The sequence below is a fragment of the Streptomyces sp. NRRL F-5122 genome, from assembly GCF_001507435.1.
Lineage (GTDB): Bacteria > Actinomycetota > Actinomycetes > Streptomycetales > Streptomycetaceae > Streptomyces > Streptomyces lannensis.
Genome location: NZ_LMWH01000266.1, coordinates 56,773 through 114,443 on the forward strand (window position 1 = coordinate 56,773; position 57,671 = coordinate 114,443).

Below are 57,671 nucleotides of genomic sequence, written 5' to 3' on the forward strand. Positions count from 1 at the left end.
GTCGTCACCGGACGTGATCTCACCTCGTTCTTCGAGGGCTGGCTGCACGGCGAGAAGACCCCGCCGATGCCGGGGCACCCGGACTGGAAGCGCGACCCCGTGCGGGCCCCCAAGGCCACGCGATAAGTCGGGTGACGCGGCGAGCCGCGCCGTGCGACCATCGTCGGGTCGGCGGCGCGGCCCTCGGGGCGGCGGGCGGCCGGGAATGTCCCGGACCGCTCGAGCGTTGTCCCTGATGCCGTGAGGTGTGGCCGAGAGTGGCGCACGCATCACCGCGAACGTTATCCCCAACGACGTAAGGACCCAATGACCTCCTCTTCTTCCTCTTCTCAGGACACCAAGCGCATTGCGCACACCTATCCCGAGGGTCTTCGGGCCGATGCCCTGATGGAAGAGGACGTCGCCTGGAGCCACGAGATCGACGGAGAGCGGGACGGCGACCAGTTCGACCGCTCCGAGCGCGCGGCGCTACGCCGTGTCGCCGGACTCTCCACCGAGCTCGAGGACGTCACCGAGGTCGAGTACCGGCAGCTGCGCCTGGAGCGCGTCGTACTCGTCGGGGTGTGGACCTCGGGGACCGTGCAGGACGCGGAGAACTCGCTCGCCGAGCTGGCCGCCCTCGCCGAGACGGCGGGAGCGATTGTGCTCGACGGCGTGATCCAGCGCCGCGACAAGCCCGACGCCGCCACCTACATCGGTTCCGGCAAGGCCCTGGAGCTGCGGGACATCGTCATCGAGACGGGCGCGGACACCGTCATCTGCGACGGTGAGCTCAGCCCCGGCCAGCTGATCCATCTCGAGGACGTCGTCAAGGTCAAGGTCATCGACCGCACGGCCCTGATCCTGGACATCTTCGCCCAGCACGCCAAGTCCCGAGAGGGCAAGGCGCAGGTCGCACTCGCGCAGATGCAGTACATGCTGCCGAGGCTCCGAGGCTGGGGTCAGTCGCTGTCCCGGCAGATGGGCGGCGGCAGCGGCGGCCTGGCGACCCGTGGTCCCGGTGAGACCAAGATCGAGACCGACCGGCGGCGGATCCGCGAGAAGATGGCGAAGATGCGCCGGGAGATCGCGGAGATGAAGACCGGCCGCGAGATCAAGCGCCAGGAGCGCAGGCGCCACAAGGTGCCGTCGGTCGCCATCGCGGGCTACACCAACGCGGGCAAGTCCTCCCTGCTCAACCGGCTCACCGGCGCGGGCGTCCTGGTCGAGAATGCGCTGTTCGCGACCCTCGACCCGACCGTGCGCCGGGCCGAGACCCCGAGCGGGCGGCTGTACACCCTGGCCGACACCGTCGGTTTCGTGCGGCATCTGCCCCACCACCTGGTCGAGGCGTTCCGCTCCACCATGGAGGAGGTCGGCGACTCCGACCTGATCCTGCACGTGGTGGACGGCTCGCACCCGGTGCCCGAGGAGCAGCTGGCCGCTGTACGCGAGGTGATCAGGGACGTCGGTGCCACCGATGTGCCCGAGATCGTGGTGATCAACAAGGCGGACGCCGCCGACCCGCTGGTCCTCCAGCGGCTGCTGCGGACGGAGAAGCGCGCGCTCGCCGTCTCGGCCCGCACCGGCAAGGGCATCCAGGAGCTGCTCGCCCTGCTCGACAACGAGTTGCCGAGGCCGTCGGTCGAGATCGAGGCGCTGGTGCCCTACACGCACGGTCGTCTGGTGGCACGCGCCCACTCCGAGGGCGACGTGATCTCCGAGGAGCACACCCCGGAGGGCACGCTGCTCAAGGCACGGGTGCACGAGGAGCTGGCGGCCGAGCTCGCGCCGTACGCTCCGGCTCCCGCGTTCTGACCCACAGCCGGCCGAGGGACCGTCCCTCACATGGGGAAGGCCCGCTCCCTGCGCAAGGGAGCGGGCCTTCCCGTGTCCGCGGACCGCCTGCCGTCCGGAGCCGTCAGGGGCCGACCTTCACTGGCTCGCGAACTTCTTGCTGACCGACTCGTAGACCCCCTTGGCCACGTCGCCGAGCCGGGGTCCGGCCAGCCAGCCGGAGGTCACGGGGCCGATCGAGGTGTTCGACACCAGCACCGGGTTGCCGTCCGGGTGGTTCTCCACCCAGCCGCCGCCGGACGCACCGCCGGTCATGGTGCAGCCGATGCGGTACATCGTGGGGTCCGTCTTCTCGATCGAGAGCCGCCCGGGCTTGTCCTGGCACCGGTAGAGCTTCTGGCCGTCGTACGGTGCCGCCGCCGGGTAGCCGGTCGCGGTGATGCTGTCCACCTTCGGAACGGCCGGTGCGTTGAAGTCGACGGGAAGAGCCGAACCGACCGTCTCCTCCAGCGACTTGCCTCCGCTGCCCTGCTCGGGGGTCACATGGATCACGGCGTAGTCGTACGACGCTCCCTGGCCGCCGGTCTCGCCGCCCTGCTCGATCCACTGCTCCGAGGTCTGAGCCCAGTCACCCCACCAGACTCCGTAGGGGGCGATCTCCTCACGCTTCGCGTTGCCGAGCTCGGCCTCCGTCTTCCCGGAGTTGTTGTACGCGGGCACGAACGCGATGTTGCGGTACCAGCCGCCCTTCCTGCCGGCGTGCACGCAGTGGCCCGCGGTCCACACGAGGTTCGACTTGCCCGGGTGGGCCGGATCCTGGACGACGGTCGCAGAGCAGACCATCGTGCCTTCGGGCGAGTCGAAGAACACCTTGCCCGCCGTGGGGGCGCTGTCGTGATAAGCGGGCGGCACCGCCTGCGCCCTCACCGGGGCCGGGACCGGGTCCGTGACCCCCTGGTCGCCCGAGAGGTCGTTGTCGTCGACGCCCCTGTCGGGGTCGTCGGCCTCACGCATCCGGTCCGGGTTCCACAGTCCCTTGATGATCGGGTTGATGTAGTCGTCGGCCTCGCGCAGCCAGTCGTCCTTGTCCCAGTTCTTCCAGGCGCCGTTCTTCCACTTGTCGATGTCGATCCCGTGTTCCCGCAGCCTCTGCTTGATGTCGTCCGGGATCTTGATCTTGCCGTCGCTCGCGGAGGACGCGGTCGCGGACGCGCTCGCCTTGGCGTCCGCCGTGCTGTCCCCGCCCGAGTCGCACGCCGTCGCGGTCAGCGCCAGTGCCGTGGCGAGGCCGACCGCCGCCAGCGAGGGGACGACCGTGCGGCGCGCGCTCCCTCCTCGGCGTCCTGCGAAGAGCGGGCGTATGGATCGCATGGTCTGAACTCCCCCTGGAATGAACCTGTGTGAAGAGGACGGTGCCTCGCCGTGTGGGGCGGGACGTCTTCGACGGGCGTGTGCTTCCACTGAACAGCACCACACACTATGCGTGTGCTGTGGGGGGCTTCCCACGGATCGGCAACGGTTCGGCTACAAGCCGCCCGCCCGTGGATCATCCGGATTCCCTTGCGAGAAAACGTCGTTCAGTCCGGCGGAGTGACCATCCGCACCGGCGCGGCGGGATGCGACGAAGCCCGGCGGTGGGCGCCTGCGCCGACGCCGGAAATGCGCGGGTGAGTTGGGGCCGCATGGTGGGCGGCGGCCGTTCGCGTGTGGACACACGCGGGCCACCGCATCAGCCGGTACCTGGGCGGCACCGGCTGATCGGATCCAATTTCCCCAACGGGGGTGCCCATCGCGGCAATCCGGCACCCGTGCACTACCCAGGATGGGCAACACCGGCCGACCACCACGTCCCCCGGAGAGGATGGGCGGCCCACCGGTTGGATGTTCCCATCCAATCTCTTCTGACTGAGCGTCAGCAAGCAGTTCCAGGGCGCATCACTCGAACAGGTGAGCAGATTCGTTTCGCTTGTTTTTGACGCGGTTTGAACCGCCCTCATTGGGTCACGTCGCCCACGTCCATGAACTGATTACCGCCCTGGTGAATCGGAGGAATCGGCGGGGTGATTCAGAAGCGATCGGGGGATTTCCGGCAAAGTCCTGCTGCCCGATGCGGGGACGTTCCATGCGATGCGCGTGCCGTCGTCGAACGTGTGAGGTGCACGATCCGTCCTCGGTGCCGGCGACGGGACGGACCGGCGTTCGCGTGTCGAAGTCCGCGGATATGGCGCTGCCCATGCCGGCGGGTGGGGCCGAGATGCTCCTCGTTGTCGTGGCGAGCGGATCGGTCGGCCTCAATTCACTTACGTGCAAAGGGACTTGATTTCCATTCCATAAGGGGGGCAAGACGGGGTCGAATTGCTCCATTCGGGTGATGGAGTCGATGAGCTCTTGTCACTCGATCGGATGCGTGCGTCACTGGAAATGTGAAACCGGCGGGCTGCCCATCCCCGTGTCGGGGGAACGTTCAGACAGGCAGCGCTTGCCGGTTTTCTCCATGCCCACAGGCAGGGAACGGGCTGTTGCGCACAAAGCCGTAGGTGCCGGGGTGACTGTCCCCTTGTTCGCCCTGCGCCCGGCAGCCCCCGCGCCGTGTTGCGCTCCGCCCCGGAGAGCCCGGCAGAGGCAGACGACTCCCGCCATCGGCGCCGGTCCAGGACCGCTCCGCCGGTTGCCCACACCATCCCAGCGCAGCAGGAAGAAGGAGTGTCCCCATGCCTATCTCTCCGAACCAGGGTTCCACCGGCGGCGGCACGCTGGTGACCATCACGGGTACCAACCTCTCCAACACCAGCGCGGTGACGTTCGGTTCGAAGCCGGCCACGGCCGTCACCAACGTCTCGCCGACCCAGGTCACCGCGGTCTCCCCGTCCGGCACCGGATCGGTCGGCGTGACCGTCACGACCCAGGGCGGGACCAGCAACCCGGTGCCGTTCTTCTATGTCGGCGCCCCGTTCAAGTCCTCCCTGAGCGAGAGCGCGGGGCCCCTGGCCGGCGGCAACACGATCACCGTCAACGGCACGGGTCTCTCGACCGCGACAAGCGTGTCCTTCGGCGCGAACACCGCCACCCCGACGGTGGTCTCCGACACGGCCATCACCGTGGCGGTGCCGGCCGGTGCGGCGGCGGGGCCGGTGTCGGTGAGCGTGACGACCGCGGGCGGTACCAACAACGGTCTGTCCTACACCTACATCGACGACCCGACGATCACCACGATCACCCCGACCACGGGGCCGACCTCGGGTGGCACGGCGCTGACCATCGTGGGCACCAACTTCACCAGCACGGAGTCGGTCACCTTCGACGGTGTCGCCGGGCCGTTCTCCGTCGTCAACTCCACCACGCTCTCGGCGGTCACCCCGCCCGGCACGGCCGGTGCCGCTGACGTCGTGGTCACCAACCCTGCCGGATCCGCCACCGCGGCCGGCGGCTTCACGTACGTCGCCGGTCCCGGCATCTAGTCCGCCGGCTCCGCACCGGCAGGCATTCGACACCCGTCCGAGCGGCGGTCCCACGCCGCTCGGACGGGCTCTCACGTCCATCGTCCGTGCCCGAGCAGATCTGTTCACGGATCCGACCCTCACAGTGACGCGTGAAGGAGTGCACTCATGGCTGCCCCCGTCGTCTCCTCGATCAGCCCCAACCAGGGGCCGATGCCCGGTGGGAACACCGTCACCCTGACCGGTACAGGCTTCAGCGGTGCGACTGCCGTCAGGTTCGGCGTCAACGCCGCCATCTCGTTCACAGTCTTCGGCAGCACGAGGATCGTCGCGGTGGTCCCGGCCGGTGCCGGGGTGGTCAACGTCACCGTCACCACCAGCGAGGGCACCAGTGCCCAGACCGTCACCTACACCTATGTCGCCGCCCCCTCGCTGTCGAGCCTGTCGCCCGATCAGGGTCCGGTCTCGGGAGGCATCGTGGTGACGCTCACGGGAGCGAACCTGTCGAGCGCGACGGCCGTGCGCTTCGATGCGATCGCGGCGCTGTCGTTCACCGTCATCTCCGCCACCCAGATCTCCGCGGTCGCCCCCGCGCATGCGGCCGGATCCGCGGCGGTCACGGTGACCACCGTGGGCGGCACCAGCAACTCCCTGACCTTCTCCTACGTCCTGGCGCCCTCGGTCACCGGCCTGACGCCCACTCGGGGCCCGGCCTCGGGGGGAACCGTGGTGACCCTGACGGGAGCGAACCTGTCGGGTGCGACGGCCGTGCGTTTCGACGGGATCGCGGCGCCGACGTTCACCGTCGTCTCCGCCACCGAGATCTCCGCGGTGACCCCGGCCCATACGGCCGGATCCGCGGCCGTCACGGTGACCACCCCTGGCGGCACCAGCAACCCCGAGAACCCCAGCATGTACTTCTACTATGCCGCGGTGCCGTCGCTGATCTCCGTGACGCCGACGTCCGGAAACACGGCGGGAGGGACCGTGGTGACGATCACGGGCACCGGCCTGTCGGGTGCCACGGCCGTGGATTTCGACGGGACCGCGGCGACGTCGTTCACGGTCGATTCCTCCACTGTGCTGACCGCGGTGACTCCCGCCCATGCGGCCGGTGCCGCGGCGGTCACGGTGACCACGCCTGGCGGCACCGGCAACCCGCTCAACTACGAGTATTTCGACGCCCCCATGCTGAGTGCCGTGACCCCGACCCTGGGGCCCACCTACGCGGGAAACACCGTCACACTGACCGGAACGAGCCTGACGACCACCACCGACGTCCGGTTCGACGGCACTGCGGCGTCGTTCACCGTGTTGTCCCCCACCGAGGTCACGGCCGTCGCACCGGCGGGCCCCGCGGGGCCCGCGACGGTCACGGTCGTCACGACCGCCGGAGTCAGCAACGGACTGACCTACACCCGGGTTGCAGGCCCCGGTATCTGACGCCCCGTCGGACAACGATGCGGTGGGTGGCGGTACGGACTGCCACTCGTGTGACCTCGGTGCTCCTGCCGCTGCACGACGGACCTGCCATGAGAGGGATGATCAGGTTTTAGTCGTGTCATAACAACAATCTCCCTGGCATATGCGCTTTTCTCTTCACGTCCCCCTTGATCGCAGACGCCCAGCGGAAGGCGTGGTGGTTCGAAATGCGTAGGTCAGTCGGTACATCGCTTGTTCTGGGGGCGGTGAGTCTCGGCCTGACGTGTGAGTTGGCAGGCGCCGCAACGGCAGTCCAGGGGGTGACGGGTGCGGTGTGGACCGGGGCCGTCGCCCTCCACGCGGGAGGGAACGGGTCTTCGGAGCCGGTTCGCGGGACCGTCGAGGCCAGGTCCGGCTTGAGCGTCCGCGCCCTGCCGACGACCAACTCCGCCGAGTTGGGCAGGTACCCGAAGGACGCCCGGATCGGTATCCAGTGCCGGGCGCCCGGGGAGAGCGTCGGCGGCGACTCGACGTGGTACCGGCTTGCGAACCGCACGGGTTGGGTGGCTGCCCGCTACGTCAAGGTCTCGAGCCCCGTGCCGCCGTGCGGCGAGCCCGGTCCTCAGGGTGCGCAGGGGGCGCAGGGCGCGCAAGGTACCCAGGGGGCTACGGGGGCGACTGGAGCTCAGGGTACGCAGGGCATGACGGGGGCGGCCGGGGCTCAGGGTACGCAGGGGACGCAGGGCATGACGGGGGCGACCGGAGCTCAGGGAACGCAGGGAACGCAGGGGACGCAAGGGACGCAGGGGACGCAGGGCATGACGGGGGCGACCGGAGCTCAGGGGACGCAGGGAACGCAGGGGACGCAAGGGACGCAGGGGACGCAGGGCATGACGGGGGCGGCCGGTACTCAAGGGGCCACCGGGGCCACCGGCCCTCAGGGGCAGATGGGTGTCGCCGGTCCGCAGGGCGGCACGGGGGCGACGGGTGCGCAAGGCGCTGCGGGCCCGCAGGGTGGGACCGGGGCGACGGGGGCCCAGGGTGACGCCGGCGCTCAAGGTGCGGCAGGCCCGCAGGGTGGGACCGGGGCAACCGGTGCGCAGGGTGCTGCTGGTGCACAGGGCGAGACCGGTGCTCCGGGTACTCAGGGGGCCGCAGGTGCTCAAGGGGCAGCCGGTGCACAGGGCGGAACAGGAGCGCAGGGTGCTCCGGGCACTCAGGGTGCGACAGGCAGTCAAGGCGCGACAGGCAGTCAAGGCGCGACGGGCAGTCAAGGCGCGACGGGCGCTCAGGGTGCGACGGGTGCTCAAGGTGACACCGGGGCGGCGGGTGCTCAGGGTGCTGCTGGTCCGCAGGGCGGTACCGGCGCTCAGGGTGCGACTGGTGCTCAAGGCGATAACGGTGCTCAGGGTGCTGCTGGTCCGCAGGGCGGGATCGGTGTCCAGGGCACGCCTGGCACTCAGGGCGAGCCCGGCGTGCAGGGTGCTCAAGGCGCCACCGGTGCTCAGGGTGCTGTAGGCCCGCAGGGCGGGCTCGGTGCCCAGGGTGCGACCGGTGCTCAAGGCGACACCGGGGCGGCCGGTGCGCAGGGTGCTGTGGGTCCACAGGGCGAGACCGGAGCGGCAGGCACTCAGGGCACGCCTGGCGCTCAGGGCGAGCCCGGTGTGCCGGGTGCTCAAGGCGCCAACGGCGCTCAGGGTGTTGCCGGTCCGCAGGGTGAGATCGGTACCGCGGGCGTTCAGGGTCCAACCGGCGCTCAGGGTGCGACAGGCAGTCAAGGCGCGACGGGCGCTCAGGGTGCGACGGGTACTCAAGGTGAGACCGGGGCGACCGGTGCGCAGGGTGCAACCGGGTCCCAAGGGCCCTCTGGCGTCGAGCAGATCACTACCTTCGAGACGGAGGGGGAGCTGGGTCCGGGCCAGACGGGGAATCTGGTCGCTGTCTGTGGTCCGGGGCAGAAGCCGATTTCCGGTGCTTTCATCGCGGGCGTCGGGGCCGTGAGCCCCGACATCTTTGCCACAAAGAGCTATGCCAGCATGAGCCAGTCAGGCGTCGACAACAGCTGGACCGTCGAATTCCATAACGTTTCCACCACTGAGACGTACGACAACTTTGTACGGGTCTACTGCGTGCCGTCCTAGCGCAGCGCCGTCCTGCCCGTGACCATGAGCCGTCCGTCCGGCGGTTCGGGAATGGGCGGACAGGCGAGCGGGGCTCTGTTCCGGCAGCGGGTCGACCAGGACCCGCTGCCGGAACAGAGCCCCGTCGTCGTGCTCCCGGCCGGGAGCCGGACGGTGCAAGACGAGCTCGGCAGCCGGGGCGCGGCCCGGACCATGAAGTGACTTCGGTGACAGGGGCGTTGAAGGGGGCCGACGGGGCGACGGCGTTGGCCGGCAACCCCTGAGGGGCCGTTGCCGCGGGACGGATGCAACGCCCGCCCCCGGGGCCGGGTGACCGGGTGTGCCGACACCCGCCGCGCCCGTCGTGGCGGGACGACCGGCAATGATCTTGCTCTCACCCGCTTCCACAGGGCGTTCACGTCGTTGGTATGTACGGGGTGATCTGCTGTCCGTGGTCAACTCTCGCCCCATCCCCTTTGGACAGCGGGAGGAACTGACGTCGTGACCGTGACGGAGACTGCGGTGGTGCCGGTGGAGGGCGAGCCGGAGGTGTACGCGGCAACGGACGGGGAGCGCGCGGCACAGGAGATGGGGGGAGTGCGCACGGCGCACGAGAGCATTCTGCGCCGTCAGTCGGCGCGTGAGTCCGCGGCACGCACCTATGCGCGCGCCCTCCCGATCGTGCCCGTGCGGGCACGCGGGCTCACCATCGAGGGCGCGGACGGCCGCCGTTATCTCGACTGCCTCTCCGGGGCGGGCACGCTGGCCCTAGGCCACAACCACCCGGTGGTCCTCGAGGCGATCCGCAAGGTTCTCGACTCGGGTGCCCCGTTGCACGTCTTGGACCTTGCCACCCCCGTCAAGGACGCTTTCACCACCGAGCTGTTCCGGACCCTGCCGCCCGGGTTGGCCGACCGTGCGCGTGTGCAGTTCTGCGGTCCGGCGGGGACGGACGCCGTGGAGGCCGCCTTGAAGCTGGTGCGTGCCGCGACCGGCCGCAGCGGGATCCTGGCCTTCACCGGCGCCTACCACGGGATGACCGCCGGGGCTCTGGAGGTGTCCGGAGGCGCGGCCGACGTCCGGGTGGCCCGGCTGCCGTACCCGCAGGACTACCGTTGCCCGTTCGGGATCGGCGGCGAGACCGGCGCCGAACTGAGCGCCCGCTGGACCGAGTCACTCCTCGACGATGTCAAGTCGGGCGTGTCGCTGCCCGCCGGGATGATCCTGGAACCGGTCCAGGGCGAGGGCGGGGTCATCCCCGCGCCGGACCCCTGGATGCGCCGCATGCGCCGGATCACCGAGGCCCGGTCCATCCCGCTGATCGCGGACGAGGTGCAGACAGGCGTGGGCCGCACGGGGCGCTTCTGGGCCGTCGAGCACAGTGGTGTGGTGCCCGATGTCATGGTGCTCTCCAAGGCGATCGGCGGCAGCCTTCCGCTCGCCGTCGTGGTCTACCGCGACGACCTCGACGTCTGGCAACCCGGCACCCACGCAGGCACGTTCCGCGGCAATCAACTCGCCATGGCCGCCGGCACGGCGACCCTCGCCTACGTCCGCGAGAACGGCCTCGCCGAGCGTGCCGAAGCACTCGGCAGGCGCATGCTGGCCGGGCTCGCCCCCCTGGTGGACGAGTTCCCCTTCATCGGGGACGTCCGCGGCCGAGGGCTGATGATCGGTATGGAGATCGTCGACGCCGAGGCCACGGCCGGCCCGATGTCCCAGGACGCGCCCACGGCCGACGTCCGACGGGCAGGGCCGCTCCCCGCCGCACCCGCACTCGCAGCCGCCGTCCAGCAGGAGTGCCTGCGGCGCGGTCTGATCGTGGAACTGGGCGGGCGGCACGGCAGTGTGGTGCGGCTGCTGCCGCCGCTGACGATCACCGACGAACAGACGAGCGCGGTCCTGGACCGGCTGGCGGACGCGGTGGCCGTGGTGGCGCGGGGGACCGTCGAGTCCTGAGACCCGTGCCGCGCTTCCCGGACCGGGCTGCGTAGCCCGGTCCGCCTCGCGTCCGATGCCGCAGAAGGAGGACCAGGCCCTGGACGCATGACCGCCCCCCACATCCGTATTGCACGGCCCGTCGCCGCACGAGCCGGAGACCTCACGAGGAACGACCTTGAACGCCACCCCCACCCCCGAAGGCGGCTCCCGGACCCCCGAGCAGGATACCGGCGGAACACAGGCCACCGCGCTCGCGCCGAGGCCTCCCACGGTCCCCCGGCAGGAGGCGGCCCCGCCGGAGTCAGAGGCGGTGCGCGACGCCGATCTGCTGGATCATCCCGATCCGCACCTGGCGGCCCAGGCCGCGACCGTGGAGAACCTGCTGCGCTGCTGGGTCCGCGAGCACGATCTCGCCGCTCCGGCAGACGGTGTGCTGCGGATCCCGCTCCCGGCCGGCGCGACGGCACTCCTCGTCCCCGTTCGGTACTGGTCCATGACGGGCTGGCACCGGTTCGGCCTGCCGCGGCTCGCCGGGACACCCGAGTGGGCCCCGCCCGCCGATGCCGTGACGGTGGCGACCCTGCTGGCCCGGGAGGCCGGCGCCGCCTGGCAGGCAGTCACCCCGGCCTCCGCATCGCCCCAGGCGTCCGGCTTCCCTCATGACCACGTCGCCGACCTGGTGGGCAGGGTGGCCGACTCCGTCCGCCGCACCACGACCTTCATCGCTGATCGGCGCGAGCGGCCCGTGGACGAGGCGGACCTCTTCCTCTCCGCCGAGCAGGCGCTGCTGCTGGGGCACCCTATGCACCCGACGGCCAAGAGCCGCGAGGGACTCTCCGACGCCGAGGCCCGGCTCTACTCGCCCGAACTCAGGGGCCGCTTCCCACTGCACTGGCTGGCGGTCGCACCCTCCGTACTCGCGGCCGACTCGGCGTGGACGGAGGGCGGCCGGACCGTGCCGGCCGGCCTGCTCGCCCTGCGGCTCGCGGCTTCGGACCTCCCGCTCCCCGAGAACTTCACCGCTCTGCCCCTGCATCCATGGCAGGCGCGCGAGATCCGGCACCGCCCACAGGCCGCCGCCCTGCTGGAGGCAGGACTGATCCGCGATCTCGGCGCACACGGAGAGCCCTGGCGCCCCACCTCCTCCGTCCGCACCGTCCACCGCTCCGGCGTCCCGGCGATGCTGAAACTGTCGCTGGGCCTGCGCATCACCAACTCCCGTCGTGAGAACCTCCGCAAGGAACTCCACCGGGGCGCCGAGGTGCACCGACTGCTGCGCGGCGGCCTCGGCAGGGAATGGCGCTCCGTGCACCCCGGCTTCGACCTCGTCCGCGACCCGGCCTGGCTGGCCGTCGACGACGCGGACGGTATGCCCGTGGCCGGATTGGACGTGGTCATCCGGCACAACCCGTTCGGTCCGACGGACGACGCCTGCTGCCTCGCCGGCCTTGTCTCGCCCCGAGCCCGCGCCCTGCCCGAGCAGCAGCGACCCGGACCGGCCTCCCGGCTCGCCGAGACGGTGATCCGTCTCGCCGCACGCACCGGCCGTTCGCGCTCGGCCGTCGCCACCGAATGGTTCCTGCGTTACCTGGAACAGGTGGTGCGCCCGGTGCTCTGGCTGGACGGGCAGGCCGGCATCGCCGTGGAGGCGCACCAGCAGAACACCATCGTCCTCCTGGACCCCGAAGGCTGGCCCGTGGGCGGCCGCTACCGCGACAACCAGGGCTACTACTTCCGCGAGTCCCGCCGCGCCGAACTCGAGGCACGGCTGCCCGGCATCGGTGGGCACAGCGACACCTTCGTCGCCGACGAGGTGGCCGACGAACGCTTCGCCTACTACCTGGGCATCAACAACGTCCTCGGTCTGATCGGCGCGTTCGGCTCCCAGGGCCTCGCCGACGAACGGCTGTTGCTCGCGGCCTTCCGTCGCTTCCTCGCCTCCGCAGCCGACGGCTCCGGACGGCTGCGCAGCTCCCTGCCGGCCCGTCTGCTCGAGTCACCCGTCCTGCGCTGCAAGGCCAATCTGCTGACCCGGCTGCACGGTCTGGACGAACTCGTCGGCCCGGTGGACACCCAGTCCGTCTATGTCACCGTCACCAACCCCCTTCATCCCTGAACGCCATCCGTCCCTTCTCCTGAGAGGAGCGTCGCCGTGTCCCCGATCGACGCGAACAGCGGCGCCGGCGCCGCCTCCGCCCCCGGCGCGGGGCCCGCCACCCGCCCGGGCTCCGGATCCGGCGCCGACCGGCGTCTGCGCCCGAACCCCGGCTCGGACTGCGAGGACACCCTCGACCTCCGGCTGCCCGACCAGTTCATGGCCCTCGGCGTGGATCGCGGGCCGAGCCGGAGCAGAGCGGCGGCTCCGACCGTGTTCGACGCGCGTGAGGCCCTGACCGACGCTTCCCACGGCCAGGCCGGCGCTCCTGACGGTCCGGCCGACCCTCCTGAGAGCCCGGCCGACGCGATCGCCGGATCTGTCGTACGACCGGGCATCGCACGTGGCGACGACCTCCTGGACGACGTGGCCGACTGGGGCGCGACGCCCACCCCTGTCGGTCTCTTCCACCTCGTCCCGGTGGATCCGAGCAGGGATCTTCCGCTGGTCGCACGCTGGATGAACGACCCCGCGGTGGCGGTGTTCTGGGACCTGGCGGGAGAGGTCTCGGTCACCGAGCGGCACCTGTGGGCCCAACTCGCCGGTGACGGCCGCAGCGTCCCGTGCCTCGGCGTGCTGGACGGCACCCCCATGAGCTACTGGGAGATCTATCGCGCGGACCTCGACCCCCTGGCCCGCCACTACCCGGCCCGTCCCCACGACACCGGGATCCACCTCCTCATCGGGGGTGTCGCCGACCGCGGGCGCGGTATCGGTTCCGCCCTCCTGCGCGCGGTCGCCGACCTCGTCCTCGACCGGCGTCCGTCGTGTTCACGTGTCGTCGCCGAACCCGACCTTCGCAACATCCCCTCCGTCGCCTCCTTCCTCAACGCCGGCTTCCGGTTCTCCGCCGAGGTCGACCTCCCCGAGAAGAGGGCCGCCCTGATGGTCCGGGACCGGGTCCTTCGCCGTGTGCTGCAGCATCATCACTCTCCGTAACGAAAGCCGTCCTGCCCCGGTTCCCGGTCTCCGGCACCGATTTCCGGCCCTCCGCTCCGGCTCCCGGCCCGAGGCCCCGGTTCCGGCCCCTCGCCCCGGTTCCCGTCCGTCCGCCCCGTTCCCGGTCGCGCGCGGCCCTGTCCCACAAAGGAGTCCTGTGCCGCATCGTCCGCCGACCCGAGGGCCGTCCCGTTGCGCGACGCCAGGCGTGAGCCTCCGGTGGGCTGCGGGGACTCGTGCTCGTTTGTCAGTGCAGCGCCGTAGGGTGGTCGCGCTATGACGAAGCCCTCACTCCCCGAACTCCTGCACGCAGCCGTCTCAGCCGTCGGCGGTACGGAGCGCCCCGGCCAGGCGACCATGGCCCAGGCCGTCGCGGAGGCGATCGACGACGGCTCCCATCTGCTGGCTCAGGCCGGCACCGGCACCGGAAAGTCGCTGGGCTATCTGGTGCCCGCGCTCGCCCACGGGGAGCCCGTCGTCGTGGCGACAGCCACCCTGGCGCTGCAGCGCCAGCTCGTCGAGCGCGACCTGCCGCGCACGGTCGAGGCGCTGCACCCGCTGCTGCGCCGTCGCCCGGAGTTCGCGATGCTCAAGGGCCGGTCGAACTACCTGTGCCTGCACCGCCTGCACGAGGGGGTGCCGCAGGACGAGGAGGACGGCCTGTTCGACCAGTTCGAGGCAGCCGCGCCCACCAGCAAGCTGGGACAGGATCTGTTGCGGCTGCGGGAATGGTCCGAGGGCACGGAGAGCGGCGACCGGGACGACCTCACTCCGGGCGTCTCGGACCGGGCCTGGGCGCAGGTGTCGGTGTCGTCCCGAGAGTGCCTGGGCGCATCGAAGTGCGCTTATGGCGCCGAATGCTTCGCCGAGATGGCCCGTGAACGTGCCAAGCTCGCCGAAGTCGTCGTGACCAACCACGCGCTTCTCGCGATCGACGCCATCGAGGGCGCGCCCGTCCTGCCCCAGCACGAGGTGCTCATCGTCGACGAGGCCCATGAACTGGTCTCCCGGGTGACAGGCGTGGCCACCGGCGAGCTCACCCCCGGCCAGGTCAACCGCGCCGTGCGCCGCGCCGCCAAACTGGTCAACGAGAAGGCGGCCGACCAGCTCCAGACCGCCGCTGAGGGCTTCGAACGGCTGATGGAGCTCGCCCTGCCAGGGCGTCTCGAGGAGATCCCGGAGGACCTCGGGTACGCCCTCATGGCGCTGCGCGACGCCGCCCGTACCGTGATCTCCGCGCTCGGGACGACCCGCGACAAGTCCGTGCAGGACGAGGACGCCGTCCGCAAGCAGGCGCTCGCCGCTGTGGAGGGCGTGCACGACGTGGCGGAGCGGATCACTCACGGCTCGGAGTGGGACGTCGTCTGGTACGAACGGCACGACCGCTTCGGCGCGTCCCTGCGGGTCGCCCCACTGTCCGTCTCCGGCCTCCTGCGCGAGAAGCTCTTCGCGGACCGCTCGGTGGTCCTCACGTCCGCCACGCTCAAGCTGGGCGGCGACTTCAACGGCGTCGGGGCATCCCTGGGGCTTGCCCCCGAGGGCACGGAGGGAGACGACCTGCCGAAGTGGAAGGGCGTCGACGTCGGCTCCCCCTTCGACTATCCGAAGCAGGGCATCCTGTACGTCGCGAAGCATCTGTCGCGGCCGGCCCGCGACGGCGACCGAGCGGACATGCATGACGAGCTGACGGAGCTGATCCAGGCGGCCGGCGGCCGCACGCTCGGTCTTTTCGCGTCGATGCGGGCCGCCCAACTCGCCGCCGAGGAACTGCGCACCCGTATCCCCGAGTTCCCGATCTTCCTCCAGGGCGAGGAAACGCTCGGCGAGCTGATCAAGAACTTCGCGGCCGACCCGCAAGCGTGCCTCTTCGGCACGCTGTCGCTCTGGCAGGGTGTCGACGTCCCCGGTCCGAGCTGCCAGCTGGTCGTCATGGACAAGATCCCGTTCCCGCGCCCCGACGACCCGCTGATGAGCGCCCGTCAGAAGGCGGTCGAGGACGCGGGGGGCAACGGCTTCATGGCCGTGGCCGCCACGCACGCGGCGCTGCTGATGGCACAGGGCGCCGGTCGTCTGGTGCGGGCGACGGGGGACCGCGGAGTGGTCGCCGTGCTGGACCAGCGGCTGGCCACGGCACGCTACGGGAGTTATCTCAAGGCCTCACTGCCCGGCTTCTGGTACACGACGGACCGTAACCAGGTGCGCAAGTCGCTCGCTGCGATCGACGCAGCGGCCAAGGCACAGGAGTCGTGACCCGGTAGGGCGCGGTTCGGCCAGGTCAGTACGCTGTTCGGCGGCCCCGGGGCCGCCGAACAGCGTACTGACGGCGGTGCGGCAGAGCGTCCGAGGGGCCCGGACAGCACGGGACCCCGGAACCGGCGCAGGGGTCCCGGGGCCCGGATCAGGGGGAGCGTCGTCAGGCCGCCCTCCGTGCGGGTCACACCCGCCGCAGCACCGCCACCACCTTGCCGAGGATCGTCGCCTCGTCGCCGGGAATGGGCTGGTAGGCCGCGTTGTGCGGCAGCAGCCAGACATGGCCGTCCTCGCGCTTGAAGCGCTTGACAGTGGCCTCGCCGTCGAGCATGGCGGCCACGATGTCGCCGTTCTCGGCGACGGGCTGACGGCGGACCGTGACCCAGTCGCCGTCGCAGATCGCGGCCTCGATCATGGAGTCGCCGACGACCTTCAGGACGAACAGCTCACCGTCGCCGACCAGCTGCCTCGGCAGCGGGAAGACGTCCTCCACCGACTCCTCGGCGAGGATGGGGCCACCGGCGGCGATACGGCCGACGAGCGGGACGTACGACGCGGCCGGCTTGCCCGTGGTGTCCGTGGGCTGCACGGAGGCCGACTGGTCCGATCCGCGGACCTCGTACGCGCGCGGCCGGTGCGGGTCGCGGCGCAGGAAGCCCTTGCGCTCCAGAGCCATCAGCTGGTGTGCCACCGAGGACGTGCTGGAGAGACCCACGGCCTGGCCGATCTCCCGCATCGACGGCGGGTAGCCACGGCGTTGCACGGAGTCCCGGATGACCTCGATCACCCGGCGCTGCCGGTCGGTCAGACCGGAGCTGTCCGCCCGGATGCCTGGAGGTCGGCCGGGCAGGGACCGCTTGGGCCCCTCGTGATTCGTGGCTTCGTTCATGGCATGCACCGGCTCGAGTCGGCCCTGGGAGCGGTCCTGGGCAGTGATGGTGGCGCTGTCTGCGGTGGTGGTCACGTCGGCCCCTCTCGATGGTCTCCCGTGCAGCACAACGGTAGTTGCTTTCGAAAGGTTGCGCCAAACACACGTTCGAGTGAAAAACCGCGAATTATCTGACGCGGTCCTGCGTGCCGGTGTATGGCCGACCCTGATCGGCGGAGGTCCCCCCGCTCGGCCGTGACCAGGAGCGGAGGAGGGCGAAAGCGCTCATTGCTGTACCCTTCACCGCCGGGGCGATGGCCTGTCGGCCGCCGTGATCGGCGCCCAGTCTGCCACCCGAGGCCCCGCGGGCCGGGTACCGACCCCCCTTCTCCATGCGGCGTCCACCGTATCCACCCATGGTCCGATCGGGTATGGCGCTGCGGCATGTGCCAATCTGCCCGCTGTCCGCGTGTCGCGGCCGAAAGTGTGAGCCGATCGCTAGATGTAGTGGTTGGATTGCAGCAGTGGCCCATAGGTTGTGGTCCCCCCGGTCTTCCTGGCTCGGGAGATCGCCTATGCTTGGGGCTGCTTCGAGGGGCCTGTGAGGCCCACGAGGTCTAATCAGTCGTGCTGAAAAGGAGGGTGGGACCCATGTACTGCCCCTTCTGCAGGCACCCGGACAGCCGTGTCGTCGACAGCCGTACGACCGACGACGGGACGTCCATCCGCAGGCGCCGCCAGTGTCCCGACTGCTCCCGCCGTTTCACGACGGTGGAGACGTGCTCGCTCATGGTGGTCAAGCGGTCCGGGGTCACCGAGCCCTTCAGTCGCACCAAGGTCATCAACGGCGTGCGCAAGGCATGCCAGGGGCGGCCTGTCACAGAGGACGCACTCGCCCAGCTCGGCCAGCGGGTCGAAGAGGCGGTGCGGGCCACCGGGAGTGCCGAGCTGACCACCCATGACGTGGGTCTGGCCATACTCGGCCCCTTGCAGGAGCTGGACCTCGTCGCCTTTCTGCGGTTCGCGTCCGTGTACCGGGCGTTCGACTCGCTGGAGGACTTCGAGGCCGCCATCGCGGAACTCAGGGAGCAGCAGCGTGGGCGCCCCGCCGTGGACGACGACGACCACGGCACCGCCGTCGCGGAGCGCCAGGGAACCGACCGCGGGTCCGGAGCGGCTGCAGACGCCCCCGTGCCCGTCAGCGCCGCCGACTGACGGGAGGGCCGACGGGCAGGGCTCCGTCGGCGGCGCACACAGACCCGTCACGCGCGCCGTCTCGCGACGCGCGTGACAAGCAGACACAACACCGTGCCTTGGGAAGAAAAGGGCACGTCAGGGCGTTTTTGCCTGATACAGGGAGGCGGCATGACAGAGACGGCGAGCGGTCCGGCACGAGGTTCCCGAGCGAAGGGCGCCAAGGCCACCAAGGGACTGCGTATCGAGCGCATTCACACGACTCCCGGCGTGCACCCGTACGACGAGGTCGAGTGGGCGCGCCGTGACGTCGTCATGACCAACTGGCGCGACGGCTCGGTCAACTTCGAGCAGCGTGGCGTCGAGTTCCCCGACTTCTGGTCGGTGAACGCGGTCAACATCGTCACCAGCAAGTACTTCCGCGGTGCCGTCGGCACCCCGCAGCGCGAGACCAGCCTCAAGCAGCTGATCGACCGCATCGTGAAGACGTACCGGAAGGCCGGTGAGGACTACAAATACTTCTCCTCGCCCGCCGACGCGGAGATTTTCGAGCACGAGCTGGCCTATGCCCTCCTGCACCAGATCTTCAGCTTCAACAGCCCCGTCTGGTTCAACGTGGGCACCCCGCAGCCCCAGCAGGTCTCCGCCTGCTTCATCCTGTCCGTCGACGACTCCATGGAGTCGATCCTCGACTGGTACAAGGAAGAGGGCATGATCTTCAAGGGCGGCTCCGGTGCCGGCCTGAACCTCTCCCGCATCCGCTCCTCCAAGGAGCTGCTCTCCTCCGGCGGCAACGCCTCCGGTCCCGTCTCCTTCATGCGCGGCGCCGACGCCTCCGCGGGAACGATCAAGTCGGGCGGTGCCACCCGCCGCGCGGCCAAGATGGTCATCCTGGACGTCGACCACCCTGACGTCGAGGACTTCATCGAGACCAAGGTCAAGGAGGAGGAGAAGATCCGCGCCCTCCGTGACGCGGGCTTCGACATGGACCTCGGCGGTGACGACATCACCTCCGTCCAGTACCAGAACGCCAACAACTCGGTCCGCGTCAACGACACCTTCATGAAGGCCGTCGAGAACGGCGGCAAGTTCGGCCTGCGCGCCCGTATGACCGGTGAGGTCATCGAGGAGGTCGAGGCGAAGGCGCTCTTCCGCAAGATGGCCGAGGCCGCCTGGGCCTGCGCCGACCCGGGCATCCAGTACGACGACACGATCAACCATTGGCACACGTGCCCGGAGTCCGGCCGTATCAACGGCTCGAACCCGTGCAGCGAGTACATGCACCTGGACAACACGTCCTGCAACCTCGCCTCGCTGAACCTGATGAAGTTCCTGAAGGACGACGGCAAGGGCCACCAGTCCTTCGAGGTCGAGCGCTTCGCCAAGGTCGTCGAGCTGGTCATCACCGCGATGGACATCTCGATCTGCTTCGCGGACTTCCCGACCCAGAAGATCGGCGAGAACACCCGCGCCTTCCGCCAGCTCGGCATCGGTTACGCCAACCTCGGCGCCCTCCTCATGGCGACCGGCCACGCGTACGACTCCAACGGCGGCCGCGCCCTGGCCGGTGCCATCACCTCCCTGATGACCGGCACGGCGTACAAGCGCTCGTCCGAGCTCGCCGCGGTGGTCGGCCCGTACGACGGCTACGCCCGCAATGAGCGGCCGCACCTGCGCGTCATGCAGCAGCACGCCGACGCCAACGCCACGGCCGTCCGCATGGACGACCTGGACAGCCCGGTGTGGGCCGCCGCCACGGAGGCCTGGCAGGACGTGCTCCGCCTCGGTGAGAAGAACGGCTTCCGCAACTCCCAGGCGTCCGTCCTCGCTCCGACCGGCACCATCGGTCTGGCGATGTCCTGCGACACCACCGGTGTCGAGCCGGACCTGGCGCTGGTCAAGTTCAAGAAGCTGGTCGGCGGCGGCTCGATGCAGATCGTCAACGGCACCGTGCCGCAGGCGCTGCGCCGCCTCGGATACCAGGAGGAGCAGATCGAGGCGATCGTCGCCCACATCGCCGAGCACGGCAATGTGATCGACGCGCCGGGCCTCAGGCACGAGCACTACGAGGTCTTCGACTGCGCGATGGGCGAGCGCGCCATCTCCCCGATGGGCCACGTCCGCATGATGGCCGCGATCCAGCCGTGGATCTCCGGTGCCATCTCCAAGACGGTCAACATGCCGGAGACGGCGACCGTCGAGGAGGTCGAGGAGATCTACTTCGAGGCCTGGAAGCTGGGCATCAAGGCGCTCGCGATCTACCGCGACAACTGCAAGGTCGGCCAGCCGCTCTCCGCCAAGAAGAAGGAGACCGCGCCGGCGAAGGCCGAGGAGCGCACCGCGGAGCCCAAGGTCGAGAAGGTGGTCGAGTACCGCCCGGTCCGCAAGCGCCTCCCGAAGGGTCGTCCCGGCATCACCACCTCCTTCACCGTCGGCGGTGCCGAGGGGTACATGACCGCCAACTCCTACCCGGACGACGGTCTCGGCGAGGTCTTCCTCAAGATGTCCAAGCAGGGCTCGACCCTCGCGGGCATGATGGACGCCTTCTCCATCGCGGTCTCGGTGGGTCTGCAGTACGGCGTGCCGCTGGAGACGTACGTCTCCAAGTTCACCAACATGCGCTTCGAGCCGGCCGGTATGACGGACGACCCGGACGTGCGGATGGCGCAGTCGATCGTCGACTACATCTTCCGCCGTCTGGCGCTCGACTTCCTGCCCTTCGAGACGCGTTCGGCGCTCGGCATCCACTCCGCCGAGGAGCGTCAGCGCCACCTGGAGACCGGCTCGTACGAGACCAGCGAGGACGAGGTCGACGTCGAGGGCCTGGCCCAGTCGGCGCCGCGCGCCCAGGAGCTGAAGGCCGTGGCCACCCCGCGCGCCGAGGCCGCGACGGCCCAGCCGGCCCCGAAGCAGGCGCACACCAGCGCCGAACTGGTGGAGATGCAACTGGGCATCCAGGCGGACGCCCCGCTGTGCTTCTCCTGCGGCACGAAGATGCAGCGGGCCGGTTCCTGCTACATCTGCGAGGGCTGCGGCTCGACGAGCGGCTGCAGTTGAGAATGAGCGGTATCGCGTCGGATCCTGGATCCGACGCACGCCGCGAAGGTAGCTGACCTGCGGTTCCCGAGGGGGACCGGCCGACGGCCGGTTCCCCTCGGCGTGTCCGGGAAGGTGCCACGGCCGGCTCTTCCTCGGCGGCCTCGCCGACCGACGCGTCACGGCCGGGCCGGCTATCGGAACCCACGGCCCTGTACGGGCCGGCCGCTTGGTGGCTCGGCCACCGGCGCCGCCCCCTGGGCAGACCAGGCCAGTACGGCGGGTCATGCCCGCTCGGGAGCCTCCAGGACCATACGGATCTCGGTCACCTCGTAGCCCGCGCGCTCGAACGCTGCGGCCATCGGGGCGTTCGTGGTGTCCGTCGTGGCGGTGATGCGCTCGGCGCCTTCGGCCGCGTGGAAGCGAGTGATCTCGGCGAGGATCTCGTCGATCAGGCCCTGCCCACGTTGCTCGGGTACGACTCCGAGATAGCCGACGTTGCGGTTGTACGGGGTCGCCGACGGCACGGCCAGACCGGCGAGCGTGCCGTCGGGCAGCTCCGCGAGCCGCCACCAGGAGCGCTCGCCGGGGCAGTCGAGGTAGAACCGTATGTCCTCCTCGGCCAGTTGCCCGGCGTCCTTGGTGCGCAGCTCGTCCTGGGTGGCCTGGTCCAGGCTGCCGGATGACACGCGGGCGAAGGCCTCGAGGAACTCCTCGTCGCTGCCCTCGCGAAACGTCAGCCGCCCACCGGCCTCGGGCAGTCCTGCCGCCGGAGTCCACTCGTAGCGCAGGCGCTCGATCTCCCGGCTCAGCCCGGCACGGGCGCCGGATTCGCGACGCCAGGCGACCGCCTGCGCGAGTTCCGATCGGGCGCGCCAGTCCCCTGGGAGGGAGACGTTGTACAGCGGGCGCGTACCGAAGCTGGCATGCCCGGCGTCGAGGAGACTGGTGGCGAGGGCGGCGGGGTCGGCGACCGTGGCGCGTACCTGGAGGCAGTCGAGGGCTATGGGCCGCTCGCTGTCGGCACGACCCCACCACAGCGCGCGGGCAAGTATGTGCCCGTCCTCGTCCTCGGCGAGCCAGATCCATTCCGGGCGGAATTGGCTGGCGTCGATCTCCTCGCGAATCCGCTCGGCGGTCAGAGCGGCGACGGGACCGTCGGCCGGATAGGCGAGAGCCCGGTCGAGGGCGGTGGGGTCTGCAGTGGCGGCAAAGAATCGCATTCGGCCCATGATCATGAGAGGGAAACGGCGGAGCAACGCATTTGTCCTTGTCGGCCACCCGTGCCCCCGCCATGGTCGCATCCCGTCGGTGGCCCTCGCCGGGGTCGCGCAGGATGCCGGAAACCGGCCCGCCCACCCCTCCTCGGCAGGCGTGGACGGACGAGCAGACTCGGGATGCCGGACGACCGGGATCGGTGACATGCGCCAGTACCCGGTCATGACGGGCGGCACCGCTGTCCGCCATGACACCGGGCAACGGTGTCAGGAGTCCTGCGGGCTGCCCATCACTCGGGCGAAGCTCTGCGGGTCCGTGTCGTAGCCGTGGATGCCTGGGCGGAACATCCACTCGCCGGAGGCATCGCGCACGAACTCGGCGACCCTCGCCGCCGTCGCGCCCAGGACCCCGCCGAAATCGTCCTCGGCAAGGACGGTGTATCCCTCACGCAGCCGCAGCGCCGGGTTCAGGACGCCGACGAACGTCTTGTGGCCGGTGCGCTGCTGTATGACGACTCCCGCCACCACGCGCGCGTACCTGCTGTCGAGGCGGTGGAGCTCCAGCGTCATGACCTCGTCCCAGCCGAAGCCCTTGCCGTCCAGGCTGTCGCGGTTGAGGTAGATCGTGCCGTCGGGGGAGCGGCTGTCGAAGTGCACGACATAGGCGGGGTCCCCGTACGGATCCGACGCGAGATAGGTCGCCGCGACGATGTCGAGGTCGGTCGGCGGCTGCCCGGGCGGACTCGGGTCCCACTTCACCGCCAACTCGACTTTGCGGATGCCCTTGTTGAGGTCGCTCATCACCCATCCCCTCCCCGTTGTCACGACCCTCTGAACGAACTCCTGTGCAGAGTGGGTCAGTTGTCCATTGTGCCTTGTGCGCCGGGGCGCTCGCCCGGGTGCACTCCGCCGGAGCGTGACCAGCGCCACGCATCGGGGCCGTACGATGGCGCGGTGCTGGTCAAGTGGATTCGCTGCACTGTGGTGGACCGCCGCGGTTTCGAGCGGGGGCAGCGAAAGTGGGCGGGACTGCCGGGGGAGCCGGGATTCCGCGGACAGGGCGGGGGCTGGAGCCGGGGGAGACCCGGCGTGGCGCACGTCTTCGCGTTCTGGGAGAGCCGTGCCTTCTACGACTCTTTCATGGCGCGCTCGCACGACCGACTGGCGGCTGCGCAGTCGGGGACGTTCAAGGACCAGCAGGTCAGGCTCTTCGACCACCGCTTCGACGTGAAGACCGGCTTCGAGCCCCGCTTCACCGACGCGGACCTGGTGCGGGTCGCGCACTGCAAGGTGCACGAGGAGCGTGCCGAGCACTTCGCACTGATGCAGGAGAAGGTCTGGAATCCGGCGATGGCCGGTTCGCCGGGCATGACCCGCGGACTGTTCGGCGAGGCGCCGGGTCATGAGTTCCTGATCCTGTCGATGTGGCAGTCGGCGGCGGAACACGGCAAGTACCGCGAGGAACGTATCGAGCGCCTGGCGCTGAGGGCGCAGACCGAGGCCGACATCGCTGCCCTCACGGGGGACATCGTGGACCTGGAGCCGTCGTGGATCGTGTGATCCGGTGGCATGAACGGCTGCGGCGCCGGTCCGCGCCTCGGTTGGCGAACTGGACCGGTCCGACGAGCGTCGTTCGAATGTGACCCGTATCAAGGCCGCTCGGGTGCCCCTTCGCGAGTCACCCGATCTAGGGTTTTGGCATGGCACGACCACGGCGCATCGTCCTTGTCCGGCACGGAGAGTCGGTGGGCAATGCCGATGACACCGTCTACGAGCGTGAACCCGACCACGCGCTGCCGCTCACCGAGAAGGGGTGGCGGCAGGCGGAGGCGACGGGCAAACGGCTGCGGGACCTCTTCGGCGGGGAGCACGTCAGTGTGTACGTCTCCCCCTATCGCCGTACCCATGAGACGCTCCACGCCTTCCGCCTGGACCCCGATCGTGTCCGGGTCCGCGAGGAGCCCCGGCTGCGTGAGCAGGACTGGGGCAACTGGCAGGACCGCAACGACGTCATGGTCCAGAAGGCGTACCGGGACGCCTACGGGCACTTCTTCTACCGCTTCGCGCAGGGCGAGTCCGGCGCCGACGTGTACGACCGGGTGGGCGGTTTCCTGGAAAGCCTGTTCCGCAGCTTCGAGGACCCCGATCATCCGCCGAACGTGCTCCTGGTGACCCACGGCCTCGCCATGAGGCTGTTCTGTATGCGCTGGTTCCACTGGACGGTCGCCGAATTCGAGGCCCTCTCGAACCCGGGGAACGGTGAGACGCGCATGCTCCTGCTGGGCGAGGACGGCAAGTATCGACTCGATCGCCCGTTCGATCGCTGGCGGGACCCGCAGCCCTACTGGGTCACCGGATAGAGTGGGAGGGCGATGACCGCTGACTCCTCTTTCCCCGGGCGGCTGGAACGCGCCCTGGCCAGCCTGCGGGGACTGGCCGTGGGGGACGCACTGGGCTCTCAGTTCTTCGTCCCCGCGAGCTATCCCCTGCTCAAGCGCCGTGAGCTGCCTGCGGGGCCCTGGCAGTGGACGGACGACACGGAGATGGCCTGCTCCATCGTGTCCGTTCTGGCCGCACACCGCCGTATCGACCAGGACGCACTGGCGCGCTCCTTCGCGGAGCACCATGACTTCGACCGCGGCTACGGGCCTGCCGTCAACCGCCTCCTCAGGCTCGTACGGGAAGGCGGCGACTGGCGCGAGCTGTCCTCGGCACTGTTCGACGGCCGGGGGTCGTGGGGCAACGGCGCGGCGATGCGGATCGCCCCCCTGGGCGCCTGGTACGCCGACGACCCCGAGCAGGCCACGCATCAGGCGGAGATCTCCGCCTACCCCACCCATCAGCACCGTGAGGCCGTGGTGGGGGCCATGGCCGTCGCCGCCGCGGCCGCCCTCGCCGCCGCTCCGGCCGGGCCGCCGGCCCCCGAGGCCCTGCTCGACGGTGTCATCGCGCTCGTACCGAAGAGCGCCGTCGGGGCCGGGTTGCGCCGGGCGCGGGACATGCTGGACTACAGCGACGCCACGACCGTCGCGGCCGTTCTGGGCTGCGGCCGGCGTACGTCGGCGCACGACACGGTGCCCTTCGCGCTCTGGTCGGCCGCCCGCGCTCTCGGCGACTACGAACAGGCCTTCTGGACGACCGCGGAGGTGGGCGGGGACGTCGACACGACCTGCTCGATCGTCGGCGGGGTGCTCGCCGCCGGGAAGGCGGGGACGCCGCCGGGGGAGTGGCTGGAGCGTGCGGAGCGGCTGCCGGACTGGGCGTCGCCGGCGACGTAGACGATCGGAGTCGTGCCCCGGAGCATCGCCGCACTCGTAGGGGACAGCCTGTGTGCTGACCGGAACCGATGCGCGCAGGGTGAGACGGCCCCGGCCCATGGGCCAGGACCGCCTCCGCGGGAAGGCACCACGACCGCGGGTACGGCCGGAGGGCGCTCTGTCGTCGTTCCCCGGGCGCCGTCCGGCCGTCGTGGGCGGCCCCCTGCCGTCCGGTTCGCGGGCCGGACGACGGGGGCCGGGTCCGCTCTCAGCCTCCTGCAGGTCCCGCCGTGCCGGCCAGGGCCTCCAGGTCGCTCTTGCGTACGCGGATGACCACGCTCGCCGTGACCAGTGCCAGGACCGCCATCGCCACGGCCGGGATGAAGGCCGTCGAGATGCCGTGGGCGAGCACCTCGTGCCCCCAGGGCGCCGGCAGTTGGTGTGTCCTGGCGAACTCCGCCTTCTGTTCGGCCGTGCCGTTCGCCAGGAGGTCGGGCACCTGCTTCTCCGCCTCGTTCCGGCTCGCGGTGCCGAAGATCGTGGTGAGGATGGAGAGCCCGAGCGAACCGCCCACCTGCTGCATGGCGTTCAGGAGACCGGAAGCCGCGCCCGCCTCGTGCGGGGCGACGCCCGAGACCGCGGTGAGCGTCAGGGTCACGAAGTTCAGGCCCATGCCGAAGCCGAACAGCAGCATCGGACCGAGCACGCCGGACAGGTACGAGCTGTCGGGGCTGATGAAGGTCAGCCAGCCCAGCCCGAGCGAGACCAGTGTCGCGCCCACCAGCATGAATGGCTTCGGGCCGAGCACCGGCAGGAACCTCTGCGACAGCCCGGCGCCGATCGCGATGGCCACCGTCACCGGAAGGAACGCCACGCCGGCCGCGATCGGCGAGTACCCCAGCACGTTCTGCACGAAGAGCACGATGTAGAAGAACATGCCGAACATCGCCGCGGCCAGGCTCAGCATGATCACGTACGTGCCCGAGCGATTCCGGTCGGCGAACATCCGCAGCGGGGTGATCGGCTCCTTGGCCCGCGACTCGATGAATCCGAAGGCCACCAGCAACACCAGCGCCGTCGTGAAGGAGCCGATGGTGAGACTGTCCCGCCAGCCGTTCTCCGCAGCACGGATGAAGCCGTAGACCAGGGACGCCATGCCGACGGTCGAGGTGAGCGCTCCCGCTATGTCGAACCGTCCGGGATGGCGTTCCGATTCGTTGATGAACCTCGGTGCGAGCACGGCTATCAGTACGCCGATGGGTACGTTCACGAAGAGGACCCAGCGCCAGTCGAGCCACTCCGTGAGCATGCCGCCGGTCAGCAGGCCTATCGCGCCGCCGCCGGCCGAGACCGCCGCGAAGACGGCGAAGGCCCGGTTCCGCTCGGGGCCTTCCGGGAAAGTGGTGGTGATGAGCGCCAGCGAGGTGGGTGATGCGATGGCGCCGCCCATGCCCTGCAGGGCACGCGCGGCGAGCAACTGCCAGGGCTCCTGGGCGAGTCCACCGAGCAGCGAGGCGAAGGTGAACAGCAGGATGCCTGTCATGAACACCCGGCGCCGGCCGAGTATGTCGCCGGCCCGGCCGCCGAGCAGCAGCAGTCCGCCGAAGGTGAGCGTGTACGCGCTGACCACCCATGTCAGATCGGTTGTGCTGAACTGGAGCGCGTCTTGAATGTGCGGGAGTGCGATGTTCACAATCGTCGCGTCGAGTACCACCATGAGTTGGCAGGCCGCGATGACCGTGAGCGCGATGCCGGGATGAGCCGCCCGGCGGGCGACTCCCGGCTTCTGTTCCTGGAGCAAAGGAGAGGTTGTCACTATGGATCCCCCACGAAGTCGTTAGTGAACGACCGCGTTCACTGTCGCGTCAAACGGTAGTGAGTCCCCATCAGTGAACGCAAGCGTTCACTGAGTTCGATGCCGCGTGATTGCCCCCGACCGCTCGCCCCTTCCCCGAAATCCCCGCTTCCCCATGCTCAACGGAGACATTCAGATGGGTACTTCGTCCTGGACGGCCGCCTCCGCTCAGCCGGCTTCCCTTCGTCGACGTGGTGCTGTGCTCGAGCGCGCGATCCTCGAAGCCGCCCTGGAGCAACTCAGTACGGTCGGCTGGAACGGCCTCACCATGGAGGGCGTCGCCGCAGGCGCCCAGACCGGCAAGGCGGCGGTCTACCGCCGCTGGCCGTCCAAGGAGGATCTCGTCGCCGACGCGCTCCAGGCCGGGCTTCCCCGCCTCGACGAGGCGCCCGACCACGGGAATGTGCGCGAGGACCTTCTCGCGCTCTGCCGGCTGGCCCGCGAGGCGATGTACTCGCGCCCAGGTTTCGCGCTTCGATCAGTCATTCACGAATGCGACAACCTGCAGGCCGAGCGCTTCCACGGTGTGATCTACGACGGCGTCGTGGAGCCGACCCTCAAGCTGTTGCGTGAGGTCATCAACCGTGGAATCGAGCGGGGTGAGGTGCGGCCCGCCGCTGCGAACGGCTATGTCTTCGATGCCATTCCGGCGATGATGATGTACCGAGCAAAAATGTGCGGAAGCGAATGGATCGAGCAGGACATCGAGGAGATGATCGACCAGCTGATGCTCCCGCTGCTCCGTCCCGAGCAGGGCTGATCCCGGCCTTCCGAGCCGTCGGATCACGGCGGCGGGCGCGCTTGCGAACGGGTCGCCGAGAGGTGTGCCGCCGCCGGGGCAAACCGGGGTGTCGCACGGGGATCCGGGCGGCGTAGGCTAAGGGCGCCATGCCGTACGAACCACCTACTCACACCGTCGAGCGCTCCCTTCGCGCAACGACCGGAGCGAAGGTCATCGCCGGTGTAGACGAGGTGGGGCGCGGTGCCTGGGCCGGCCCCGTCACCGTCTGCGCCGCGGTCACGGGCCTACGCCGGCCCCCCGAGGGGCTCACCGACTCCAAACTGCTCACCGTGAAGCGGCGCACCGAACTCGCCGTGGTGTTGGAGCAGTGGGTGACGGCCTATTCCCTCGGTCACGCCTCCCCCGAGGAGATCGACGACCTCGGGATGACAGCCGCACTTCGGCTCGCCGCCGTTCGCGCCCTCGAAGCGCTTCCGGTCCGCCCCGAAGCGATCATCCTCGACGGGAAGCACGACTATCTCGGGATGCCCTGGAACGTCCGTACGGTGATCAAGGGCGACCAGTCGTGTGTGGCCGTCGCGGCGGCCTCGGTGATCGCCAAGGTTCACCGCGACAAAATGATGGCCGAACTGGGTATCGACCATGCAGACTTCGGGTTTGCGGCCAACGCGGGGTATCCGTCCCCGGTGCACAAAGCCGCACTCGCGGAGCGGGGCCCCACCCCGTACCACCGCTTGTCGTGGGCGTATCTTGATGCGTTGCCTCAGTGGCGGCATCTCAAGAAGGTCCGCAGCTGGGCGGACGGAAGCGCACCGGAAATCGAGGGCCAGCTCGGCTTCGACTTCTGACCGGTTCCGATCGCACTCATGTGCCACCCGCCGACGCCGGCCGCACCGGCGTTTGATAGATATCAGCCCATGCCTCTCATTCCCGAGGAGCCTCAGATTCACGAGAGTGCCCAGGGTCCCCGCGCCACGCCGGCCGGAGGCCGCACCGCGCCGACCCCTCGTCCCGTGCCCGGACCGCGTCCCGCGGCCCCCCCGCGTCCCGGTCGTCCGGGGCCGAGGCCCATGCCGGCCCAGCGCACCCCGCGCGAACCGGCCAAGTCCGAACAGCCAGCTCCCTCCGTCAACCCACAGATCCAGCTCATCCCGGCCTCGGTCGAGGGCGCGCTGGACGCCGCCGAAGAAGCCGTCGACCTGCTGCTCGACTCGGGTCGTGTTCCCGGCGACGTGCTGGTGATCACCACCGGCGAACCGCATCCGTGGGCCGCACACGAAATGTCCTTCGGTGAGACCGCGTACTGGGCGCAGCACGACGCCGGTGACGACGTCTTCTACGCCGACGCCTCCGTGGCCTCCCGCGCCGCCGCCCGCCCGGTGGTCGTGGTCGCCGTCAACGGCGGCGCCGACGAGTCAGTCGCCACCGTGCTTCCGCTGGCAATGGGCCGGGCCGGTGCCCTGCTGATCGTCTGCGGCGACCCGAAGCAGATCGACTCGGTGCTCGGCGTGGGCGTCTGAGCGATCCGGGCCCTGTCCGGATCGCTCAGGTCCCGCCAGTTCGCGCGGAGACCGGAGCCGGGTCACCCGGTTCTGGCCTCGGGCGTCGGCGGGAGTGCCGGATCGGCGGCCTGTGTACGGTGGTCGATCCGCCCTGCTCTTTCGCCCGGGCGTCCGGTCGCGCGCGGACTGCCGGAACGCCGTCGGTGACCGCCGGCCCGGCGTCTCGCTGTGGCATATCCAGCTGTATCAATGGGCCAGGTCGGCACGACCAGTCTCCGGCCGCCCACGTTCCGCCTGCCGTTGTGCGTCGCGTCCCTGCGCGGCGCGCCTTTCGGGTGCGCCATGGTCCGTCCGGCAGGCCGTCGTCGGAAGTGACCCGGCCCCTGCGCGACCTGTCGCCGGCGGGCGGTTGTGCCGCCGTCAGCGGGCGGCGGCCCGGTGCATCACCTCGGAGGCGACTCCTCCGGTGCGCGGGAGCGCAGGCGGTGCCCCCATCGGATCGGTGCTTTCCGGAGCGGACTGCGAGTCCGGGCGGCGTCCGCCGCGCCCCTCGCCAAGAACCTGCCAGCCGTCACGGGTCAGCGTGATGTACGAACCGCAGCGCAGTCCGTGCAGCGTGCATGCGTCCCGCAGCCCCCACATCCACGCCCCGTCCTCCTCCGTCCACCGTGCGTCCCCCTCGCGGCAGTGGAGCAGCACGGCCGTCCGCACCGGCGTGCGGCGCCGCAGGTCATGCGGAATCACCCGGCGCAGTTGAGCGAGAAGCGAGTTGCGGAACATCCAGCCGTCCGCAGGAGCCTGGCGGCGCGTGAACGAGGCGCTCGCCCGCAGTTGTTCGTCCGGATCCAGGACCGCCACCACGACCGTGGAGGGCCGCGGCCGGTGCAGGCCATGGAGCCCGACGACGACTTCACGAGGGTTGCGCAGCAGCGGAATCCCTGCGGCTGCCCACTCGGCGGGCTCGAGCACCCGGGCCAGGGGATTGGCGGAAGCGGCGGACAGATCGGCGGACGCCGACATGGATGCCACCGGGGACGAAGCGAATCCGAAGGTCACGATCCTCCCTTCGGCTACGCGCCCACACTGCGGGCGAGGTCGGACTCGGGGGGTGCGCATCCCAACGGGGCCCTGCCGGGTCACGGACGGCCGTGCGGGGAGCGGACCTCAATTCTTGCCGTCGAACTGGAATGCGGCAACGAGCAATTGGCGCCACCGGCCGGTTCCTGGCGATCTGTGGCCTATATCCCCTGCTGTATCTCTTCCGGATGTGTTCCCAGGGAAGGGGCGGCTCACGCCTGCATGGCGAGTACCAGCGGCAACACCCCCTCCGCTCCGGCCCGGCGCAGCATGCGTGCAGCCACGGCCAAGGTCCAACCGGTCTCCGTCATGTCGTCCACCAGCAGCACGGGACCACCCGCTTCCCGCAGCGCCGAGGCGAGCTCGGGGGGCACGGTCAGCGCACCGTCGAGCGCCTTGAGCCGCTGTGCGCTGTTGCTCCGGGGCACGCGGGGGACGTCGCCGGCGTACCCAACGGAACCCAGCAGCGGCAGCCGTCCGATCTCGGCTATGCGCGCCCCCAAGGAGTGGATCAGTTGCGGACGTGTGCGAGAGGCCATGGTGACGACGCCCACCGGGCGCGGCTGTGCGTCGGGTCGTCCCGAGGCCCAGCCGCCGGGTCCCTTGGCCCAGTCGGCCAGCACGCCGACCACCGCCTTCGCGACGTCGTCCGGGACGGGCCCGTCCTGGGCCTGAGGCGTCAGTATCGGCCGCAGCCGGTTGCCCCAGCCGATGTCGGAGAGCCGCCCGAGCGCTCGCCCCGGCGCGGCCTGTTCCGCGGCCGGGATGCGTCCCTTCAGCTCCACACCGACCGCCGGCAGACCCGTGGGCCACATCTTGCGGGGTTCGACCTCGACACCCGCGCGGCCGAGTTCACCGAGCGCCGCATCCAGCGCGGCAGGAGAGACGGTGTCCATGAACCGCGGTCCCGCGCAGGAGTCGCAGCGTCCGCAGGGGGCGGCGCCCTCGTCGTCCAGCTGCCGCCGCAGAAACTCCATGCGGCAGCCCGTCGTGCTCACGTAGTCGCGCATCGCCTGCTGCTCGGTCTCGCGTTGCTTTGCCACCCAGGCGTAGCGCTCGGTGTCGTACGTCCACGGGACGCCCGTCGCGATCCAGCCACCCTGTACACGGCGCACCGCACCGTCCACGTCCAGCACCTTGAGCATCGTCTCGAGTCTGGACCGGCGCAGTTCGACCAGCGGTTCGAGAGCGGGCAGCGACAAGGGTCGGTCCGACCGGGCAAGGGCGTCCAGAGTGCGCCGCACCTGCTCCTCCGGAGGAAACGCGATCGACGCGAAGTACTCCCAGATCGCCTGGTCCTCCTTGCCCGGAAGCAGCAGCACCTCCGCGTGCTCGACACCGCGCCCCGCCCGCCCTACCTGCTGGTAGTAGGCGATCGGGGACGACGGTGAGCCGAGGTGCACCACGAAGCCGAGGTCGGGCTTGTCGAAGCCCATCCCGAGGGCGGATGTGGCGACCAGCGCCTTCACCCGGTTGGCCAGCAGGTCCTCCTCTGCCTGCTGCCGTTCGGCGTTCTCCGTCTTGCCGGTGTACGAGGCCACGGTGTGCCCGCACTGCCGCAGGAACGCGGTGACCTCCTCGGCAGCCGCCACGGTGAGCGTGTAGATGATGCCGGAACCCGGCAGCTCGTCGAGGTGGTCGGCGAGCCAGGCCATACGGTGGGCGGCGTCCGGAAGCCGCAGCACGCCGAGGCTCAGACTCTCCCGGTCCAGCGGGCCGCGCAGCACCAGCGCGTCCGTTCCGGCCCCCGTACCGAGCTGTTCCGCCACGTCCGCCGTCACCCGCGCGTTGGCCGTCGCGGTCGTGGCCAGGACCGGCACGCCGGGCGGCAGGTCCGCGAGCATCGTGCGCAGCCGGCGGTAGTCGGGTCGGAAGTCATGGCCCCAGTCGGAGATGCAGTGCGCCTCGTCGACCACCAGCAGACCGGTCGCGGCCGCCAGCTCGGGGAGCACCCGGTCTCTGAAGTCCGGGTTGTTGAGCCGCTCCGGACTCACCAGCAGGACGTCCACCTCGCCCGCGGTCACCTCGGCCTGGATGGTCTCCCACTCCTCGGAGTTCGACGAGTTGATGGTGCGGGCGTGGATTCCGGCCCGTGCCGCGGCCTCGACCTGGTTGCGCATGAGGGCGAGGAGGGGCGAGACGATGACAGTGGGGCCCGCGCCGCGCTCGCGCAGGAGCGCGGTCGCGACGAAGTAGACCGCGGACTTGCCCCAGCCGGTGCGCTGTACGACCAGGGCTCTGCGCCCGTGCGCCACGAGGGCCTCGATGGCGCTCCACTGATCCTCCCGCAGCCGGGCCTCGCCGGTCGCTGCGCCGACGAGCCGAGCGAGCACCGCGTCGGCGGCGGCCCTCAGCTCGCCCCCGGCCCCGGTGCGGTGTGGGTCCGGAGGGGCGGAGCCCGAGCCCGGGGTGCCCGTCGGCGTGGACGTGGTTCCGTGCGTCGTGCGGCGCGGCTGTTCGTCGGTCATGGCATCCATGCAACCTGATCGGTCCGACATCGCGCGAACGAACCCCGCGGCCTGTGGACAAAACCTGGCGTGCTCATGGCCGTGGTTATCCACAGGCCGAAACGGGATGTGAGGATCCGCGAGATCGTCGCGGCATGACGAACCACGACGAAGCTGCCGGCTTCTCCGGCACCGGTGACATGGGCGCATCCGCACACACCGGCGGCGAGCCCTCAGTACGCGAAGGACACGGACTCTTGGCGGGTCCGTGCGGCGAGACCCAGGTCACGCTGCGTTCCCCGGCCGAACTGGCCGACGCCCTGCCGTATCTGTTGGGGTACCGGCCCGAGGACAGCGTTGTGCTGGTCGCCCTGCACGATCGTGAGGGGCGGGGAAGGTTCGGCGGGCGGGCACGGCTCGGTATCCCCGTTCTCCCGGACGACTGGCCGTCCGCGGCCCAGCAGCTGGCGCACGGCCTGGTGGACGGCAGCCGGCGCAGAGGGGCCAGGCCGGAGGCCATGATCGCCTATGTCGTCCAGGAACCGGCCGGCGGTGAGACGGGCCGTGACGTGATGGAGCGCCTGCGGCCGCTCGCCCAGTTGCTGCGCACGGCCTGTGGCAGCCTCGACGTTCCCGTGGTGGAGGCCCTGTGCATCTCCGACGGTCGCTTCTGGTCGTACTGCTGCGCGAGTCCCGTCTGCTGTCCCGCCGAGGGGCGGACGATGGGCCTTCCCGGCACCTCGGTGCTGGCGGCCGCAGCCGCCTATGCCGGTCTTCAGGTGCGCGGCACCCTCAAGGAGTTCAGGGTGCGGCTCAGTCCTCGGGAGACGTCCGACGTCCTCGCTCAGGAGGCCGCACTGGACGCTGCGAGCTCGGCACTCGTCCCCAGGATTCTGAGCGGCGGCACGCGTGACGACGTCGCCGCCGAAACACTCGCGCTCGCCGAGCGGGTCATGACGCGCCTCGCCGAGGCCACACCCGTCGCTGCGACACAGGTGGTCGACCGTCGCGACGACGAACTGCTCGAACACGACGAGGCCGCTGCCTTGATCCTCGGCTTGCAGGACCGCACGACGCGTGACCGCGCCGCTGCCTGGATGGAGGGGCCGGAGGCCGCCGTGGCCCTGCGTCTGTGGCGCGCGCTGGCCCGCCGTTGCGTCGGGGGTTACGGCGAGCATGCCGCCGCACCGCTGACGCTTGCCGGATGGGTCGCCTGGTCGACCGGCGACCAGCTCGAGGCCCGTGAAGCCCTGGCCATGGCCCTGGCTGCGGATCCGGAATACCTCTTCGCCCGCCTCCTGCACCAGGCGTGCAACGACGGCATCGACCCGGAGGCGGTCCGCCGGTGCCTGCGGGCAGAGCGCGTGGACCACGGGAGCGACGAGAGCACGGACGCTGTGGAGCCGGACGGTGATGTAGCGGCGACAGACGATCCGGCAGCGTCGAGGGCAGAAACCGGGGGCGACCGTCGTTCCGCGGCGCAGGTCGAGGCCGCGGGCGAGCCGTCCGAGGAGTGGCCCGTGCCCGTCAGCGATGACGGCTGCCCCCCCGACGAACCGTCCGACGAATGGCTGACGACGCACTCGGACGACGGGCCGCTGCCCGACGCCCGTCCGGTTGGTTCATTCGGTGATGGAAACGCGCTGTCGGACGGCGGTTTGGCGGCTACTTCCGTTGCGGGTCCCGCGACTGCCGGGGGTCCGGTGATTCCTTCCGCTGCGGGGTCCGCGGCTGCGTGTGGCCCGGCGGCTCCTACCGTTCCGGGGGGTGCGGAGTTTGGTGGTCCGACGGCTGCATCCGCTGCGAGCTCTGCAGCCGCTCGTGAGCCGGCCGCCCCCACCGCAGCCAGGCGCTCGCCCGCTGGTGTTCCGACGGCCCCCACCGCAGCCGGGCCCTCGGCCGCCGGTGGCCCGGTGGTTGCCGCCGCAGCAGGGCCCGATGCCGCCGGTGGCCAGGCGGTTCCCGTGCCCCGGGCACCCTTGCCCGACGGCGGCCCAGACGGCCTTTCGGCTCTCACTGACGAGACGTCCGTGCCCGGCAGCCGTCCGGCGGCTGCGTCTATCGGGCCTTTTCCCGCCTGCGACACCGCGGCATCCTCTGGGGAAGAACCATCGCCCGACCACCCGCTCGACACTCCGGCGGCCCCGAATCCGTCGCCCGACAGCCGCCCGGCAGTTGACGAACGGGTCGGGCCGACGATTGACGACGTCCCTGCCTCGACGGACCCGGTCACAGCACACCCCGGTCCGTCGCAGGCCGCACCAGCCGAACGGCCACCCCGTGCCATGACAGCTCGCGGTGGGTATCGCCGTCCACGTCGGCTGAGCCGCTGCAGCCGGTCCTGGAGTCGTTCCGGCGGGGCAGCCGGTGACCGTCGCCGGCGCCCGTCCGAGGCACCGGCCGAGACACCGACCGGTGGTGACGGGCCCCGCCGCGCAGCAGGCAGCCCCGGCGGCCGGTCGGCGATCCGCCGCAATGGGCGCAGGTGTGTGAGGGGTGAAGCCAAGTGAGTGGCTTGCGCCCCCGGATCTACCGCCGTTCGGTCGGCTTCCCGTTCACAGGCGTGACCCGGAGGAAGCCCCTCCTGTTCACCTGTGTGGCGGAACCCGTGCTCGGGCCGCCCCGCCGCATCACGCACCACCCTCCCGAGCCCCCACCCGGCGCTCGCCGCCTCCCGAGGCGCGCCGAGCGCAGAGGAAGCCCTCTCATGCCCCTGCCCACACCGCATTTCGCCCACGACGGCGACAGACCCACCCCCCATGGCACCTCGGCGTCACACCCCCCCAGAGGTGTGCCGGTAGCTCCACCCCGCAGCGGCGATGGGACGCCGCCCGCCTCGCGCGGGGGCCGCACGCGAACGACCGCGGCGCATGCGCCCCGTCATGTCGCCGACCTGCCACCCGCACACACCGCCCTGATCTGCGTCGCTCTTCCCGGACTGGTGATCTCCACGGATCAGGGGCAGCTGACGGGACGAGGACTTGAGGGGTTCTACCGCGCGGGTCGCCGCGTGCTGTCCCGCTGTCAGGTGCGCGTGGCGGGCCGGGAGCCCCTGGCCGTGCAGGCTCGCATGATCGCTGCCGATTGCGCGCGATTCGTGGGTACCGTCCACGCGGCTGCGGACGTGGGTCCGGACCCGGACGTCGTCGTGGAGAGACTGAGGTTCGCGGACGGAACCGAGCGGATCATCCTGCACAGCGCGGCGACGCGCCCGCTGCGTCTGCCGCTGGAGGTGTCCCTGGCCACCGACCTCACCGAGCTGGCGGCAGTCGCCGCGGGGGATTCCGGTCCCGAAATCACCGCCACCGTGCACGGCTCCGGGCTGCGCTGGTCCCATGCCAAGGGCGACTGCGCGGTCACCGCCACCCCGCCGCCCGCCGATGTTCTCGCCTCCGCCGGGCTCCTTCGCTGGGAGATGGAACTGCCGCCCGGCGGGACACGAAGCGTGGAGGTTCGACTGAGGCCGGACGACACAGTGCCGGTCCGGGCTGTGGGCCACGGGACGACGAGCCCCTTCGCCCAGGCCCGGGCCACCGGCGACGACCCGAGAGTCCAGCCGCTGCTGAACACCAGCATCGAGGACCTCCAGGCCCTGCTCCTGCGTGATCCAGCCCGCCCGTCCGACCTTCTCCTTGCGGCGGGAGCCCCCTGGCGTTGCGGACCGGCACCCGCCGACTGTCTGGCGGCGGCTCGGATGACGCTGCCGCTGGGCACGCGGCTCGCCGCGGGCACCCTGCGGATCCTGGCCGGTACCCAACTCGCCGGTCCCGGCCTGCGCGCGGGCATGATCCCGGGCCCTCGCCGCGACGCGGGCACGCACGTACCGCCGGGCTGCACGGGCACGGAAGCCACCCTGCTGTTCCCCGTCCTTCTCGCGGAGGCCTGGCGCTGGGGGCTTCCGGAGAGGGAGACCGAGGAACTGCTGCCCGCGGCCGAGAACTGTCTGCGGTGGCTGCGCACCACGGTCGGTGACGGCGTTTACCTCTCCGATCCCCAGCCGGACGGGCCGCTGCGCTGTGAGACTCAGGCGCACGCGTACCGGGCGGCCATGGTCGGAGCCGATCTCCTGCACGCGTGGGGGCGGCCGGGCGGACCGGAGCTGCGCGAATGGGCCGAGGATCTGCGCGGAGCGTTCGGTGCGGACTTCTGGATCGAGGACCGGTCGGGCGGGAGACCTGCCGCCGCCCGCACCCGGGACGGGCGCGTGGTTCCGCATCTCGGGGCCGGCGCCGCGCATCTCCTGGACCCCGGACTGCTCGGATCGGGTGCCCTGGCCCCGGGCCTGCTCGACAAGGTGCGGACGGAGCAACTGGCGCGGCTGCTCGGCGGTCCCGACATGGACTCCGGTTGGGGACTGCGTGGCCTCGGCGCGACGGAAGGGGCGTACAACCCGTTCGGGCACCGCGGTGGCACGGTACGGGCGCAGGAGACGGCGGTCGCCGTGGCGGGACTGGCCGCCGTCGGCCATGAGAAGGAGGCAGGCGCGCTGCTGGGCGGGATGCTCGCCGCGGCAGAGGCGTTCGGGTACCGGCTGCCCGAGATGTTCGGGGGCGAGCCGCGTGTGGAGGCCGGCAGACCACTGCCGCATCCGGCGGCCTGCCGCCCCGCCGCCGCGGCGGCCGCGGCCGGGGTTCTGCTGCTGACCACGCTCGCCGGTATCCGCCCCGATGTACCGGGCGGGACGGTGACCTTGTGCCCGGTCCGCAGTGCACCGCTGGGCGAGATCGTCCTGACGGGACTGAGACTTGCCGGTGCGCCCTTCTCCGTGCGCGTGGGCCGGCTCGGCCTCGCCACGGTGGAGGAAGTCGCCGACGGGCTGCAGATGGGGGTGTGACCTCGGATGACATGCCGCAGGAAGGCGGGTGGCGCCCCTCGATGAGGTGGGTCGGCGACAGAACTGGATCAGCTGCGGAAGCGGTTGCCGAAGGGAGTGTTTATCGTCAAGCAGACGACTATGATCGCGGCATGCCCTACGACCCGTCAGCCTTTCCGCCCTTCGCCGTCACCGTGGACCTGGTCGTGCTGACCGTGCGCCGTCATGCTCTGTGTGCGCTGGCGGTCCGCAGGGGCGAACCGCCGTTCCAGGGCCGATGGGCGCTCCCGGGGGGATTCGTTCGGGCGGACGAGGATCTGGCGCAGGCTGCTGCACGTGAGCTGACCGAGGAGACGGGGCTGTGCGCCCACGACCCCAACGCACCCGTCCAGGACAACGGCGCTCACCTGGAACAACTGGCGACGTACGGCGACCCGAAGCGTGACCCGCGGATGAGAGTGGTGAGCGTGGCGCACCTCGCGCTCGCTCCCGACCTGCCCGCGCCGCGGCCCGGCGGGGATGCCAACAGTGCACGCTGGGCCCCTGTGGAGGAGTTGTTGCAGCAGGGCGGCTACGGCAGGGACGGGGAGCAGGCGGCACCGCTCGCCTTCGATCATGCGCAGATCCTGGCCGACGGTGTGGAGCGTGCCCGTTCCAAGATCGAGTACTCCTCGCTGGCCACTGCCTTCTGCCCGGCCGAGTTCACCGTGGGTGAGCTGCGCCGGGTGTACGAGGCCGTATGGGGTGTGGCCCTCGACCCGCGCAACTTCCACCGCAAGGTGACCGGAACTCCAGGGTTCCTTGTTCCCACGGGGGGCACGACGACCAGACAGGGGGGGCGTCCGGCGCAGCTTTTCCGTGCGGGCGGGGCCACGCTGCTGAACCCGCCGATGCTGCGTCCCGAGGTCTGACCACCGTAGGGGCATCGTTCGCGCAGTGAGGCCGCCGCGGACGCATGTCCTATGGGGCAGTCGGCGCGGTACCGCCGCCACGGTGACCGAAAAAGCGGACATATCGCGCTATCTTCCATCAGGTGATCCAGGCGATCGGACTGACCAGCAATCCCCGCAGGGACCTTCCGCCCGCCGTCGACGACGTGTCCTTCGAGGCGCACGCGGGCCACGTCACCGCGCTCCTCGGAGCCTGCGGTGCGGGCAAGACGACGGCGCTCCGGCTGATGCTCGAACTCCAACCGGGCCGCGGCATCACTTACTTCCGGGGACGTCCGCTGCACCGCATCGCCCATCCGCGGCGTGAGGTGGGCGTGCTCCTCGGTGACGTCCCCGGCCATCCCGCGCGTACGGTCCGTGGGCAACTGCGCATGCTGTGCTGCGCGGCGGGCGTGCCTGTCCATCATGCGGACGAGGTCCTCGAGAGGGTGGGACTCGTCGGCCTGGGTCACGAGCCGCTGGGGACGCTCTCGCGCGGCATGGACCGCCGCCTCGGTCTCGCCTGCGCTCTTCTCGGCGACCCGCACACCCTCGTTGTCGACCAACCCGTCCACGGTCTCTCCGCTCGAGAGGGGCGCTGGCTGCACGGCGTTCTGCGCGCGCATGCCGCCCAGGGCGGCACTGTCCTGTTCGCCACGGACGACCCCAGGGAGGCGGCCGGTAACGCCGACCGCGTCGTCACGCTCGACAGAGGCCGACTCGTCGCCGACCAGGAAGCCGCCGAGTTCGGCCGGACCCGGCTGCGCCCGCGGGTGGCCGTACGCAGCCCGCATGCGGTGCGACTTGGGGCGCTCCTCGCCAAGGAGGCAAGGGCGGCCCGGCGTTCGGTAGAGGTCGTCCACGAGGACGGCAACCGGCTCTCGGTGTACGGCAGTACGTGCGCCGATGTCGGTGAGACGGCCTTCCGGCACGGCATCCTCGTGCACCAACTCGCCGACGAGATCGGTGACATGGGATTGCCTGCCGAAGCAGGGGCTGCAGCGGCGCCGTCGCCGTCGGCGAAGACGCAGGAGCCGGGTGATCTCCCGGCGTTGCCGCCGCCCGTCGGGGTTCGCGTCGCTACCGACCCCCTTCGCCCACTGCGCTACGAACTGCTCCGCACCTCCGGTGTCGCCACGGCCTATCTCGTCACCGCTGCCGCGCTCGTCGTCTCCGTTCTCGTCTCCGTGATCCTTGCCCGCAGCGGACACACTCCGGGGCACCTGGTGGCAGCGGCCTGGCCGCAGGATCTTCCGCTGCCGCCCGCCGCGCTCGGCGCGGGCCTGCTCGGCGCGCTCGCTTTCGGCGACGAGTTCCGCCACCCCGTCCTCGCCGCGCACCGCGGGACCGTTCCGCGGCGCCTGGGGCTGCTGGCCGCGAAGCTCCTCGTCACCGGAGCCGTCGCGCTGGCCCTGGCAGTGCTCACGATCACCTTCGACTTCGAGGTCCTCGCCGTCGTCTTCGGGGGAGAGGTGGCGCGGGTCCCGGCTGACTGGTTTTCCCTCGTCGTGAGTTGGTGCGGGCTCGTCGTGGGGTGTGCCTGGGCCGGCGTGCTGGCCGCCGGGATCTTCCGGTCCACGACGGCGGGACTCGCCGCGGTGCTCGCGGTCCCCGTCCTCGTCGTGCCCGTTCTGCAGCAGGTGCTGGCGAGGCCGTCCGTGGGGACCGCGGAAGGCCTTGTCGCACGGATGCGGGGACTCTCGCCGCTGCAGTGGCCCTTGGGCGGCGAGCGGTATCTGACAGCCGCAGTGCATGTGATCGCTCAACCCGTCGGCGGCGCACTGGCCTTGTCCCTGGCCGTGCTGCTCTGCGCGTATCTGCTCACGGTGCTGCGCGGCAGGGCCCGATGACAACCGTCTGTGCCCAACCCTGCCCGCCGTGCACGCAACTCCCCGGAAAGTGCCCATTTCTTTCCGATAAGGCGTCAATTGCGACGCCGTGAGCGATCACCCTTTCGTGTGCTTTTCACCAAAGACCTCAAGGCAGTTGGAGAGGGCGCCGACAAAGGATCCGTGAGTACCCTTGCGCACACCATGATGACCGCCGCCCGCTCCGCAGACTCCGGCCTGGCCGGACCGGGCGAACTCGACCGCTACCCCTACGCCGAGGCGCCCGCCGCCGACCGCGTCGGCTCACCCTCCTGGGAGGGCGCGGACCCGGAACTGGGTCGCGTCGGCCGACGCGCCGCGGGCAGCCGTGGACGTGGACTCCACGGCCAACTCGTCCAGCAACTGGGCCAGATGATCGTTTCCGGCGACCTGGGTGCCGACCGCCCCCTGGTGCCGGAGGAGATCGGTCAGCGATTCGAGGTGTCCCGCACCGTCGTCCGTGAGTCGCTGCGCGTCCTCGAAGCGAAGGGCCTGGTCAGCGCCCGGCCGAACGTCGGCACTCGGGTGCGTCCCGTGAGCGACTGGAACCTCCTCGACCCGGACATCATCGAGTGGCGGGCCTTCGGGCCCCAGCGCGACGACCAGCGCCGCGAACTCAGCGAGCTGAGGTGGACCATCGAGCCGCTCGCCGCCCGCCTCGCCGCAGGTCACGGGCGTGAGGAGGTTCAGCAGCGGCTCGGCGACATGGTCGAGATCATGGGGCACGCCATGGGCCAGGGCGACTCCCTGACCTTCTCGCGTGCCGACGCCGAGTTCCACTCGCTGCTGATCCAGGTCGCCGGCAACCGCATGCTGGAGCACCTCTCGGGGATCGTCTCGGCCGCCCTCCAGGTCTCCGGCGGACCGGTGACCGGTTGCGAGCGCCCGAACGACGCGGCCCTGACCCAGCACGCCCGCATCGTCGACGCGCTCGCCGCGAGCGACGGGGCGGCCGCCGAGAGCGCGATGCGTCAATTGCTCACCGTCCACCCCGAGGTGGAGCGCGTGGTGCCAGCGCCGCGGGAGCACTGACCGCAACCGTGCGGGCGGTGCGACCGGGTGTGGGTGCCCGTCGTGCAGCACCGGGCCGTGCGGTCCACAACCGCGCAGCGCCGTCCACCCGCCGTCGGACTCCGTCGGATCCTCCAGGGACCCGGCGGAGTCCGACGGGGACGGACGGCGTCGCCGGTTCCGGAGGGCGGCCGCGTCGCGGACGAGGCGGAGCCGGTCGCGGGTGTCGGTACCGCCCCAGGTCCCCTGTGTCGACCGAGGGCTTCGGGGTGCGGCAGCGCTCTGCCGACGGCGGTTGGCCTCCGGGACGACAACAGCTGAATATCTCTGCCCGTATCTGGACGTTTTTGAGCGGTTACGGGGTGTGATCCGGGCCACGCGGATTGGGCGTAACGCTTCGGGGCACTATGCGATGACCTAAGAGGTGACAGCCGAGGAGGGAATACGGACGCCGTTCACGGCGCTGTGCATCTCCCCGGCCCTTGCCCGCGCCGTCGGCCCATCCCCAAGCCGGCGGTCGGCTCCTGTCCTGGTGGACGGGGCCGGAAGCCGTTTTCCAACGTTCCGAGAGGTTGTTCGTGTCGGCCAGCACATCCCGTACGCTCCCGCCGGAGATCGCCGAGTCCGTCTCTGTCATGGCTCTCATTGAGCGGGGAAAGGCTGAGGGGCAGATCGCCGGCGACGATGTGCGTCGGGCCTTCGAAGCTGACCAGATTCCGGCCACTCAGTGGAAGAACGTACTGCGCAGCCTCAACCAGATCCTCGAGGAAGAGGGTGTGACGCTGATGGTCAGTGCCGCAGAGCCCAAGCGCACCCGTAAGAGCGTCGCAGCGAAGAGTCCGGCCAAGCGCACGGCCACCAAGACCGTTGCGGCGAAGACGGCGACCTCGAAGAAGGCCACCGCTCCAGCCGCTCCGGCCGTGCCGGTCTCCGACGACCCGGCTGAGGACGCGCCCGTCAAGAAGGCCGCTGCCAAGAAGGCGACGACCGCCAAGAAGGCCGTCGCCAAGAAGACCGTCGCCAAGAAGGCGTCGGCCGCCAAGAAGACGACGGCGACCGACAAGAAGGACGACGTCGAGCTGATCGAGGAGGAGGTCGTCCTCGAGGAGACCCCCGGCAAGGCCGGCGACGAGCCCGAGGGCACCGAGAGCGCCGGGTTCGTGCTGTCCGACGAGGACGAGGACGACGCCCCCGCGCAGCAGGTCGCCGCGGCCGGCGCGACCGCCGACCCGGTCAAGGACTACCTGAAGCAGATCGGCAAGGTCCCGCTGCTCAACGCCGAGCAGGAGGTCGAGCTCGCCAAGCGCATCGAGGCCGGGCTGTTCGCCGAGGACAAGCTGGCCAACGCGGACAAGCTCGCCCCCAAGCTCAAGCGTGAGCTGGAGATCATCGCCGAGGACGGCCGGCGCGCCAAGAACCACCTCCTGGAGGCGAACCTCCGTCTGGTGGTCTCCCTGGCCAAGCGCTACACCGGCCGCGGAATGCTCTTCCTGGACCTCATCCAGGAAGGCAACCTCGGTCTGATCCGCGCGGTCGAGAAGTTCGACTACACCAAGGGCTACAAGTTCTCCACGTACGCCACCTGGTGGATCCGTCAGGCGATCACCCGCGCCATGGCCGACCAGGCCCGCACCATCCGTATCCCGGTGCACATGGTCGAGGTCATCAACAAGCTGGCCCGTGTCCAGCGCCAGATGCTCCAGGACCTGGGTCGCGAGCCCACCCCGGAGGAGCTGGCCAAGGAGCTCGACATGACCCCGGAGAAGGTCATCGAGGTCCAGAAGTACGGCCGCGAGCCCATCTCCCTGCACACCCCGCTCGGTGAGGACGGCGACAGCGAGTTCGGTGACCTCATCGAGGACTCCGAGGCCGTCGTTCCCGCGGACGCGGTCAGCTTCACGCTCCTCCAGGAGCAGCTGCACTCGGTCCTCGACACCCTGTCGGAGCGCGAGGCGGGCGTGGTCTCCATGCGCTTCGGCCTCACCGACGGTCAGCCGAAGACGCTCGACGAGATCGGCAAGGTCTACGGCGTCACCCGTGAGCGGATCCGCCAGATCGAGTCCAAGACGATGTCGAAGCTGCGTCACCCGTCGCGTTCGCAGGTGCTGCGCGACTATCTCGACTGAGCCTCGCTCGTAGTCCCCGGAGGGGCCGGTTCCCGTGGGAACCGGCCCCTCTGCGTGTGCGCGTCGTAGCCGACTGGATCACTGTGGGTGTTCTACGACCATCCGACAGTGAGGAGTGCCCATGCGCCGCCACCTTGCCCGAGCCCTGGCTGTAGGGGTCGCGGCAGCCGTGATACCGCTGGTGTCCCCGGTTTCGGCGACGGCGGACAACGTCGTCATCGGAGGCTTCCCGGTCGACATCTCGAAGAGTCCGTGGACCGTCGCACTCTCCAGCCGTGACCGGTTCGGTGGTACCCGTGCGGGGCAGTTCTGCGGGGGAGTGGTGGTGGACCGTTCCAAGGTCCTGACCGCCGCCCACTGCATGAGCGCGGCCGTCCTGGGCGCACCACCGGGCCAGGTGCCGGACCTGAAGGTCATCACGGGTCGTACGGATCTCATGTCCGCCCAGGGCAAGGAAATCCCGGTGGCCGCCACGTGGGTCAATCCGACGTACAACAGCCTCACGAACGCCGGTGACTTCGCCGTGCTCACCCTTGCCTCCCCGCTGCCGGCGAGTTCGGTCATCGGCATGGCGGCGGCCGGTGATCCGGCCTATCAGCCGGGGACGCAGGCGACGGTGTACGGCTGGGGCGACACCACCGGCGCCGCGGACTACGAGCGCAGTCTGCGGGGCGCGAACCTTCAGGTCCTGCAGGACAATGCCTGCGGGAGGGCATACCCCGGCGGTCTGGACGGCAAGTACCAGCCCGCTTCCATGCTGTGTGCCGGTATGCCCCAGGGCGGTCACGACGCCTGCCAGGGGGACAGCGGCGGACCGCTTGTCGCCATGGGGCGTCTGATCGGTCTGGTGTCCTGGGGAAGCGGCTGCGGGCAGCCGGGCAGCCCCGGGGTCTATACGCGGGTCTCCGAGGCCGTCAAAGCGCTGAGCGGTGGCCGATGACGGTGACACGCGTCCGGAGCTCCATCGCGTACGTCGGCGGGTGCCGCGCAGCGGACCGCGGCTGCGTGACGGGGCGGGCGGCTCCTTGAGCGCTCCGCGGCGCCGTCGCGGTGCGCCCTACGAATACAGGCGGCCACTCCGTGTGATCGGAGTGGCCGCCCGCTTCACCGGCCTAGGCGCCGGTGTCGGCTCGTCGGTACGCGCTAGGTGTCAGCGTTCGTCTTCCGAGGTGCTGGCCGGAACGGAGGTCAGCCGCTCCGTCTCGTCCTGTATCTCGGCGGCGATCTTCTTGAGCTCCGGCTCGAACTTGCGACCGTGGTGGGCGCAGAAGAGCAGTTCTCCGCCGCTCAGGAGGACGACGCGTACGTACGCCTGGGCGCCGCAACGGTCGCAGCGGTCAGCGGCCGTCAGCGGGCTCGCGGGGGTCAGAACAGTAGTCACGTCGCCTCTTCTCTAGCTCGACGAGCTGTCGTACCAGGGTCAACATCCAACCAGGCCGAAAACGTTCCCGCTCGCGGCTTATCCTCGAAAAATTCTTTCCGGGGCGGCTGGCTGCTGCCGGTTGGCGGCGAATGTGCCGTATTACGTCTGTATGTCGTACGGGTTCGCGCTGTCTATCGGTGGTCGCGTCCTCCCGGCGGCGTTGCCGGTTGTGGATGAGGACGTGCCCCGAGGCTAAATGGTTCATGCCTCGAAGGGAACGTGATATGTACTTCACCCCAACCGGGTGTCGAACGTCCGTGCGACTCTGGACTAGTGTGAGTTCTCGACGAGGGTGGCGGTACAACGGCTCTACCAGGCCTCGGTACCCTCGGTCCGGTGACCCAAGCCGGCCCGTTACCCCAAAGGGCCCCATCTGAAATTCAGCGAGGAGCGAACCGCGTGACCGCCGATACGTCCGTGCCGTCCACAGCGCTGCTGACAGGAGCAGACCGCGACGGCTCCAACTACACCGCGCGGCACCTCCTCGTCCTCGAAGGCCTCGAGGCCGTGCGGAAGCGCCCCGGCATGTACATCGGCTCGACCGACAGCCGGGGTCTGAGCCACTGCCTCTGGGAGATCATCGACAACTCCGTCGACGAGGCCCTGGGCGGCTACTGCGACCACATCGATGTGATCCTCCACGACGACGGCTCGGTGGAGGTGAGGGACAACGGCCGCGGCATCCCGGTGGACGTGGAGCCCAAGACACGTCTGTCCGGCGTCGAGGTCGTGATGACCAAGCTGCACGCGGGCGGCAAGTTCGGCGGCGGCTCCTATGCGGCCTCCGGCGGCCTCCACGGCGTCGGTGCATCCGTGGTGAACGCCCTCTCCGCCCGTCTGGACGTCGAGGTCGACCGCGGCGGCCACACGCACGCGATCAGCTTCCGGCGCGGTGTGCCGGGGGTCTTCGCCGGTGAAGGCCCGACCGCGAAGTTCGAGTCCAAGAGCGGACTGCTCAAGGCGAAGAAGATCCCCAAGACCCGCACCGGCACGCGCGTGCGCTACTGGGCGGACCGCCAGATCTTCCTCAAGGACGCCAAGCTCTCCCTGGAGACGCTGCACCAGCGCGCCCGCCAGACGGCCTTCCTGGTTCCCGGCCTGACCATCGTCGTCCGCGACGAGTTCGGGCTGGGCGAGGGCGGAAGCAAGGGCGAGGAGTCGTTCCGCTTCGACGGCGGCATCAGCGAGTTCTGCGAGTACCTGGCGAGCGACAAGCCGGTGTGCGACGTCCTTCGCTTCTCCGGGCAGGGCACCTTCAAGGAGACGGTCCCCGTCCTGGACGACCACGGCCAGATGACGCCCACCGAGGTCACCCGTGAGCTGGGCGTCGACGTGGCGCTGCGCTGGGGTACCGGGTACGACACGACGCTGAGGTCCTTCGTCAACATCATCGCCACCCCCAAGGGCGGCACCCATGTCGCCGGCTTCGAGCAGGCGGTGACCAAGACGATGAACGACGTGCTGCGAGCCAAGAAGCTGCTGCGCGTCGCCGAGGACGACATCGTCAAGGACGACGCCCTGGAAGGGCTCACCGCGGTCGTGACCGTGCGCCTGGCCGAACCGCAGTTCGAGGGCCAGACCAAGGAGGTTCTCGGCACGTCCGCGGCCCGCCGGATCGTGACGAACGTGGTCTCCGCGGAACTCAAGGCGTTCCTGACCTCCACGAAGCGCGACGCCGCCCAGCAGGCCCGCGTCGTCCTGGAGAAGGCCGTGGCCGCGGCCCGTACGCGCATCGCCGCCCGTCAGCACAAGGACGCTCAGCGCCGCAAGACGGCCCTGGAGTCCTCCTCGCTGCCCGCGAAGCTCGCCGACTGCCGCAGTGACGACGTCGACCGCAGCGAGCTGTTCATCGTCGAGGGCGACTCCGCGCTGGGTACGGCCAAGCTCGCGCGGAACTCGGAGTTCCAGGCGCTCCTGCCCATCCGGGGCAAGATCCTGAACGTTCAGAAGTCGTCCGTGACGGACATGCTCAAGAACGCCGAGTGCGGTGCGATCATCCAGGTGATAGGGGCCGGATCGGGCCGGACGTTCGATATCGACGCGGCACGCTACGGCAAGATCATCATGATGACCGACGCCGATGTGGACGGGTCCCACATCCGCACCCTGCTGCTGACGCTGTTCCACCGCTACATGCGGCCCATGGTCGAGGCGGGCCGGGTGTTCGCCGCGGTGCCCCCGCTGCACCGCATCGAGATCGTCCAGCCGAAGAAGGGCCAGGACAAGTACGTCTACACGTACTCCGACCGCGAGCTGCGCGACAAGCTGCTGGAACTCCAGAGCAAGGGCATCCGGTACAAGGACTCCATCCAGCGCTACAAGGGGCTGGGCGAGATGGACGCCGACCAGCTCGCGGAGACGACGATGGACCCGCGTCACCGCACCCTGCGTCGCATCAACCTCTCCGACCTGGAGTCCGCCGAGCAGGTGTTCGACCTGCTGATGGGCAACGACGTGGCACCGCGCAAGGAGTTCATCTCCAGCTCGGCCGCGACGCTGGACCGGTCCCGCATCGACGCCTGACCTCTGCGTACGGCCCCGGCCGACATGTCCGGGGCGCACGGCGGTGATCCCCGTTCGGGCTCCGGGGCTCAGGCGGGGTCCGGGTGCTGGTCGAACGTGAGACCGGCACCGAGTACCGGGCGGGCGGCCAGGGACGGGTTCCGGCCGCGAGCCGTGTGGCTTCCGGGCAGCTTGCCCGGGCGATCGGCGCGGTCGCCCGGGCGGACCGCGCCCGGCTCGCGGTCGGCCGCGGTGGGGCGAAGGCCTCGGGGTTGCCCGCGGCTTCGAGCGGCCGGTGCGTGACGGCCGGCTGCCCCCCATGTCCGCATCACGCGGGTTTCACGGGCATGGGCTCTCGGGGCTTCCGGACCGCGACACCGTCGGCGGCGAGTGTGCGGGTGCGTGCCATCGGCGGCGGGTTTCCGCAGCGCGGCCATCGGCGGGCGACGGACGGGACCGACGAAACCCCGGCACGGGCTCCGATCGGTATCGGCGGCCGTGTCCGACCGGTGCCCCGAGGGCGGTGAGCGCCCTTGCGACGAGCGGCTACCGAGGACTGCCTCCACCCCAGGGTGGAGAGGGCAGGCGGTGCTCATTCCACCCACGATCCACCCCGACGCCGATCTGCTGACCTGCCGATTTCCGTAGCGTCCTGGGTGTCGACGGCAGCCGCTGTCGGCTTCCTTCCCTTCCGTTCACGGAGGCAGTGATGTCCGGGCTGGTCAACGCATTGGTGATCGTGGCCGTGGTCGCCCTGGTGATCGTGCGCCAGTTCCGGGCACGCCGGATCGACGCCGACCGGCGCTGGTGGCTGGTCCCGGTGGTCCTCATCGTTCTCGCGCTGCGCCGGCCCGGCCTGCTCGATCCCCATCACCCCACAGTGTCCGCTTTCCTGCTGGGCACCGAATTGCTGATCGGTTTGGCCACCGGGGCCGGCTGGGCCTGGACCACCCGGATATGGCTGGAGGCGGACGGCACCGCGTGGAGCAGGAGCACCAAGGCGAGCATCAGCGTCTGGATCGGCGGTATCGCCCTGCGGGTCGGTCTCTTCGCGGTCGGGGCAGCGCTGGGCGTCCACCAGGACAGCTCCGCCCTCCTGCTCGCCCTGGCGGGCACGCTGCTGGTGCGCTCGGGGTTCCTGGTCCGGCGGGTGAGGTCCCTCGTCTCGGCTGACGGGCCTGTCTCGGCGTACGGTGACGGCATGCGCCGGCCCGCACCGAAGGAGCGTGTGTGACGGACAACGTGTGGACGCGCTGGCCCTCGCGTGAGGCACTCTCCCGCAGGGGAGTGTCCGGTGCCCGGCGCGCGCTCGGCCGGTGCGCACGGCTCTTCGCCGCCGGAATGCTCCTGTGGGCCACCTTCACCGGCGGCCGACTGCCCATGTGGGGCGCGGTAGCGGCCGCGGCCGGGGTGCTGGTGTGCGCGGTGGCGGGCTGGGCCTTCTACCGGACCACACTGCACCATCGGCTCCTGCCTTCGGTCGGCCTGCTCGCGGGGCTCCTCGGGCTGGCACTCGTGGGGCACCTCGCGGGCCTGCGCATCCCGGCGCTCGTGCTCTGGTGCGCCTGCGCCGTCGTCGCCATGGAACGGCTGCCCCTCGCCGCCGCCGTACCCGCCGCAGGCGTCGGGCTCGGTGCGTACGTCGCGGTCAACAACGACGCCTGGTTGACCACCCTGGCCACCACGGTCGGCATCGCCCTCGCGGGCTACGTGCTGCGACTCGACGCGGAAGCGCGGGGCGGGGCCTTGCGGCTGCTCGCCCAGGAGCGGGCCGCACGGGTGGCCGAGGCCGAGTCGGCGGCCCTCGCGGAGCGGACCCGGATCGCACGGGACATCCACGACGTACTGGCGCACAGCCTCTCCGCGCAGCTTGTGCATCTGGAGGCGGCCCGGCTTCTGATCGAGTCGGGGGCCGAGCGGGACAGGATTTTGGAGCGGGTCGTGGCGGCCCGGGGGATGGCCAGGGAAGGACTCGCCGAGACCCGGCAGGCGCTCTCGGCGCTGCGTGGCGAGATGTCCCCGCTCGAGGACTTCCTGAGTGAGCTCGTCGCCACGGCGGGCCGCGCGGACGTCACCGTATCGGGTGAGAGCAAACCGTTGCCCGCCGAGGCCTCGCAGGCGGTTCGCAGGGTCGCCCAGGAGGCCATGACGAACGTCCGCAAGCACGCCCCCGGCGCCAAGGTGAGTATTCGGCTGGAGTACGCCGAGCACCAAGTGATGCTGGACGTGCGGGACTCGGGGGGTTCGCCGGGCGAACTGACCGGCACGGGCGCCGGGTACGGTCTGCTGGGCATGCGGGAGCGCGCCGAACTGCTGGGCGGTTCGCTGGAGGCAGGGCCCGGCGAGGAGGGATTCGTGGTGACGTTGAAGGTGCCGGTATGACGGAGGAGGAGGGCGGCAAGCCGGCGCGGGTGGTGGTGGCGGACGACCAGACGGTGGTGCGCGAGGGCATCGTGATGCTGCTGGGTCTGCTTCCCGGCGTCGAGGTGGTCGGCGCGGCCGGGGACGGGGAGGAGGCGGTGAAGCTCGTCGCCGAGCTGGCGCCGGACGTGGTGCTGATGGACCTGCGTATGCCGCGCTGCGACGGAGTCGAGGCGACGCGGCGCATCCGCAGCGAGCACCCGGGCACCCAGGTCGTCGTGCTCACCACCTACGCGGACGACGAGTCGCTGTTCCCGGCGCTGAAGGCGGGGGCGCGCGGGTATCTGACCAAGGACGCGGGCGGCGACGAGATCGTGCGGGCCGTGCGGAGCGTGCTGTCCGGGGACGCGGGGCTCTCCCCGAGCATCCAGCGACGGCTGCTGGAACGGCTGTCGGAGCCCGAGCGGCAGACGGCCGCGCCCGCGGAGCCACCGGACGGGCTGACCGCACGGGAGACGGAGGTGCTCGTGCTGATCGCCGACGGACTGACCAATCAGGAGATCGCCCGCAGGCTTCATGTCTCCACGGCCACCGTGAAGACCCACATCAACAATCTCTTCGCCAAGACCGGGCTCAAGGACCGTGCGGGGGCGGTCCGTTACGCGTATGCAAACGGTCTGGTCAGACCGCCCTCGCGCTGAGTCACCTGATGGGGTGAAGAGCACGGGGAAGGAGAGCCGGGGAACTTCCCGATCTGTCCATCCTTGGGCATGAAGTCAAGCAATGACCGTCCCGGCGGAGGCGGGGGCGGTCCCGAGAGTCCGGTCGAGAGGCACGAAGGCCGTGACGCGGCCCCCGCGTCCATGGGGGCGGCCGGACATGTCAGGCACGACGACCCCTGGTACGACGCGCTCGCCTCCGGTTGGGGCGAACTGGACGGGACAGGTGCTCCCGCCCCCGTGGTGCCGCCCGCGCGACGCGAGGAGGGCGCCTCCCGTGCGGGGGAGGTGTATCTGGAGGTGCAGCGCAGTGCGGCCTTCCAGGAGGTGCGCAGCCGGTACCGGAGATTCGTGGTCCCGGGTCTTGTCGCGTTCCTGGCCTGGTACCTGGGCTATGTGGTGACCGCGCAGACCGCGCCGGGGCTGATGGCACGGCCGGTGGCCGGCGCGGTGAACGTGGCGATGGTGGCGGGACTGGGACAGTTCCTGACGACCTTCCTGCTCACCTGGGCGTACGCGTGGCACGCCCGGTTGCGCCGGGACCGGGCGGCTCTCGATCTGCGCTGGCAGACACAAGAGTTGACGCGGGGACTCAAGGGCGGCGAGCGGTGAGCGAGCACCATCAGGCACTGGCTCTGGTGCTGTTCAGTGTGTTCGTGGCGATCACGCTGGCGATCACCACATGGGTGAGCCGCAACCGGCACGGTTCGGCGGAGGAGTTCTATGCGGGCGGGCGACTGTTCTCGCCGATGGAGAATGGTTTTGCCATTGCAGGCGACTACATGTCCGCCGCATCCTTCCTGGGTGTCACCGGACTGATCGCTCTTTTCGGTTATGACGGGCTGCTCTATGTCGTGGGTTTCCTCGTCGCCTGGCTTGTGGTGCTCTTCTTCGTCGCCGAACTTGTTCGCAACTGCGGACGGTTCACGCTGGCGGACGTCGTCGCGGCCCGGATGAGGGAGCGGCCGGTCCGGGTCGCGGTGGGGACGTCCTCGGTGACCGTGTCCGTGCTGTACCTCGTGGCGCAGATGGTGGGCGCGGGCAGTCTCGTGGCGCTGCTGTTCGGCGGGACGAGCGCCGCGGCGCGATCCTGGACCGTGATCGTCGTCGGCGCGCTGATGGTGATCTATGTGTCGCTGGGCGGGATGCGGGCCACGACCTGGATCCAGATCGTCAAGGCCGTGCTGCTGCTCGGGGGAACGGTGGCGCTGACCGTCCTCGTCCTGATGCGCTTCCACGGGGACCTCGACTCCTTGCTGCGGACCGCGGCGGAGCGCAGCGGGCACGGCGAGGCGTTCCTTGCACCGGGGCTGAAGTACGGCGGGAACTGGACCGCGCGCATCGACTTCATCAGCCTGGGACTGGCGCTGGTATTGGGCACGGCCGGGCTGCCCCACATCCTCTCCCGCTTCTACACCGTGCCGACTGCGCGGGCCGCCCGTCGCTCGGTCGTCTGGTCGGTCGGGCTCATCGGCGGCTTCTACCTGATGACGATCGTGCTGGGCTTCGGCGCGGCGGCCGTCGTCGGACCCGACGCCGTGCGGGAGTCGAACACGGCCGGCAACACAGCGGTACCGCTGCTGGCCCTGAAGCTGGGCGGCGGCGCGGAATCCGCAGGCGGGACGGTCCTGTTCGCGATGGTCGCCGCGATCGCCTTCGCCACGATCCTCGCGGTGGTCGCGGGCATCACCCTGGCCTCCTCGGCCGCCGTCGCGCACGACCTGTACGCATCGCTGAGACGCCGTCGGACCGGGGCGCGCAGCGAGGTGACCGTGGCGCGGGTCGCGGCCGCCGGAATCGGCGTGGTGGCGATCGCGCTCGGGTTGCTGGCCCGCGATCTCAATGTGGCTTTCCTGGTGGGGCTCGCCTTCGCCGTCTCCGCCTCCGCGAACCTTCCCGCGTTGATCTACTCGCTCTTCTGGCGCGGCTTCACGACACGCGGCGCCGTGTGGGCGGTCTACGGCGGCCTGGTGCCCGCCCTGGTGCTCGTGCTGCTGTCGCCGGTCGTCTCGGGCAGTCCCGATTCGCTGTTCCCCGCAGTCGACTTCCAGTACTTCCCGCTGCAGAACCCCGGCATCGTCTCCATCCCGCTCGGCTTCGTCGCGGGCTGGCTCGGCACGGTCACCTCGGGGGAACAGCCGGACGAGGCCAAGCACGCGGAGACCGAGGTGAGGTCGCTGACGGGGGCGGGCGCGGTCTGACCCGCAGGTACCACACTGCGGTGCGCGGGTCGCAGGGCCCGCGCACCCGCTGCTACGGCGCCACCCACGCGTACCGGTGTTCGGGCCGCCCCGTGTCGCCGTACTTCAGGGAGAGCCGCAGTCGGCCCACCTGCTCGAGGCGGCGCAGATAGCGCTGGGCGGTGGAGCGGCTCAACCCCGTCCGTGCGGCCACCTCATGGGCCGAGAGCGGTCGGCCGGACCGGTGCAGTACATCGCATATCAGGTCCGTGGTCGGCTCGGAGTGGCCACTGGGCAGCCCGGGTGAGGAGGACGCCGGCGTGGTGCGCAGGGCGCCGAAGATGCGGTCGACCTGTTCCTGGCCGGCCACCCCCCGGCCGCCGACGCGGTCGACCGTCCGGCGCAGGGCGGCATACGAGTCCAGGCGCGTGCGCAGGGCCGTGAAAGTGAACGGCTTCACCAGGTAGTGCAGCGCGCCCAGACGCATCGCGGCCTGCACCGTGGCCACGTCGCCGGCCGCCGTGATCATGATGACGTCGGTGCCATGGCCTTGCTCGCGCATGCGGTGGACCAGTTCGAGCCCCGTTTGATCGGGCAGGTAGTGGTCGAGCAGAACCAGGTCGATCGTGGCGCGCTCCACCGCGGCCAGCGCCTGGGCGGCACTGTGCGCGCGGGAGGCGACCCGGAAGCCGGGAACCTTTCCCACATACTTGGCGTTGATCTCGGCGACACGGAAGTCGTCGTCCACGATCAGGACGTTTATCATCGGGCCTCTCTCCCTCAAGGCCAGGCGAGCGTTAAGCCCGTGTTTCGGCTCCGCAGTTGTAGCGCGAGCAAAATGAGCACAACAGACTCTTGCAAGCAGAAGTAGGTCTTGCGCCCAGAAGAGTGCTGCCGCGGCCCCCAGCACATCTACGGTCCCGGCCATGAGCGCAGACACCAGCCCCGCCATCGAGCTACGGGGCGCGAGCAAGACCTTCCGGACCCCGTCAGGGGGTCTGCACACGGCCGTCAGGGGGCTTGATCTGACCGTCGGCCGCGGCGAGTTCGTAGCCGTCGTCGGACCCACCGGTTGCGGCAAGTCGACGACCCTGACGCTGGTCAGCGGGCTGGAGGAGCCCACCGAGGGCGAGGTGCTGGTGGCCGGCGCGCCGGTCGCGGGAGTCGGGGACAAGGTCGGCTTCGTCTTCCAGCAGGACGCCACGTTTCCCTGGCGCACGGTCCTGTCCAACGTCATGGCGGGCCCCCGCTTTCGTGGTGTGCCCAAGGCGGAGGCCAAGCAGAAGGCGCGCGAGTGGCTTGCACGGGTCGGGCTCACGGCCTTCGAGGACCGCTACCCGCATCAGCTCTCCGGTGGCCAGCGCAAGCGTGTCGCTCTCGCCGCCACTTTTGTCAACGACCCCGAGATCCTGCTGATGGACGAGCCGTTCTCGGCGCTCGACGTGCAGACCAGGGCGCTGATGTCGGACGAGCTGCTGGAGCTGTGGGAGGGCACGGGCGCCTCGGTCGTCTTCGTCACCCACGACCTGGAGGAGTCCATCGCGCTGGCCGACAAGGTCGTCGTGATGACCGCCGGCCCCGCGACCGTGAAGCACATCTTCGACATCGACCTGCCGCGGCCGCGCAAGGTCGAATCGGTGCGCCTGGAGCCGCGGTTCATCGAGATCTACCGCGAGATCTGGGAGTCCCTCGGCGAAGAGGTCCGCATCACGCGCGAAAGGGGTGCCGCCCATGTCGCCTGAGGTCATCTCCGCGTCGGCTCCCGTGGACACCTCCAAGCAGCCCGGCCGTGCCGAGTCCCGGGCGCGTGCCGCCCGCAGGCGCAAGGCCGTCGTCCTGGTCGCCCGTGTGCTGCTGCTGGTGGCCGTGCTCGGCCTCTGGGAGGCGCTGTCCCGGGCCAAGGTCATCGATCCCTTCAACTTCTCGATGCCTTCGAAGGTGTGGGACCAGATCTACACCTGGATCACCCACGGCACCGCGCTCGGCTCGCTCGGCGAGCAGATCTGGGTCACGCTCCAGGAGGCGCTGCTCGGCTGGGTCATCGGTGTGGCGGCCGGTGTGGTCTTCGGTATCGCACTGGGGAGGATCGCCTTCCTCGCCGATGTCCTTGGTCCATACATCAAGGTGCTCAACTCCATACCCAGGATCGTCCTTGCCCCGATCTTCGTGATCTGGTTCGGACTCGGCCCGTCCTCCAAGATCGCCTCGGCTGTCGTCCTGGTCTTCTTCCCGGTCTTCTTCAACGCCTTCCAGGGCGCCCGCGAGGTCGACCGCAATCTGGTCTCCAACGCCCGCATCCTGGGGGCCAGCGACCGGCGGGTGACGCTTCAGGTGGTCATCCCGTCGGCCACCTCATGGATCTTCACCAGTCTCCATGTCAGCTTCGGCTTCGCACTGATCGGCGCCATCGTCGGCGAGTACATCGGCGCCACCAAGGGTGTCGGCCTGCTCGTCGCACAGTCCCAGGGCACCTTCAACGCGGCCGGTGTGTATGCCGCGATGGTCATCCTCGCGGTCGTCGCGCTGGTGGCCGAAGGGCTGCTCACCTTCGCCGAGCGCCGCATCTTCCGCTGGAAGGCGTCGGACTCCGGGCACTGACCGGCTCTTCGGGCCCTCGTCGAGGGCGGCCGCCGGCTCTCACACGCACCTCCTCTTCCCGCACCGCCATCTCACAAGGACGTGAACCGTCATGCGCAAGTCCGCCAGAATCGCCTGCCTCGCCGCGGCCGGTCTGCTCGCCGCCACCTCGCTCACCGCCTGCGCCAATGACGCGGCGTCCACCGCCGCGTCCGGATCCGGTGGCAAGGGCGACGGAAAGGGCGAGAAGGTCAAGATCATGGTCGGTGGCCTGGACAAGGTCATCTACATGCCCGCGATGCTCACCCAGCGACTCGGCTACTTCGACGCCGAGGGCCTCGACGTCGAACTGCTGAGCGAGCCCGCCGGTGTGCAGGCCGAGACCGCACTGGTCTCCGGGCAGGTCCAGGGTGCCGTCGGCTTCTACGACCACACCCTCGACCTGCAGACCAAGGGCAAGCACGTCGAGTCCGTGGTGCAGTTCTCGCACGCGCCCGGTGAGGTCGAGATCGTTTCCGCCAAGGCCTCGAAGGACATCACGTCGCCCAAGGACTTCAAGGGCAAGAAGCTCGGAGTCACCGGCCTCGGCTCCTCGACGGACTTCCTCACCAAGTACCTCGCGGTCAAGAACGGTGTGCAGACGAGCGAGTTCAGCCCGGTCGCCGTCGGCGCAGGACCCACGTTCGTCTCCGCCCTCCAGAAGGGCTCCATCGACGCCGGAATGACCACCGATCCGACCGTCGCCACCGTGCTCCAGAAGAAGCTCGGCACGGTGCTCGTCGACATGCGGACCCCACAGGGGTCGCAGGAGGCGCTGGGCGGCCCGTACCCGTCGTCCAGTCTCTACATGCAGACGGAGTGGGTCGACGATCACAAGGCCACCGTCCAGAAGCTGGTCAACGCCTTCGTCAAGACCTTGAAGTGGATGTCCACGCACTCCGCCGACGAGATCGCCGCAAAGATGCCGGCCGACTACTCGCAGGGCGACAAGACGCTCTATGCGAACGCCATCAAGAGCACGCTCCCGATGTTCACCAAGGACGGCGTGATGCCGGAGAACGGACCCGAGACGGTCGAGAAGGTCCTCAAGGCGTTCAACCCCAACATCAAGAACGCCACCATCGATCTCGACAAGACGTACACCACGGAGTTCGTGGAGAAGGCCGCGGGCTGAGCCGACCGGCACTGCCTCAGGCGTGGGCCGCCCAGACGTAGCGATGCTCCGGGCGGCCCGCGTCGCCGTATTTGAGGGTCAACGTGGCCCTTCCCGTGCGCTCCAGCAGTTTCAGATAGCGCTGGGCGGTCTGCCGGCTCAGTCCTGTCCGCTCGGCGATCTCCTGGGCGGACAGCGGTCCTTTGGCGTTCACCAGGGCACGCCCCACGAGATCCGCGGTGGTGGGGGAGTGCCCCTTGGGCAGCCCCGGTTCCGTGGCCGCCGACATGGCGCCGAAGATCCGGTCGACCTCTGCCTGTTCCGCCCGACCGCCGCCGTCGAGCGTGCGGCGCAGTTCGGCGTACGCCTCCAGCCTGGCGCGCAGCCCCGCGAAGGCGAACGGCTTGACCAGGTACTGGAGTGCGCCCTGTCGCATCGCCGCCTGCACCGTCCGGACGTCCCGCGCCGCCGTCACCATGATCACGTCCGTCTCGTGACCGCGCCGCCGCATCTCCCGGACGACATCGAGCCCCGTGGCGTCGGGAAGGTAGTGGTCCAGCAGCATCAGGTCGGGGCGCGGCGAAGTCCCCAACAGGTGCAGGGCGCCTGACGCGTTGTGCGCCTGGCCCGTCACTCGGAAGCCGGGGACCTTGTCGACGTAGGCGGCGTTGACGCGGGCGACCCGGGCGTCGTCGTCCACGACCAGCACCTCGATGGGCCGGGTCATCGAGTGTCCTCTCCGGGGAGGTGAACGGGCGTCTGCGGGACCAGGTT

44 protein-coding genes and 1 pseudogene (2 of these 45 only partly in view) are annotated in these 57,671 nt (G+C 70.2%); 34 read left to right on the forward strand and 11 right to left on the reverse strand.

What is annotated here, in order from left to right:
- Positions 1–126: the 3' end of a M1 family metallopeptidase gene (locus tag ADL25_RS35835; protein ID WP_059132084.1), read on the forward strand. It extends 1,368 nt beyond the left edge of the window; only the last 126 of its 1,494 coding nucleotides appear in the window; its start codon lies off the left edge, out of view; its stop codon occupies positions 124–126.
- Between the two features lie 180 nt (positions 127–306).
- Positions 307–1,797: a GTPase HflX gene (gene hflX / locus ADL25_RS35840; protein ID WP_059132085.1), complete on the forward strand. Its 1,491-nt coding sequence runs from the start codon at positions 307–309 to the stop codon at positions 1,795–1,797.
- Between the two features lie 117 nt (positions 1,798–1,914).
- Here the strand turns inward: hflX and ADL25_RS35845 are convergent, their stop codons facing one another.
- Positions 1,915–3,147 carry a trypsin-like serine peptidase gene (locus tag ADL25_RS35845; RefSeq protein ID WP_059132086.1) on the reverse strand — a complete coding sequence of 411 codons (1,233 nt, stop codon included), beginning with the start codon at positions 3,145–3,147 and terminating at the stop codon, positions 1,915–1,917.
- A gap of 1,340 nt (positions 3,148–4,487) precedes the next feature.
- Between ADL25_RS35845 and ADL25_RS35850 the strand changes: the two genes are divergently transcribed.
- The 8 genes from ADL25_RS35850 to ADL25_RS35880 all read left to right on the forward strand — a co-directional run bounded on the left by ADL25_RS35850 (position 4,488) and on the right by ADL25_RS35880 (position 16,040).
- Positions 4,488–5,234: an IPT/TIG domain-containing protein gene (locus tag ADL25_RS35850; protein ID WP_059132087.1), complete on the forward strand. Its 747-nt coding sequence runs from the start codon at positions 4,488–4,490 to the stop codon at positions 5,232–5,234.
- A 147-nt stretch (positions 5,235–5,381) separates the two neighbouring features.
- Entirely contained in the window at positions 5,382–6,656 is a 1,275-nt protein-coding gene (locus ADL25_RS35855; RefSeq protein ID WP_063805804.1) for an IPT/TIG domain-containing protein, read from the forward strand.
- A 1,020-nt stretch (positions 6,657–7,676) separates the two neighbouring features.
- The gene (locus tag ADL25_RS51050; protein ID WP_234381177.1) at positions 7,677–8,153 is read left to right on the forward strand and encodes a hypothetical protein; all 477 of its coding nucleotides are present in this window, start codon (positions 7,677–7,679) and stop codon (positions 8,151–8,153) included.
- Between the two features lie 641 nt (positions 8,154–8,794).
- A complete protein-coding gene (locus ADL25_RS49355; protein ID WP_147318032.1) occupies positions 8,795–8,977 on the forward strand; it encodes a hypothetical protein in 183 nt (60 codons plus the stop codon).
- A 279-nt stretch (positions 8,978–9,256) separates the two neighbouring features.
- Positions 9,257–10,714: a diaminobutyrate--2-oxoglutarate transaminase family protein gene (locus ADL25_RS35865; protein ID WP_420711398.1), complete on the forward strand. Its 1,458-nt coding sequence runs from the start codon at positions 9,257–9,259 to the stop codon at positions 10,712–10,714.
- Positions 10,715–10,871: 157 nt separating this feature from the next.
- Positions 10,872–12,812, forward strand: coding sequence for an IucA/IucC family protein (locus ADL25_RS35870; RefSeq protein WP_059132089.1), 1,941 nt, complete (start codon positions 10,872–10,874; stop codon positions 12,810–12,812).
- 36 nt (positions 12,813–12,848) lie between these two features.
- Complete coding sequence (locus ADL25_RS35875; RefSeq protein WP_059132090.1) at positions 12,849–13,790, forward strand: GNAT family N-acetyltransferase; 942 nt, start codon at positions 12,849–12,851, stop codon at positions 13,788–13,790.
- Between the two features lie 276 nt (positions 13,791–14,066).
- Positions 14,067–16,040 carry an ATP-dependent DNA helicase gene (locus ADL25_RS35880; RefSeq protein WP_059132091.1) on the forward strand — a complete coding sequence of 658 codons (1,974 nt, stop codon included), beginning with the start codon at positions 14,067–14,069 and terminating at the stop codon, positions 16,038–16,040.
- A 184-nt stretch (positions 16,041–16,224) separates the two neighbouring features.
- Here the strand turns inward: ADL25_RS35880 and lexA are convergent, their stop codons facing one another.
- Complete coding sequence (gene lexA, locus ADL25_RS35885) at positions 16,225–17,004, reverse strand: transcriptional repressor LexA (RefSeq protein ID WP_059132092.1); 780 nt, start codon at positions 17,002–17,004, stop codon at positions 16,225–16,227.
- 555 nt (positions 17,005–17,559) lie between these two features.
- On the opposite strand from lexA, the gene nrdR reads away from it, so the two are divergent.
- Both nrdR and ADL25_RS35895 read left to right on the forward strand, forming a co-directional pair.
- Entirely contained in the window at positions 17,560–18,123 is a 564-nt protein-coding gene (gene nrdR, locus ADL25_RS35890; RefSeq protein ID WP_059132093.1) for a transcriptional regulator NrdR, read from the forward strand.
- A 150-nt stretch (positions 18,124–18,273) separates the two neighbouring features.
- Complete coding sequence (locus tag ADL25_RS35895) at positions 18,274–21,159, forward strand: vitamin B12-dependent ribonucleotide reductase (protein WP_059132094.1); 2,886 nt, start codon at positions 18,274–18,276, stop codon at positions 21,157–21,159.
- A 263-nt stretch (positions 21,160–21,422) separates the two neighbouring features.
- Here the strand turns inward: ADL25_RS35895 and ADL25_RS35900 are convergent, their stop codons facing one another.
- Together ADL25_RS35900 and ADL25_RS35905 are read right to left on the reverse strand one after the other, a co-directional pair.
- A complete protein-coding gene (locus tag ADL25_RS35900; RefSeq protein ID WP_059132253.1) occupies positions 21,423–22,361 on the reverse strand; it encodes a GNAT family N-acetyltransferase in 939 nt (312 codons plus the stop codon).
- 261 nt (positions 22,362–22,622) lie between these two features.
- Positions 22,623–23,156 (reverse strand): TerD family protein, encoded by a 534-nt coding sequence (locus ADL25_RS35905; RefSeq protein WP_059132095.1) that lies wholly within the window; start codon positions 23,154–23,156, stop codon positions 22,623–22,625.
- Positions 23,157–23,309: 153 nt separating this feature from the next.
- Between ADL25_RS35905 and ADL25_RS35910 the strand changes: the two genes are divergently transcribed.
- The 3 genes from ADL25_RS35910 to ADL25_RS35920 all read left to right on the forward strand — a co-directional run bounded on the left by ADL25_RS35910 (position 23,310) and on the right by ADL25_RS35920 (position 25,633).
- The gene (locus ADL25_RS35910) at positions 23,310–23,915 is read left to right on the forward strand and encodes a YdbC family protein (RefSeq protein WP_059132096.1); all 606 of its coding nucleotides are present in this window, start codon (positions 23,310–23,312) and stop codon (positions 23,913–23,915) included.
- A gap of 140 nt (positions 23,916–24,055) precedes the next feature.
- Positions 24,056–24,715 (forward strand): histidine phosphatase family protein, encoded by a 660-nt coding sequence (locus tag ADL25_RS35915; protein WP_059132097.1) that lies wholly within the window; start codon positions 24,056–24,058, stop codon positions 24,713–24,715.
- Between the two features lie 12 nt (positions 24,716–24,727).
- Positions 24,728–25,633 (forward strand): ADP-ribosylglycohydrolase family protein, encoded by a 906-nt coding sequence (locus ADL25_RS35920; RefSeq protein WP_059132098.1) that lies wholly within the window; start codon positions 24,728–24,730, stop codon positions 25,631–25,633.
- A gap of 247 nt (positions 25,634–25,880) precedes the next feature.
- Here the strand turns inward: ADL25_RS35920 and ADL25_RS35925 are convergent, their stop codons facing one another.
- The gene (locus tag ADL25_RS35925) at positions 25,881–27,428 is read right to left on the reverse strand and encodes an MFS transporter (protein ID WP_059132099.1); all 1,548 of its coding nucleotides are present in this window, start codon (positions 27,426–27,428) and stop codon (positions 25,881–25,883) included.
- A gap of 175 nt (positions 27,429–27,603) precedes the next feature.
- Between ADL25_RS35925 and ADL25_RS35930 the strand changes: the two genes are divergently transcribed.
- From ADL25_RS35930 to ADL25_RS35940, 3 genes are all read left to right on the forward strand, one after another.
- Complete coding sequence (locus ADL25_RS35930; protein ID WP_059132100.1) at positions 27,604–28,227, forward strand: TetR/AcrR family transcriptional regulator; 624 nt, start codon at positions 27,604–27,606, stop codon at positions 28,225–28,227.
- A 128-nt stretch (positions 28,228–28,355) separates the two neighbouring features.
- The gene (locus ADL25_RS35935) at positions 28,356–29,057 is read left to right on the forward strand and encodes a ribonuclease HII (protein ID WP_059132101.1); all 702 of its coding nucleotides are present in this window, start codon (positions 28,356–28,358) and stop codon (positions 29,055–29,057) included.
- 69 nt (positions 29,058–29,126) lie between these two features.
- Positions 29,127–29,729, forward strand: a complete 603-nt coding sequence (locus ADL25_RS35940; RefSeq protein WP_079050802.1) for a hypothetical protein — start codon at positions 29,127–29,129, stop codon at positions 29,727–29,729.
- 402 nt (positions 29,730–30,131) lie between these two features.
- Here ADL25_RS35940 and ADL25_RS35945 read toward each other — a convergent pair whose 3' ends face one another.
- On the reverse strand, positions 30,132–30,767 hold the full coding sequence (locus tag ADL25_RS35945; RefSeq protein WP_059132103.1) for a hypothetical protein: 636 nt from the start codon (positions 30,765–30,767) through the stop codon (positions 30,132–30,134).
- A 233-nt stretch (positions 30,768–31,000) separates the two neighbouring features.
- Positions 31,001–33,256 (reverse strand): RecQ family ATP-dependent DNA helicase, encoded by a 2,256-nt coding sequence (locus ADL25_RS35950; protein ID WP_234381178.1) that lies wholly within the window; start codon positions 33,254–33,256, stop codon positions 31,001–31,003.
- Positions 33,257–33,390: 134 nt separating this feature from the next.
- On the opposite strand from ADL25_RS35950, the pseudogene ADL25_RS35955 reads away from it, so the two are divergent.
- The 7 genes and pseudogenes from ADL25_RS35955 to ADL25_RS35985 all read left to right on the forward strand — a co-directional run.
- A pseudogene (locus tag ADL25_RS35955) lies at positions 33,391–34,731 on the forward strand (DUF4192 domain-containing protein); the annotation flags it as partial.
- A gap of 1,421 nt (positions 34,732–36,152) precedes the next feature.
- Positions 36,153–38,069 (forward strand): glycogen debranching N-terminal domain-containing protein, encoded by a 1,917-nt coding sequence (locus tag ADL25_RS35960; protein WP_059132255.1) that lies wholly within the window; start codon positions 36,153–36,155, stop codon positions 38,067–38,069.
- 131 nt (positions 38,070–38,200) lie between these two features.
- Positions 38,201–38,959: an NUDIX hydrolase gene (locus ADL25_RS35965; RefSeq protein ID WP_059132104.1), complete on the forward strand. Its 759-nt coding sequence runs from the start codon at positions 38,201–38,203 to the stop codon at positions 38,957–38,959.
- A gap of 122 nt (positions 38,960–39,081) precedes the next feature.
- Positions 39,082–40,827 (forward strand): ATP-binding cassette domain-containing protein, encoded by a 1,746-nt coding sequence (locus ADL25_RS35970; RefSeq protein ID WP_059132105.1) that lies wholly within the window; start codon positions 39,082–39,084, stop codon positions 40,825–40,827.
- Between the two features lie 162 nt (positions 40,828–40,989).
- Entirely contained in the window at positions 40,990–41,877 is an 888-nt protein-coding gene (locus ADL25_RS35975) for a FadR/GntR family transcriptional regulator (RefSeq protein ID WP_079050804.1), read from the forward strand.
- Between the two features lie 557 nt (positions 41,878–42,434).
- The gene (locus ADL25_RS35980; RefSeq protein WP_059132256.1) at positions 42,435–43,982 is read left to right on the forward strand and encodes an RNA polymerase sigma factor; all 1,548 of its coding nucleotides are present in this window, start codon (positions 42,435–42,437) and stop codon (positions 43,980–43,982) included.
- 121 nt (positions 43,983–44,103) lie between these two features.
- Positions 44,104–44,922 (forward strand): S1 family peptidase, encoded by an 819-nt coding sequence (locus ADL25_RS35985; protein WP_059132107.1) that lies wholly within the window; start codon positions 44,104–44,106, stop codon positions 44,920–44,922.
- Positions 44,923–45,132: 210 nt separating this feature from the next.
- On the opposite strand, the gene ADL25_RS35990 is transcribed toward ADL25_RS35985, so the two are convergent.
- The gene (locus ADL25_RS35990) at positions 45,133–45,363 is read right to left on the reverse strand and encodes a DUF7455 domain-containing protein (protein WP_059132108.1); all 231 of its coding nucleotides are present in this window, start codon (positions 45,361–45,363) and stop codon (positions 45,133–45,135) included.
- A gap of 441 nt (positions 45,364–45,804) precedes the next feature.
- Here ADL25_RS35990 and ADL25_RS35995 point away from each other — a divergent pair, with 441 nt between their 5' ends.
- The 6 genes from ADL25_RS35995 (at position 45,805) to ADL25_RS36020 (ending at position 53,188) form a co-directional block, all read left to right on the forward strand.
- Entirely contained in the window at positions 45,805–47,928 is a 2,124-nt protein-coding gene (locus ADL25_RS35995) for a DNA gyrase/topoisomerase IV subunit B (RefSeq protein WP_059132109.1), read from the forward strand.
- A gap of 688 nt (positions 47,929–48,616) precedes the next feature.
- Positions 48,617–49,141, forward strand: coding sequence for a DUF1453 family protein (locus tag ADL25_RS36000; RefSeq protein WP_059132110.1), 525 nt, complete (start codon positions 48,617–48,619; stop codon positions 49,139–49,141).
- Positions 49,138–50,289: a sensor histidine kinase gene (locus ADL25_RS36005; RefSeq protein WP_059132111.1), complete on the forward strand. Its 1,152-nt coding sequence runs from the start codon at positions 49,138–49,140 to the stop codon at positions 50,287–50,289. Before ADL25_RS36000 ends, ADL25_RS36005 begins: the two co-directional genes overlap by 4 nt.
- Positions 50,286–50,969 (forward strand): response regulator transcription factor, encoded by a 684-nt coding sequence (locus ADL25_RS36010; protein ID WP_059132112.1) that lies wholly within the window; start codon positions 50,286–50,288, stop codon positions 50,967–50,969. Before ADL25_RS36005 ends, ADL25_RS36010 begins: the two co-directional genes overlap by 4 nt.
- A 69-nt stretch (positions 50,970–51,038) precedes the next feature.
- Positions 51,039–51,599 (forward strand): DUF485 domain-containing protein, encoded by a 561-nt coding sequence (locus tag ADL25_RS36015; RefSeq protein WP_079050805.1) that lies wholly within the window; start codon positions 51,039–51,041, stop codon positions 51,597–51,599.
- Positions 51,596–53,188 (forward strand): cation acetate symporter, encoded by a 1,593-nt coding sequence (locus ADL25_RS36020; RefSeq protein WP_059132114.1) that lies wholly within the window; start codon positions 51,596–51,598, stop codon positions 53,186–53,188. The genes ADL25_RS36015 and ADL25_RS36020 overlap by 4 nt, the downstream gene beginning before the upstream one ends.
- A gap of 52 nt (positions 53,189–53,240) precedes the next feature.
- On the opposite strand, the gene ADL25_RS36025 is transcribed toward ADL25_RS36020, so the two are convergent.
- On the reverse strand, positions 53,241–53,933 hold the full coding sequence (locus ADL25_RS36025; protein WP_059132115.1) for a response regulator: 693 nt from the start codon (positions 53,931–53,933) through the stop codon (positions 53,241–53,243).
- 160 nt (positions 53,934–54,093) lie between these two features.
- Between ADL25_RS36025 and ADL25_RS36030 the strand changes: the two genes are divergently transcribed.
- The 3 genes from ADL25_RS36030 to ADL25_RS36040 all read left to right on the forward strand — a co-directional run bounded on the left by ADL25_RS36030 (position 54,094) and on the right by ADL25_RS36040 (position 56,918).
- The gene (locus ADL25_RS36030; protein WP_059132116.1) at positions 54,094–54,909 is read left to right on the forward strand and encodes an ABC transporter ATP-binding protein; all 816 of its coding nucleotides are present in this window, start codon (positions 54,094–54,096) and stop codon (positions 54,907–54,909) included.
- Positions 54,899–55,765: an ABC transporter permease gene (locus tag ADL25_RS36035; protein ID WP_059132117.1), complete on the forward strand. Its 867-nt coding sequence runs from the start codon at positions 54,899–54,901 to the stop codon at positions 55,763–55,765. Before ADL25_RS36030 ends, ADL25_RS36035 begins: the two co-directional genes overlap by 11 nt.
- 91 nt (positions 55,766–55,856) lie before the next feature.
- Entirely contained in the window at positions 55,857–56,918 is a 1,062-nt protein-coding gene (locus ADL25_RS36040; RefSeq protein WP_059132118.1) for an ABC transporter substrate-binding protein, read from the forward strand.
- A 16-nt stretch (positions 56,919–56,934) separates the two neighbouring features.
- Here ADL25_RS36040 and ADL25_RS36045 read toward each other — a convergent pair whose 3' ends face one another.
- Entirely contained in the window at positions 56,935–57,624 is a 690-nt protein-coding gene (locus ADL25_RS36045; protein ID WP_059132119.1) for a response regulator, read from the reverse strand.
- Positions 57,621–57,671, reverse strand: the 3' portion of a protein-coding gene (locus ADL25_RS36050; protein ID WP_059132120.1) for a sensor histidine kinase. It continues 1,683 nt past the right edge of the window; 51 of the gene's 1,734 nt are visible here — the last part of the coding sequence; its start codon lies off the right edge, out of view — the gene reads right to left on this strand; its stop codon occupies positions 57,621–57,623. The genes ADL25_RS36045 and ADL25_RS36050 overlap by 4 nt, the downstream gene beginning before the upstream one ends.

Excerpts from the sequence above, each read along its gene's own strand:
- hflX (WP_059132085.1), top strand. The coding sequence starts at position 307 with ATGACCTCCTCTTCTTCCTCTTCTCAGGACACCAAGCGCATTGCGCAC.
- ADL25_RS35845 (WP_059132086.1), bottom strand. The coding sequence starts at position 3,147 with ATGCGATCCATACGCCCGCTCTTCGCAGGACGCCGAGGAGGGAGCGCG.
- ADL25_RS35850 (WP_059132087.1), top strand. The coding sequence starts at position 4,488 with ATGCCTATCTCTCCGAACCAGGGTTCCACCGGCGGCGGCACGCTGGTG.
- ADL25_RS35855 (WP_063805804.1), top strand. The coding sequence starts at position 5,382 with ATGGCTGCCCCCGTCGTCTCCTCGATCAGCCCCAACCAGGGGCCGATG.
- ADL25_RS35880 (WP_059132091.1), top strand. The coding sequence starts at position 14,067 with ATGACGAAGCCCTCACTCCCCGAACTCCTGCACGCAGCCGTCTCAGCC.
- nrdR (WP_059132093.1), top strand. The coding sequence starts at position 17,560 with ATGTACTGCCCCTTCTGCAGGCACCCGGACAGCCGTGTCGTCGACAGC.
- ADL25_RS35895 (WP_059132094.1), top strand. The coding sequence starts at position 18,274 with ATGACAGAGACGGCGAGCGGTCCGGCACGAGGTTCCCGAGCGAAGGGC.
- ADL25_RS35900 (WP_059132253.1), bottom strand. The coding sequence starts at position 22,361 with ATGCGATTCTTTGCCGCCACTGCAGACCCCACCGCCCTCGACCGGGCT.
- ADL25_RS35905 (WP_059132095.1), bottom strand. The coding sequence starts at position 23,156 with ATGAGCGACCTCAACAAGGGCATCCGCAAAGTCGAGTTGGCGGTGAAG.
- ADL25_RS35915 (WP_059132097.1), top strand. The coding sequence starts at position 24,056 with ATGGCACGACCACGGCGCATCGTCCTTGTCCGGCACGGAGAGTCGGTG.
- ADL25_RS35920 (WP_059132098.1), top strand. The coding sequence starts at position 24,728 with ATGACCGCTGACTCCTCTTTCCCCGGGCGGCTGGAACGCGCCCTGGCC.
- ADL25_RS35930 (WP_059132100.1), top strand. The coding sequence starts at position 27,604 with ATGGGTACTTCGTCCTGGACGGCCGCCTCCGCTCAGCCGGCTTCCCTT.
- ADL25_RS35935 (WP_059132101.1), top strand. The coding sequence starts at position 28,356 with ATGCCGTACGAACCACCTACTCACACCGTCGAGCGCTCCCTTCGCGCA.
- ADL25_RS35940 (WP_079050802.1), top strand. The coding sequence starts at position 29,127 with ATGCCTCTCATTCCCGAGGAGCCTCAGATTCACGAGAGTGCCCAGGGT.
- ADL25_RS35950 (WP_234381178.1), bottom strand. The coding sequence starts at position 33,256 with ATGACCGACGAACAGCCGCGCCGCACGACGCACGGAACCACGTCCACG.
- ADL25_RS35965 (WP_059132104.1), top strand. The coding sequence starts at position 38,201 with ATGCCCTACGACCCGTCAGCCTTTCCGCCCTTCGCCGTCACCGTGGAC.
- ADL25_RS35985 (WP_059132107.1), top strand. The coding sequence starts at position 44,104 with ATGCGCCGCCACCTTGCCCGAGCCCTGGCTGTAGGGGTCGCGGCAGCC.
- ADL25_RS36000 (WP_059132110.1), top strand. The coding sequence starts at position 48,617 with ATGTCCGGGCTGGTCAACGCATTGGTGATCGTGGCCGTGGTCGCCCTG.
- ADL25_RS36010 (WP_059132112.1), top strand. The coding sequence starts at position 50,286 with ATGACGGAGGAGGAGGGCGGCAAGCCGGCGCGGGTGGTGGTGGCGGAC.
- ADL25_RS36015 (WP_079050805.1), top strand. The coding sequence starts at position 51,039 with ATGAAGTCAAGCAATGACCGTCCCGGCGGAGGCGGGGGCGGTCCCGAG.
- ADL25_RS36025 (WP_059132115.1), bottom strand. The coding sequence starts at position 53,933 with ATGATAAACGTCCTGATCGTGGACGACGACTTCCGTGTCGCCGAGATC.
- ADL25_RS36030 (WP_059132116.1), top strand. The coding sequence starts at position 54,094 with ATGAGCGCAGACACCAGCCCCGCCATCGAGCTACGGGGCGCGAGCAAG.
- ADL25_RS36035 (WP_059132117.1), top strand. The coding sequence starts at position 54,899 with ATGTCGCCTGAGGTCATCTCCGCGTCGGCTCCCGTGGACACCTCCAAG.
- ADL25_RS36040 (WP_059132118.1), top strand. The coding sequence starts at position 55,857 with ATGCGCAAGTCCGCCAGAATCGCCTGCCTCGCCGCGGCCGGTCTGCTC.
- ADL25_RS36045 (WP_059132119.1), bottom strand. The coding sequence starts at position 57,624 with ATGACCCGGCCCATCGAGGTGCTGGTCGTGGACGACGACGCCCGGGTC.